Here is a 55,378-nt window from a genome sequence, read left to right as displayed (position 1 = left end):
GACGATCTGGAACTTCTGCACAACAGAATTCTATGGCCTGTGTGAGGCGGGGCACCTCATCCTGAGATGCATGTCCTCTAGCGTTACCACTCCCGCGTCCGGCAACGAGGCCGGCCAGACCCGTCCCGGCTCATCACCCCGGCGAGGCAATGCCGTCATCGCCGTCATCATCTGCTGGGCCATGGTCGTCTTCGACGGCTATGACCTCATCGTCTACGGCACCGTCCAGAACAACCTCATCGAGTCCACCGGTTGGGGCCTCAACGCCGCCTCGGCCGGCACGATCGGCTCGATGGCCTTCATCGGCATGATGGTCGGCGCGGTCTTCGCGGGCCGGCTGTCGGACACGTGGGGACGCCGGAAGGCCATCGTCCTGTGCACGGTCATCTTCTCCGTCGCGACCGTCCTGTGCGCGTTCGCCCCCAACGCCGCCGTCTTCGCCGCGCTGCGACTCGTCGCCGGCCTCGGGCTCGGCGGCCTCGTCCCCTCCGCGAACGCGATGGCGGCGGAGCTCATCCCCTCGAAGTGGCGCGGCTCGATGGCCACCCTCATGATGTCGGGCGTTCCGATCGGCGGCACCGCCGCGGCCCTGCTCGGCCTCTGGATGGTCCCGTCCTTCGGATGGCCGTCGATGTTCCTCGTGGCGATCATCCCGCTTGCCGTATTCGTTCCGCTGGGCCTGAAGTACTTCCCCGAGACCCTCGGCTCGTCCGCGCACGAGGCCGGCGCCTCCCCCGCAGCTTCGTCCGCACCGTCCACCGCAGAGAGCACGACGCCGCGCAGCGGCTTCCGCGGCCTCTTCGGCAGCGGCTTCGCGTTCCTCTCGGTCCTGTTCGCGGCGTCGACGCTCTTCACCCTGTTCGCCTGGTACGGCCTGGGGACGCAGCTGCCCAAGATCATGCGTGATTCCGGCTCCGATCTCGGCCCGGCGCTGACCTTCACCATCGCGCTCAACCTCGGCGCCGTCGCCGGGTCGATCATCACGGCGTGGGCCGGTGACAAGTTCGGCACGGTGAAGGTCTCGGTGGTTGCCGCGTTCCTCGCAGGCGCAGCCCTCGTCGCGCTCCTCGTGGCGCCGGCATCGAACACGGCCTTCGTCTACGCGGCCCTCGTCATCGCCGGCGTCGGGACCCACGGCACCCAGTCGCTCGTCATCGGCGCGATCGCTTCGCACTACCCGAGCGCGCTGCGCGGCACCGCACTCGGCTGGGCCCTCGGCGTGGGCCGCATCGGCGCCGTGCTCGCGCCGCAGCTCTCCGGGCTCATGCTGGCCAGCAAGACGGTTCCGCCGTCGATGAACTTCCTCCTCTTCGGCGGAGCCGCGCTCATCTCCGCCGTGCTCCTGGGCGTCGTCGCCGCCCGTGACTCCCGGCGTCGCGCCGCGGCCGTCGCTGCTCCGGCGACAGTGGCCTAGCAACCTGGGTACGAAAAGCGCGTGGCCGGCTTCCTTCGGGAAGCCGGCCACGCGCCGTCGTGCGTTGTCCTGCCCTAGCGCTGTCTGGCCCTAGCTGGCTGCGCCCTCGATGGCGGCTTTCGCCGTGGGGTCGGAGCCCTCGAGGAAGGCGGCAATCCGCTCGGGCTCGCCCTCCTCGCCGATCGCGGAGGCCGCCCGTCCGAGCGCGTAGAGCGCGCGGAGGAACCCGCGGTTCGGCTCGTGCTCCCACGGAACGGGCCCGGCGCCGCGCCAGCCGCTCCGGCGCAGCGCGTCGAGGCCGCGGTGGTAGCCGACTCGGGCGAAGGCGTAGGACTCGATCGTGCGGCCCTCATCCCAGGCCTCCTCAGCGAGGACGGCCCACAGGAGGGACGACTCGGGATGCCTGGCCACCAGGTCGAGGGCCGGCCGGCCGAGGGCGAGTCCTTGGTAGACCTCGTCCTCGGCGGGAAGCCTCGTGGGCTCGGGGCCGAGGAGGTTGGTGCGGAATGTCTCGCTCATCGCTGCCCCTGCGCCCGGCCTACTTGACGGACTTGCCGGCGGAGCCGAGCTGCTGGGCGGCCTCGACCACGCGCGCGGCCATGCCAGCCTCGGCGAGGGCGCCCCACACGCGGGGGTCGTAGGTCTTCTTGTTGCCCACCTCGCCGTCGACCTTGAGCACGCCGTCGTAGTTGGCGAACATGTGCCCTGCCACCGGGCGGGTGAAGGCGTACTGGGTGTCGGTGTCGATGTTCATCTTGATCACGCCGTAGGAGACGGCGTCCGCGATCTCCTGCTCGGAGGAGCCGGAGCCGCCGTGGAAGACGAGGTCGAACGGGTTGTCCTTGCCGATCTTCGCCCCGACCTGAGCCTGGATGTCCTTGAGGATCTCGGGGCGGAGCTTGACGTTGCCCGGCTTGTAGACGCCGTGGACGTTGCCGAACGTCAGGGCAGTGATGTAGCGGCCGTTCTCGCCGGCGCCCAGCGCGTCGACCGTGGCGAGACCGTCGGCGACGGTCGTGTAGAGCTTCTCATTGATGGCATTCTCGACGCCGTCCTCCTCGCCGCCGACCGCGCCGATCTCAACCTCGAGGATCATCTTCGCCGCGGCCGTGCGGGGCAGGAGCTCCTTGGCGATGCGCAGGTTCTCCTCGAGGGTCTCGGCGGAGCCGTCCCACATGTGCGAGTTGAAGAGCGGGTCGCGGCCGGCCTTGACCTCGGCCTCGGAGGCCTCCAGCAGCGGCAGGACGAAGCTGTCGAGCTTGTCCTTGGGGCAGTGGTCCGTGTGCAGGGCGATGTTCACGTCGTAGCTCTTGGCGATCTCGCGGGCGAACGCCGCGAAGCCCAGCGAGCCGACCACCATGTCCTTCACCGACGCGCCGGACCAGTAGGCCGCACCGCCGGTGGAGACCTGGACGATGCCGTCCGAGCCGGCCTCCGCGAAGCCGCGGATCGCGGCATTGAGCGTCTGCGACGAGGTGACATTGACCGCCGGGAACGCGTAGCCGCCAGCCTTGGCGGAGTCGATCATCTCGGCGTACTTCTCGGGGGTAGCGATAGGCATTGATGCTCCTCGGCAGTGGCTCGATGGGATTCACGCGGGGTGCGTGGTTGGGCCACTGCCCATCCTAGCGAGCGGGCCCGCACGGGCGAGTTTCAGGATTTCAAGATGACAGGCATGCACGACGGCGGTGGGCAGCTCCCGCTAACCGGGGGTGGGGCGAGTGGCGGGGACCGCAGACCGAGTGGCCGGTGAACTGACCTTCATCTCCCGGCACCCCGAGTCGCTTCACGGCTTCATCGAGCTCGATCCCCGCGCCCTCGACACCCCTGCAGGTGTGGCCAAGGGACTGCGCGCCCTCGCAGAGTTCGAGGCATTCAGCGCAAGCCTTCGCGCGCTTCTGGTCGACAGGCAGAACCAGCACGTCGCCGACCATCCGTTGGAAGGACGCAAGGGTCAGCCGGAACGGCTCGGCGGAGAGGTGGCCCATGCAGCCGCCGTCTCAGAGATCGCGGCACTCCAGAACACCTCGGAAGCGGCTGCCGCCCGCACCCTCACCTTCTCGGTGGCACTCGTCAACACGCATCCGGCCCTCCACGAGGCGCTGGCAGCTGGGGACATCACGGAGTCGCACGCGCGAGCGGTCGTCGACCAGGCCGCGACCCTGCCTGAACGGGTTGCCGAGGCGTTCGGCATCGAGGCGCTCGCCCGCCTCCGGACCCAGAAGGGGCGGATCCGGACGCCGGGCGAGTTCCGCTCGGTCGTTCGGGATCTGCGCGAGAGGCTGCATCCCGAGTCGATCACCCGGAGGAGGGAGGCTGCGCGCGAAGACCGCCGCGTGTGGCTCCAGCCCGACGAGGACGGGATGTGCGTCCTGTCTGCGCTCCTGCCGGCGGAGACAGCCCGGGCGGCCTACGAGCGCCTCGACGGCGCCGCGCGCGCCGCACGGGATCGCGACGGCGAGCATCGGACCCTCCAGCAACTGCGGGCCGACGCCCTCCTCCAGCTCTGCTTGGCGGGCCATGTCGGCGAGGCACCTCAGCCCAGCGAGGCCCCGCTGTCCGGCGAGCCCATTCCGTCGCTCGAGCAACTGCTCTCCCGAGTCGCCGCGGAAGTCGTGGTCCACATCCCGCTGGCGGTGGCACTCGGCGCGTCCGACGACGTGGCCTACCTCGACGGCTATGGCGTCATCGATGCGACCACCGCCCGGCTCTTGGCCGCCGCCGCACCGACCTGGCAGCGCCTGTTCACCGACGACGAGGGAGTCCCGGTCAAACTCGGACGGTCCACCTACCGGCCTCCGCCCGGACTCGTTCGCTTCATCCAGTACCGGGACGGCACATGCGTGGTCCCGGGGTGCACAGCCGCGGCGAGGCGTTCCGAGATAGACCACACGATCGAGTGGCAGGACGGCGGCGCAACCGATGCAGACAACCTCGCCCTCCTGTGCACCAAGCACCACGCCCTGAAGTCACTCGCGGTGTTCCGCCTGAGGCGGTCCATGCCGGATCACGGCGGGAGGCACATCGGCGAGCCGCCGAAGGTCAGCGGGGACCTTGTGTGGAAGAGCCTCCTCGGTGAGGAGTACCCCGCCGAGCCGGCGGACCGGACCCACATTCTCGGGCCCCGGCCCGCTGCACCCACGGCTGCTCCCGTGGCGTCGCCAGCACCCGCCACTGGAGCCTGCGCCCCGCCGCCCTTCTGATCCAGGATGCCTTCCGATCCCAGGCGGCTTTTGCCCTCGGCCGCAGCCTGCCTGTAGCCTAGGAAGTGCGCAGGGGAGTATCCCAAGCGCTGCATACGTCAACACGTCGGGCGCCGGAGCCCGGCCGGGTGCAGCGGCCATCCCATCGGGGTGGTGGAGAGACTTGTGGCGATAACGCCTACCTGCGAAAGGGACATCTTCCCATGTCTGTATCCCCACTTGTCTGGGGCGTCACGATCGTTCTGATCCTGGCCCTGCTGGCTTTCGACTACTTCTTCCACATCCGCAAGGCCCACGTGCCGACGCTCAAAGAGGCAGCGGTCTGGTCGTCGATCTACGTCGGAGCGGCCATCCTCTTCGGCATCGCGGTCCTGGTCTTCGGCGGCCCGTCCATGGGGTCCGAGTACTTCGCCGGCTTCATCACGGAGAAGGCCCTCTCGGTCGACAACCTCTTCGTGTTCCTCGTGATCATGGCGAGCTTCCGGGTTCCTCGTGAGGACCAGCAGAAGGTGCTGCTGTTCGGCATCGTCTTCGCGCTCATCGCGCGCACGGCCTTCATCTTCCTCGGCGTCGCACTGATCAACAGCTTCTCGTGGATCTTCTACGTCTTCGGCATCATCCTGCTCATCACCGCGGGCAACCTGCTCAAGCCCGAGGACTCCGGCGACGACGAGGCGGACAACTTCATCATCCGTCTTGCCCGCAAGTTCCTCCGCACGTCGCAGCACTACGACGGGGACAAGCTCTTCACGGTCGAGAACGGCAAGCGCGTCCTGACCCCGATGCTCCTCGTCATGGTGGCAATCGGCGGCACCGACCTCCTATTCGCCCTCGACTCGATCCCCGCCATCTTCGGCCTCACCCAGAACCCGTACATCGTCTTCACGGCCACGGCGTTCTCGCTCATGGGCCTGCGGCAGCTGTTCTTCCTCCTCGACGGGCTGCTGGACCGCCTGATCTACCTCTCGTACGGCCTCGCCGCGATCCTCGCGTTCATCGGCGTGAAGCTGGTCCTCCACGCGCTGCACGAGAACACGCTGTTCTTCATCAACGGCGGCAGCCATGTCCCGGTCTTCGAAATCACCACCGGCCTGTCGCTCACCGTCATCATCGGCGTCCTGGCCATCACGATCTTCGCGTCGCTGTTCAGCAAGGCCGGCAAGGCGCACGCCGCGGTCAACAACGCCCGCCGCCATGCCGAGAGCTACCTCGACCTCGAGTACACCGCGGACCTTGCCGAGCGCGAGCGCGTCTACCAGGAGCTCATGGACGAGGAGCAGTCGATCCTCGCCATGGACAAGAAGTACCGCGACAAGGTGAAGGACATCGAAGAGATCCGGGCAAAGGTGGCCGAGGCCCACGCCGCGCACGCGGAGTTCACCGCGAAGTAGCGCCACCACCTGCCCACGCACGACGGCGGGCGGTCGCCCCGGAGGCCTATGGCAGCCGCGGGCGGCCGCCCTTCGTCGTCTGCGGGAGCTGCTGGCTGACCACCTTCTCGCGGGTCGGATACGATCTCTGGGCGCCCCTCGCGGTCGTTGAGAGCGCCGAGGCGACAGCGGCGTAGCGGGCGGCGTCCCCAAGCGAGTCTCCGGCGGCGAGGCGTGCTGCGAGCGCACCGGCGAAGGCGTCCCCCGCGCCGGTGGTGTCGACCGGCTCGACCGGCAGGGCCGGAACCCTCTCGACCCCTGCCCGGCCCGCGCCGCCCCTCTCGCCCTCGAGCACGACGGCGCCTCCCGCGCCCAGCGTGACGACCGCCCTGGCCGCGCCCACCTCGGTGAGGCCGCGAGCGATCGGCGCCCACGCGGCGTCGTCCGCGGAAGCCGGCGGGAGAGGCGCCCCGGCGAGCAGCTGGGAAGCCTCGTGCGCGTTGACGAGCAGGACGTCGACGGCGGCGAGGAGCTCGGACGCGAGCGGGCCGAAGGGCGAGGCATTCAGGATGACCGTGGCACCTGCCTCGCGGCCAGCGAGCGCGGCAGCGAGAACCGCTTCGCGGGGCACCTCGAGGCACAGGCACACCGCTCTGGCACCGCGGAAAACCTCACCGGCTTCCGCGACGTCCTGTGCCGAGAGGCGCCCGTTGGCGCCGGCCGTGGTGACGATCGTGTTCTCGGCCGCATCGTCAACCGTGATGATCGCCATTCCGGAGGCCTGGTCCGCGAAGGTGCGCACATGGCGCGCGTCCACGCCCGCACCCGTGACCGCATGTCGGAGCATGGCGCCGTTGGAGTCATCCCCAACCGCGCCGACGAGGGCGACGCCGGCCCCCGACAGGCTCGCCGCCACCGCCTGGTTGGCGCCCTTTCCTCCGGGCCCGACCTCCGTGGCCGTGCCCGCGATCGTCTCCCCGGGCGCCGGAAGTCGGCGGCAGTAGACCGTCAGGTCCGCGTTGAGGGACCCGACGACCACCACGGCGGCCACAACTGCCCCGTCAGGCCTGCCCCGGCGCGGCGGCGGGGCCGTAGCAGAGGTGGACAATCCCGTTGGAGTACGCCTCCGAGGACTTGAGTGCCAGCCGCGCGGCCTCGCCGTCCTCGCCCCAGAGTCGCTGCCCCTTGCCAAGGGCGATCGGGTAGACGAAGAGGTGCAGCTCGTCGACGAGTCCGTCGGCCAGGAGCGCCCGGACCAGCTGCCCGCTGCCGCTGATGTAGATGCTTCCCTCGGCGCGGGCCTTGAGGCTGCGGATCGACTCCGGGTCGTAGGTGCCGAGTGCGGTGGAGTTGTTCCAGTCGACAGCGAGCTCGCGCGAGGTGACGACGTGCTTCGGCGTGTCGTTGAAGAACGGAGCCCCGGGATCATCCTCTGCCGTGCGGGTGGACCACGCGGGTGCGAACATCTCGACAGTACGGCGCCCCAGCAGGATGTCGCTTGCCGAGGCGGTCAGCGCGCCGACGGCCTCTTCCATCTTCGGATCCCACGGCCACCATTCGACAGTCCAGGACGGGTCCTCGAACACCCCGTCGACGGTGATGAACTCGTGCACCTTGATCTCACCCATGGAGGCAGACTATCCGGATGCACCGACAGCCGTGAGTGCCGAGGGCTACCGGAGCGCGCCCCGAAGCTCTCCGACGGATGCCACCGTGAGATCCGGCGCCGCGAAGTAGCTCGGGTATGTCCCGCCCCCGCGGTTGATCCACGCTGCGTGGAGGCCTGCGCGCCGCGCTCCGTGGATGTCCCACGGGTGGACAGCGACCAGGAGCAGCTCGTCAGGGCTGGCATCGCACGCCTCCGCGGCATATGCGTAGGCCCCGGGGTGGGGCTTCCACGCGGGGGCCTGCTCGACGGACAGCAGGCGCTCGAACTCGTCGCGGATCCCGGCCGAGGCGAAGAGCGCCTCGGCGACCGTGGCGGAGCCGTTGGTGAGGGTCACGAGGCGGTAGCCCGCAGCGCGAAGGGCGCGCACGCCGTCGACCACGTCGGGGTGAAGGGGCAGATCGCCCATCGACGAGGCGAGCCGCCTGGCAGCCTCCTCGGGCTGGGCCACGCCCGCGGCGTCGAGCATCGGCGCGAGGACCTCCGCGCCGACGGCCGCGAAGCCGGCCGAGTCGCCCGTCGTGGAGAGCGCGAACCCGTCACGCAGCAGGCTCGCGAACCACTGCTTCGCGAGCTGGGCGGGAGCGCCGGCGTCTGCGAAGCGCTGCCCCATCGGCGACATGTCGGACAGTGTCTCGTTGACATCGAAGACGATGACGCTCGGATGGACGGCCATGGCTGCAAGTCTGCCAGCGCGCCCTCGCCGCACGCCACCGTCCGCGGCCACACCGTCCGCGGCCAGGTGGTTCACTCACGGGTCGGTTGGAGCGCCCTCGCCCACGCCGTGACTTGGTCGAACAAGGGTCCCAGCTGCCCCTCGGCGGTCTGGCTGGGAGTGAACGCCGTGTAGTCACGGAAGTCGGTGGCGAAAGGCAGCGCAACCTGTGCCCTGACATCGGCCATCTGGAGCTCGCCCGCAATGAGCCGCAGGTTTTCCACGGCCCGGACACCGCCCGAACTGCCGTAGCTGACGAAGCCGCATGCCTTGTTGTTCCATTCCGCGTAGAGGAAGTCCAAGGCGTTCTTCAGCGCACCGGGGACGGCGTGGTTGTACTCGCCGGTGACGAAGATGAACCCGTCGAACGGTGCCACGGCCCTGGCCCACGCCTTGGTGTGCTCGTGCGTGTACTGTCCCATCGACGGCGGCAGGGGCTCGTCGAGCAGCGGCAGATCGAACTCGGCGATGTCCAGCATGCCGAACTCCGCACCGCCGCGCTCCTGCGCGCGCGCAAGTACCCAATCGGCGACCTGACGGCTGCGGCGGGTCGGGCGGGTGCTTCCCACGACGACGGCAATCCTGATCACGAGCGCTCCCTTCTGCTCTGACCGGGCACTTCTCGCAGCAGAAAGATAGCGCGCGTCTCGGGCGCCGGGAAGGCTCGCCGACGTGACGCTCCAGCGCCTCCGGTCAGCCCACCCGCTGCCCGAACACCCACCTCCGCACCCACGCGTGCATGGCGATCGCCGCGGCGGAGGCGGCGTTGATCGAGCGCGTCGACCCGAACTGCTCGATCGAGAGCGTCGCGTCCGCCGCCGCGTGCACCTCGGGCGTGAGCCCGGGCCCCTCCTGGCCGAACACGAGCACGCAGCGGCGCGGCAGCTCGTAGGTCTCCAGCGGGACCGAATCGGGGAAGATGTCCACCCCGAGGATCGGCAGGTCCTCCCCGCGCGCCCATTCGACGAAATCCTCGACCGTGGCGTGGTGCCGTACGTGCTGGTAGCGGTCGGTGACCATCGCCCCGCGACGGTTCCAGCGCCGTCGTCCGATGATGTGGACCTCCTTGGCGAGGAACGCGTTCGCGGTGCGCACTACCGTGCCGATGTTGAGGTCGTGCTGCCAATTCTCGATCGCCACGTGGAACTCGTGGCGCCGCGTGTCCAGCTCGGCGACGATCGCCTCGTGCGTCCAGTACCGGTACTTGTCCAGCACGTTGCGGCGGTCGCCGTGCGCGAGCAGCTCCGGGTCCCAGTGGTCGCCTTCCGGCCACATCCCCTTCCACGGGCCGACGCCGACCGTCTGGTCTGGGTGGCCGTGCTCTCGGCCCTCCGCCTCGCGCACGACGCCGGCGCCCTCCTCGCGCTGTTCAGTCACCGGTCCAGACTAGCCGCGCACGGTCTGGGATTCAGTCGCGCGGATCGCCTCGACCACGCTTCCAAGGTGGACGAGCACCGCCTCAGCCGCCGCGGCGCCGTCGTGCGCGCAGACCGCGTCGATGATCTCCAGGTGGTGCGGGAGCAGGGCGCGGGGACGGCCCGGCTGCAGGGCGAGTCGGAACTGGAACTGTGCCGCCTGGCCTCGGAGCCGGCGGATGGTCGCGGCTGCGGTCTTCTGGCCGCTGATCTCGAGGATGGCGGCGTGGAGGGCCCGGGCGCATTCGGAGTACAGTTCCCGATCGCCCTCCGCCACAGCCTCGCGCATCCGCCCGGCGAGGGCTCGGAGGTCGGCCGCCTGACCGTCGGTGATGCGCTCCGCCGCTCTGCGCGCGCACAGGGCCTCGAGGGCGCCGCGCACCTCGGTGATCTCGACGGCTTCCTCTGCCGAGACCGCCCGCACGCGGGCACCCCGGTTCGGGAGCCGCTCGACGAACCCCTCCACGGTGAGCTCGGAGAGGGCAGCACGGACGGTGCCCCGGCTCGCGCCGTACTCGGCGGCAATGTCCGCCTCGATGAGGCGCTGGTTCGGCACGAGGTCGCCCGCTACGATCGCCGACTGCAGCGACTCCACGAGCTCAGCGACGGAAGGGCCGCGGCCTCGGGCCGCCTCAACCTCCACCATCGCCGCTCTCCTCCCGCCTGCTGCGCGATCAGAGTACGCCCGGGACGCAATTTTCGCACCAGATTGTCGACAATTTTGTGGCCCAGCTGCCGGCCCGCGTGCATCTCCGCATCGGCGTGCATATCTGCATCACTCACGCCCGGTTCTTGAGATTTTCGAGCCCAGACGGCCGCGAGTTGTGTCGAAATGCCCGGCACTCGCCGCGTCACGCCCCGTAGACGGTGACCGCGACGGCCTTCGCGACCAGGACCACAGCGACGCCCGGGGCCAAGTCGAGCTCGGCAGCTGCCGCCGGGGTCAGGTCCGCCACGAGGGCAGGGCCGGCGGAGCCCGTGCCGCTCCCCGGGGTGCAGTGCACCCGCACCTGTGCGCCACGCGGTTCGAGCTCGCGGACAACCGCGCTCCACGCGTTCCGCGGGGAACCGTGGGGGACGCTCTCCGGGCGGAAGAGGGCGACGTCCGCCGGGCGGAACACCGCGATCGCCTCCTCGCCCGGAACCGGGGCGTAGGCCCCGTCGGGGACTGTGCCCGCCACCTCGCCGAGTCCCTGCACCCTGAGGCTCACAGGCCCCGTCCCGCGGGACACCGCCTGGCCGGAGACGAAGTTGAGGCCGGCAAGCCCCGCGGCGAAGGGGCTGCGCGGGCGTTCGAGCAGCTCCGCGGTGGGTCCCGACTCCGCGACGCGGCCGTCTTCGAGGACCACGACGCGGTCGGCGAGGAGGTGCGCGTCGAGAGGCTCGTGCGTGATGACGAGCGCAGTCCGTCCCGCGAGGACGCGGCGCAGGAGGCGCCTCAGGGCTGGCGCGGCGGAGACGTCCAGGGCGGCGAAGGGCTCGTCGAGCAGGAGGAGGTCAGGATCGGCGGCGAGGGCCCGGGCGATCGCGACCCGCTGCGCCTGCCCGCCGGAGAGCTGTGCGGGGCGTCGGAAGGCGAGCTGGGCGGCGTCGACCTCGGAGAGCCAGCGTTCGGCGGCCGCCCGCGCAGCGCGGCGGGGCGCCCCGGCCGCCCGCGGCGCGAACGCGACATTCTCGAGCACGCTCAGGTGCGGGAACAGCAGCGGCTCCTGCGCCAGCAGGGCGACCCCGCGCCGGTGCGGCGGGACCCATGTCCCGTCGGCACCGGCCAGGACGCGCCCTCGCACCGACACGCTGCCCCTGTCGGGGCGCAGCAGGCCTGCGCAGAGCCCGAACAGCGTCGACATCCCGGCGCCGTTCGGGCCCATGACCGCCACCGTCTCCCCCTCGCCGACCGCTAGGGCGACCCGCACTCCGCGGGAGGCGAGGCCGGCATCGACCGTCAGGAAGGACTGCTGGGACTGGCTCATCGGGCGCCCCCGGCCCGGCGGCCGTAGGCGAGGCCCACGACGGCGGCGGCCACGGCGACGAGGAGCAGCGCGAGGGCGACTGCGGCATCCGGGTCCGACTCGCGCTGCAGGTACACCTCGAGCGGCAGAGTCCGCGTGACGCCCTGCAGGCTCCCCGCGAAGGTGAGCGTGGCGCCGAACTCGCCGAGCGACCGCGCGAATGCGAGCACGAGCCCGGAGGCGAGCCCCGGCAGCACGAGCGGCAGGGTGACCCGCCGGAACGTGTGCGTCGGGGACGCCCCCAGCGTCGCAGCCACCGCCTCGTACCGGCCGCCCGCGGTCCGCAGCGCACCTTCGAGGGACACCACGAGGAACGGCAGCGACACGAACGCCTGAGCCATGACGACGGCTGCGGTCGAGAACGCGAGCTGTACGCCTAAGACGTCGAGCCAGCGTCCCACGAGCCCGAGCCGCCCGAACGTGTACAGGAGCGCGAGGCCGCCCACCACGGGCGGGAGCACGAGCGGCAGCAGGACGAGCGCACGCAGCCACCGCAGCCCCGGAAGGCTGCCCCGGGCGAGCGCCAGCGCCATCGGGATGCCCAGGACGAGCACGACGGCGGTGCTCGCCGCCGCGGTCTCGAGGCTCAGCCGCAGCGCGTCGAGGGACGATTCCGAGGTGACGAGCGGGACGAAGTGCGCCCAGTCGACCCGCGCCAGGATGCCGACCAGGGGCACCACGACGAACAGCGCCCCGAGCGCGGCCGGCACCCAGATCCAGCCCGGGAGGCCCGTGAACTCGCGAGGCCTCCCCCGGGGCCTGGTTCCCGCCCCTGCGTCAGGGGGCGCCGAAGCCGGCATCAGCAAGCGCCTTCCGGCCGTCCGGGCCGAGGACGTATGCGGTGAACGCGCGCGCCGCCTCCACGTTCTTCGACTCGGCCAGCGGGACGATCGGGTACGTGTTCACGGCGGAGGCAGCCTCGGGGAACGTGACGGCCTCAGCCTTCCCGCCGGAGCCCCGCACGTCCGTGGTGTAGACGAGCCCGGCGTCGGCCTCGCCGGCAATGACCTTGCCGAGGACATCCGTCACGTTGGACTCCTCGCTGACCGGCCTCAGAGTGATGCCGGCGCCGTTGTCCGCGGCCGCCTCCGCCGTCCGGGCGGCCGAGCCGCATGGCACCTGCGGCGCGCATGCGACAAGCTTCACGCCCGGCTTGGCAAGGTCCGCGAGCCCGGTGATTCCGGCCGGGTTGCCGGGGCGGACGGCGATCACGAGGGTGTTGGTCGCGAAGGCGCGCGGATCGCCGTCGGCGAGCCCGGCCCCGGTGATCTTGTCCATGTTCCGGGTGTCGGCAGAGGCGAAGACGTCTGCCTTCGCGCCCTGGGAGATCTGGGCGGCGAGGTCCGAGGACCCGGCAAAGTTGAAGGTGACCTCCACGCCTGGGTTCGCGGTCTCGAACTTCTTCCCGATGTCGGTGAAGCTCTGCTTGAGCGACGCCGCCGCGAAGACGGTGACGGACCCCTTGACCGAGGACGACGACGCACCGGAACCACCCGTCGTCCCCCCGCACGCCGTGAGCGCGACCAGGCCGACGGCCGCCGCGGCCGCGGCGATGAGGCGCCTCACAGCGCGCGCCCGGAGGGAGTCTCGACGATCACGGTGGTCGCCTTCACCACGGCGGTGGCCACCGAGCCCGGCTCGAGCCCGAGCTCGCGCACGGCCTCCGCGCTCATGAGGGACACGACCCGGTGCGGCCCGCACTGCATCTCGACCTGCGCCATGACGGTGTCGGTGAGGACCTCGGTCACGATCCCCACGAACTGGTTGCGCGCCGAGCGGCCGACGCCGGACGGGTCGGCGGGCGCCGTCGAGGTGCGCCGGGCGTGCGCGGCGAGCTCGGCGCCGTCGACGGCCGCGCGCCCCGACTGGTCCTTGTGCGCCGCGAGGGTGCCCGAGTCGACCCAGCGGCGAACGGTGTCGTCCGAAACGCCGGTGAGGCGCGCGGCGTCGGCGATGCGGATGAGGCCCATGCCGGAAGTGTATCCGCAGCTGCGGCCCGCGCGGCGCCTATGTTTCCGCGAATGCGCTTCGCCGCCGGATGTGAGCGTCACCATGCCGCAGCGGGGCCGGAGGTGGAAGACTGGCCCTTGTCCGTCCCTCACCCCCAGGAGCCGTCCATGAACGAATCCCCGGTCGTCGAGTCGAGTCCCGAGTCCTCCCCCGCCGGCCCGGTCATGTACCGCAGCGGCCAGGAGATCGAGTGCTGGCTCACCGACATGGACGGAGTGCTCGTCCACGAGAACCACCCCATCCCCGGCGCGCCTGAGCTGATCCAGCGCTGGGTGGACACGTCACGGCGGTTCCTCGTGCTGACGAACAACTCGATCTTCACCCCTCGCGACCTCGCGGCGCGGCTGAGGTCCTCCGGCCTGTCCATCCCGGAGGAGAACATCTGGACCTCAGCCCTCGCCACCGCCGGGTTCCTCAAGGACCAGATGCCCGGGGCGCGCGCCTACGTGATCGGCGAGGCAGGGCTCACGACGGCGCTCCACGAGTCCGGCATGATCCTCACCGACCAGGATCCGGACTACGTGGTGCTCGGCGAGACACGCACCTACTCGTTCAACGCCATCACAACCGCGATCCGCCTGATCCTGGACGGCGCGCGCTTCATCGCGACCAACCCGGACGCGACGGGCCCCTCGCGCGACGGCGTCCTGCCCGCCACGGGTGCCATCGCGGCGCTCATCACCAAGGCGACGGGCCGCGAGCCCTACACGATCGGCAAGCCGAACCCCATGATGTTCCGCTCGGCGATGAACCAGATCGACGCGCACTCCGAGACGACTGCGATGATCGGCGACCGCATGGACACCGACATCATCGCCGGCATGGAGGCGGGACTGCACACGGTGCTGGTGCTCTCCGGCATCACCCAGCAGGCCGACATCACCACGTATCCCTTCCGGCCCAACCAGGTGCTCAACTCGGTCGCGGACCTGCTCCAGCAGCTCTGAGATGGCGGCCTGATCACTGCCCGCAGTCTCCCGCATCACCCCTGGGGGTGAGCAATGAGACCGCCCGGGCCGGAACGCCAGGGCCCCCGAAGGGGTTGAACTGAGTACAGGCATCCGAGAAAGGAAAGCTCCATGGCACAGTTCACTGGCAAGGTCGCGCTCGTCACGGGCGGCGGTTCGGGTCTGGGTGAGGCGATCGGCAAGGAGCTCGCTGCGAAGGGCGCGAGCGTTGTCCTCACGGACATCAACCTCGAGGCCGCCGAGCGGGTGGCGAAGGAGATCACGGAGGCCGGGGGCACGGCGTCGGCCTTCCGGCAGGACACCGCGGTCAAGGAGGACTCCGAGAAGGCGGTCCGCTTCGCGGTCGAGACGTACGGCAAGCTCAACTACGCGGTCAACAACGCCGGCATCGGCGGGAAGAACGCGCCGACCGGGGAGATCGACCTCGATGACTGGGACAAGGTCATCGACATCAACCTCAACGGTGTCCTGTACGGCATGCGCTACCAGATCCCCGAGATGCTCAAGGCGGGCGCCAAGCAGAGCGCCATCGTCAACATGGCCTCGATCCACGGCGCGGTCGCGGCGCTCGGCAACAGCGCGTACACGGCGGCCAAGCACGGCGTGGTCGGCGTGACGAAGAACGCGGCCGCAGAGTACGGGCCACAGGGCCTGCGCATCAACGCCGTCGGCCCCGGCTACATCAACACGCCGCTCGTCGTGAACAGCCTCTCCCCCGAGGTCATGGAGCTCCTCAAGGGCAAGCATCCCCTCGGCCGCCTCGGCGAGCCGGAGGAGGTCGCCCACCTCGTGGCGTTCCTGCTCTCGGAGGATGCGTCCTTCATCACCGGCGGCTACTACCTCGTCGACGGCGGCTACACCACCGTCTGACCCACCACGCACGACGGCGGCGGGGCCGGCCTTCCTAGGCGGCCCCGCCGCCGGCGCCGCCGGTGGGCCTGGGCAGCGGGAGCAGCTGCGGCAGCAGGCGGCCGAGCACCTGGTTGTAGACGATCCCGCTCCACTGCGGGCTCGCATGCGGCGGGAACGCGCCGATGGTCTGCAGGTCGCTGCTGACGAGGTTGCGGCCGAAGTACCGCTCCCAGCGGGCGCGCGCGGAGGGGTAGGACACGGTCGTGTCGGACGGGTTGCCGATGAACGCCATCCGAGCCGTTCCCATCGCATCCCCGAACCGGGTCGCGTCCCACTGGTAGATGTACTCCGACTCGGACTGGATCAGCACGCTCGACGGCGCGAGCGGGGACAGCTGCTCGAGCGTCTGGTCCACGATCTCGCCCCACGTGCGCTCGTGCTTGTTGATGACCCGTTCCCCGAACTCGTAGCCGCCCCGCACAATGGATGGGATGCGCACCCCGATCTCGTACAGGTGCACCACCGAGTCGAACCAGGCCTGGTCCAGGACGTCGAACTTGGACGCCGGCGACGAGTCCAGGACGATCACCTTGACCTGCACGCCGTCCTGCGACAGGAGCCGTGCCGCGACCTCCGTCGCCACCATCCCTCCGAACGAGTGGCCGTAGAAGTAGAGCGTCCGCAGGCGCTTCTGGCGGACGTGGACGCGCAGGGCGTCGAGGATCTCGTCGATGTCGAGGCCCAGATTCGAGTATCCGACCGTCGCGAGCTGGCCGCGGTCCGCGAGCGAGCCGCGCAGCGAGGAGAGGATGATGCGGGCCTCCTCCCAGCTCGTCTTGTAGCCGGGGAACAGGATCCAGGAGGCATCGGGGAAGCGCCGCCGCGCGGCGTCGTCCGCCACCTCGAGGACCACCGTCTGCCGGCGCTGCCTCTGCACCTCGCGCGTGACGAACATGTCCGCGGCGAGCAGCGACGATGCCGTCACGCCGCCCAGGAAGGCGCGCCGGGAGAACGCCTTGAGCCGCTGGGCAGCCCTCAGGATGGCAGGGTCCACGTCCCGCCTCTCCCCAGCGCGCGCCTCAGGTCGCCTCCGGCCGGATCAGTCGAGCCCGAGCTCGTCCTTGCCGAAGGCGTACAGGTACGGCACGCCCGCCTCCGCCTCGATGCGCTCCTTCGCGCCGGTGGCGCGGTCCACGATGACGGCGACGGCGGTCACCTCGCCGCCCGCGTTCCGCACGCCTTCCACTGCGGCGAGCGCGGAGCCGCCCGTCGTCGAGGTGTCCTCGAGCACGACCACCTTGCGCCCCTCGACGCCGGGACCCTCGACCTGCCGGCCCATCCCGTATGACTTCTGTGCCTTGCGCACCACGAATGCGTCGACGGCGCGGCCGGCCTCGCGGGCAGCATGCATGACGGCGGTGCCCACCGGGTCCGCGCCCATCGTGAGGCCGCCGGCGGCGTCGGCCTGCACGCCAGCCCTGTCGATGAGGTCCAGCATCACCTGGCCCACGAGCTGGCTCGCCTCGTGGTGGAGCGTGATCCGGCGGAGGTCCACGTAGTAGTCCGCCTCCGCGCCGCTCGAAAGGGTCACCTTCCCGCGCACGACGGCGAGCTCCTTGATCAGCTCGAGCAGGCGGGCGCGGGCAGCGGCGATGTCCGGGGTGGCGGCGTCAGTCATGGCTCCGATTCTAATGGCGCGCCCTCCAAGCGCGGGCGCCCGGGGTGAGTGCGCGGCGTCGTGCGCCTATCATGTGCCTTAACCCCGCACCCTAGGAGGCCTGTGAACACGTCCCTGACCCCAGCCGAGGTCTACAACGCCACGACCGATGCCGAGGAGGCCGCGCCGCTCGCGCTCGAGGTCACCTCTGCTGCGGCGGGCCGACGCCTCCTGGACCGGGACGACGTGATCCGGGACAGGAAGCGCGGCTATGCCCTCGTCAACCGGACCCAGACGCCGCTCGAGGCGATGGTCGAGGACCTCCTGTTCGTCCGGGACGTGCTCGAGCGGGCCGAGATCCCGTACCTCCTCGTGCGCGGCAACGACGCGCGGCCCGTCATCGCGGTCGACTGGACGCACCGCAAGACCCTCCGCCGCGCCCTCGTGGAGGCCTGCCAGGACGAGCCCTTCTACTCCCTGACCGTGGACGCCCGGAAGGACCGCGCCCTGCTCGTCGCCGACGGCAAGCTCGCCGAATCGGGACACGCGCGCATGTTCCGCCTGTACCGGCCGCGCGTCGAGCCCAACGGCGGGCTGCGGTACGGCCACGAGACCGGTGTGCAGATCGAGCTCTGGAAGTGGGACGGCGACCTCCTGCGGCTGCCGATCGAGAACTCCCTCACGCGGCGCACCCTCCCGGCCGGGGAGGCTGTGCGCGGCACGGTGGAGCGGTTCGGCGTCACGTGGCCCACGATCGAGAACATGTTCGCCGACCACGCGACGGACATCGACTTCGAGATCGACATCGTCTTCTCGTGGGTGGACGGCTCGGACCCCGAGTTCCGCAAGTACCGCGCCTCGTTCCTGCCCGGCGTCGTGCTCGGCGAGGGCGACGACGCCGACGCGCGCTTCCGCCAGATCGACGAGCTCAAGTACGCGCTCCGCAGCCTGCACATGTTCGCGCCGTGGATCAGGCGCATCTTCATCTGCACGGATTCGAAGGTGCCCCAGTGGCTCGACGACGCGCACGAGAAGATCACAGTGGTGCGCGCCGAGGACCACTACCGCGACCCCTCGGTCCTGCCGGTGTTCAACTCCCAGGCCATCGAGTCGCAGCTGCAGCACATCGAGGGCCTGTCCGAGTACTTCCTCTATTCGAACGACGACATGTTCTTCGGCCGCCCCCTCGGGCCGGACATGTTCTTCTCGCCCGGCGGGATCACGAAGTTCATCGAGGCGTCCACCCGGATCGGGCTCGGCGACAACCACCTCGACCGGTCGGGCCACGAGAACGCGGCCCGCGTGAACCGGCGCCTCCTCTACGAGCGGTTCGGTCGGATCACCACGCGCCACCTCGAGCACACGGCGGCGCCGCTGCGGAAGAGCGTCCTGCACGAGATGGAGCAGGAGTTCCCCGCGGAGTTCGCGAAGACTGCGGCCGCGCGCTTCCGGACGTGGGACAGCATCTCGGTGACGAACTCGTTCTACCACTACTACGCGCTGCTCACCGGTCGCGCCGTGACCCAAACCGGCGCGAAGGTCCTGTACGTCGACACCACGGTGCGCTCGGGGCTCGACCTCCTGCCGAAGCTGCTGAAGAAGCGCAACCAGGACTTCTTCTGCCTCAACGACGGCTCGTTCCCCGAGGTGTCGGCGCAGGAGCGGCAGGAAGCGGTCACCGACTTCCTCGAGAAGTACTTCCCCATCCCCGCGCCCTGGGAGCGGCAGCCTTAGCCGCCTTAGCCCCCACCCCGCTCCCTCCGTTTCGGGTACAGGTACTTCGCCCCTGCACCGTCTCGGGTACGCGAAAGAGCGGCCGACGGCGCCCGGTCGCCGAGGGTGCGACCTCCCGTCACCTTGAGCTTCCGTCCGGGGCGTACCGGGAGCAGCCCCACGGGTGGCTCATCTGTACCCGAGATGGACGTGGGCGTGAACATGTGTACCCGAAACCCGGCGGGTGCCGGGGCGGGAGCAGGGCTAGAGGATTGGGGGCGGGGCTAGAGGATCGGGAGCATGCCCGTCGTGGGGTGAGTCCGGGCGCCGTCGTCCGCGGGGAACTCCACGCCTGCGGCCTCGAGGATGCGGGCGACGTCGTCTGCGTCCACCTCGCGGCCCACCGTGTCGCCGCCTGCCGCCGGCACCACCGAGTGCACCACGGAGTCCGGGTACACGTGCACGAGGTTGTACGCCTGCGCGCCGTCGCGCCCGCGGGTCGGCCGGATGCCGGTCTCCGCGTCCACGGCGCCGGCGAGGTCCTGGGTGTAGCAGGTGGCCGAGGCGACCGAGACAGGGATGCCGGCGAAGGTGCCGGACGTCGAGTAGTGCAGGTGCCCGGCGAGGATCGCACGCACGTCGGAGCCCCTCAGGACGTCCGCGATGGCGGCCTGTCCGCGCAGCTCGACCAGCACGGCGAGCTCCTGGACGCAGGGCACAGGAGGGTGGTGCATGGCGAGGATCGTGCCGTCGGGAGCCGGGAACTCGAGCTCCGCAGCGAGCCACTCGAGCTGCTCTGGACCGAGCTCGCCGTGGTGCTTCCCGGGCACCGTGGTGTCGAGGGTGATGACCCGGAGGCCATTCAGCCAGTAGGCGCGGTCGAGCGGCTCGGTGGAGGGCCTCTGGCCGAGGAGGTGTTCACGGAGCGCGCCGCGGTCGTCGTGGTTGCCCATCGCCCAGATGAGCCTCGCCCCGAGCGACTCGGCCACCGGCTCCGCAATGCGCTTCAGCCGGGCGTACGCCTCCGGTTCGCCCCGGTCCGCGAGGTCTCCGGTGACGACGATCGCCTCAGGTGAGCCCGCGGCGTCGCGCATCTGGCCGAACAGGGCCTCGAGGCGGTCTTCGGGGTCGAGGGTGCCGTGGAGGAGTCCCCCGCCGATCAAGTGCGTGTCGCTCACGTGCAGGAGGAAGTGGCGCGGCCTCGGGTGCTCCGCCTGGATGGACTGCATCTGACTCTCTTCCTGAGTCCGGTGTTTTCTCCAGTGCACACATCCAAAACATCCGGACGGTAAATGTCCAGTTAACACGCGGTACCCGCCGTAACATTCCCGAAACGAAGGGCGGGCGACGGCGGAAGGTGGGTTCCGTCGTCGCCCGCCCTTGCGCTGGGGCAGGGTCGCCGCGTCTAGTGGTCGGTCTGGGAGTGCCGGGCGACCGTGTCCGCATCGGCACCGATGCCCGCGCCGGCCTGCACGTGCCGCTCGCGGATCTCGGCGACGATCTTCGCGAAGCGGTCGTCCGTGAGCTGGTAGAAGAACATGATCGCTCCGGCAGCGACGGCGAGCGCGCCCGGGATGAGGCCCGCGGCGATCTGGATGCCCGTCACAGCCTGGGCGGTCTGCTCGGCGGCCTTGCCGTCGTAGCCCGCGATCCCGATGACGTAGGCGGCGAGCGCGCCGCCCACGGCCTGGCCGGTCTTGCGGGTGAAGGAGAACAGCGAGTAGATGATGCCCTCGGAGCGGACCCCGGTCTTCCACTCGCCGTACTCGACGGTGTCCGCCTCGAGGGCCCACACCACGATGTTGACGCCGGCGATGCCCGCCATGGCGACGGCGAAGCCGACGAAGCCGAGCCACACGACGGAGACGGGCGTGAACATGATGATGAGACCCCCCACCAGCGTGACGCCGGTCAGCGCAATGTACAGGGGTCGCTTGCCCACGCGCTGCACGAGCAGCGGGATGACCGCGGAGAGCACGAACGTCTCAATGAGCTGCACGATCGCGAGCACCGGGACGAGCTCGAGGTGCCGCAGCGCGTCGCGGAAGTAGTACAGCTGCACCGTGGTGAGGGAGAGCTGCCCCGAGAGGAACAGCAGCGACGACAGGCACAGCATGAGCAGCGGCTTGTTGCCCTTGAGGGTGGCCATGCTCTGCTTGAACGAGACCTTCGGGACCTCGCGGACCACGCGCTCCCGCGCGGTGAAGAACGTGAACAGGTACAGCGCGACGCCCACGACCATGAACACGATGGTGAGGGCCGTGAAGACGGCCTGGAGGTCGGTGCCGGCCTTGAGCAGCGGGGCCACGAAGATGCCCAGGGCCGAGGAGACCATCAGCGCGCCGATCGTGCGGGCCGAGGCGAGCTTGGCGCGCTCCTTGGGCAGCTGCGTCATCGAGGCGGCCATCGAGCCGAAGGGGATGTTCACGAGGGAGTAGGCCAGTCCCATGGCCGCGTACAGGATGTACGCGTAGGCGAGCTTGCCGCCCTCCCCGATCTGGGGGATGTGGAAGTTCAGGAACGTCAGCACCATGAGCGGCAGCGAGCCGAACAGGATGAACGGGCGGAACTTGCCCCACCGCTTCGTGTAGGTGCGGTCCACCAGCCGGCCCGCGAAGAGGTCTGCGAAGGCGTCGAACACGCGCACCACGAGGAAGAGGGTGCCCGCCGCGGCAGCCGAGATCCCGGCGACGTCCGTGTAGTAGACGAGCAGGAACATCACCGTCGTGGTGAAGGCGAGGTTGTTCGCGGCGTCGCCGGCCCCGTAGCCGATGATCGACGTGAGGGGCAGCTTGCCCGGGCCCTTGGCCGGTGCCGTGGTCGAAGACGTCATTGTCATGGTCCTTGTCGTGCTCTCCAGGCCCTACTTGGCCTGCGGCTTCCTGTTGGGGATCTCGCTCCAGCGCTTGCGGAGGGTGAAGGCGGCCGTCTTGGGGCGGCGGTCGCGCGTGAAGGCGCCCTTCTTGTTGCCATCCACGCGCATGGTGCCGTTGGAGGTGGCGAAGTCGGCGAAGTTCCAGACGTGCTCGCCCACCATGGCCCCGACGCGGTCGAACACTCGGTGGTACATGTCGAGGAAGTCCGCCTGGTACTCCTCGCTCCACGGTGCATCGTAGAGCGAGTGGAACCCGGCGAGGGTGTCCGCGCCGTACTCGGTCATGATCATGGGCTTGCCGTACTTCGACTCCCACGCGCGCAGCTCGGCCTCGAGGGCCTTCTCCGCCGAGGCGAGGTCGCCCGTGTTGACGTACCAGCCGTAGTACCTGTTGAGCATGATCACGTCGAACAGGTCCGTGATGATGTCCTTCTCGGCGTTGTCGAACATGACGTTGACGAAGCCGACCGCGCGCGTCGGGTCGAGGTCACGGGCGAGCTGGGCGAGCGGCGCGAAGTACTCGCGGGCGCCCTCCTCCGAGGACTGGGGCTCGTTGGCGATGGACCAGATGACCACGGAGGGGTGGTTCTTGTCCCGGGCGATGAGCTCCTCGATGACCTGGCGGTGGGAGGCCGCGGTCTCGTCGCTGACGAAGTCCGGATCGTAGGTCTTCTTCGCGCCGGTGCCGAAGAACCCGGCGAAGTCCGCGTTGAGGCCGACGGCGGGCGTCTCGTCGATGACGACGATGCCGTGGCGGTCAGCGAAGTCCATGATCTCTTCGGAGTACGGGTAGTGCGAGGTGCGGAAGGAGTTCGCCCCGATCCACTCCAGCAGCGAGAAGTCGTTGACCATGTGCGCGGCGCTGTAGCCCTTGCCGATCACGGCGTGGTCCTCGTGCATCCCGAAGCCCGTGAAGTAGAACGGCTCGCCGTTGATGAGGAACTCCGTCCCGCGAACCTCGACCGTGCGGACGCCGAAGGGCTGGGTGTAGGAGTCCACGAGCTCGCCCGAGGCATCCACGGCCTCGGCAACGAGGCTGTACAGGTACCCCTTCCCGGGCTGCCAGAGCACGACGTCGGGGATCGCCACAGTGCCCGACGCACCGTCCGCGGTGGCCACCTCGGCGCCAGAGGCGTCGAGCACCCGGACGCGGACGGCGGAGTCGGCGGCAGCGGCGCCGTCGAGCTCGATGCGGTAGTCCACGGTGCCCGTCGCGCCGGATCCGGGCGTTCCCTCGAAGCCGGTCACGATCGTGACGTCCTCCACGCGCACCTGCGGCGTGCTGTAGAGGTGGATGCTCCGGGCCAGGCCCGCGTAGTTGTAGAAGTCGTGCATGTAGGTCTGGGCGCGCTGGCCGGCCTCGGTGACCACGACCTTGCCCGGGGGGATCGTGGCCTGGGTGAGCTCATTGTCCACGGCGACGGTGAGCCGGAACGTCGCCCCGGCCGTGACATGCTCCGTGATCTCGGCTTCGAAGGGGGTGTAGCCGCCCTGGTGCTCGGCGACGAGCGAGCCGTCCACGAACGCCTTGGCCCCGTGGGTAGCCGATTCGAAGCGCAGCCAGATGCGGTCGCCGGCCCAGCCGCGCGGGACGCGCACCTCGCGCTCGTACCAGACCCAGCCGACGTGGTTGCGCACGGACTTGTCGGCGAAGACGTCGTTGTAGCTGGCCGGAACCGCCATCTCGAGCGCCGTCTCCAGCGGGCTGGACTGCCAGCCGTCGCGGAGGCCGACATTCTCGGAGTCCACCCTGAATGCGAACAGGCCGTCGAGGGTCACGACTTCGCCGGTGGGGCCGTTCTGGGGCTTGAGCATCGCTGCACGTCCTTGGGCGTCGGGATCGGGGTCACATCCAGCGTAGGATCGGCGGCAAGCGTGCGGCAATCGTTTGCCAAAATTTGCCAATGATGCCATGCGCCAACGTGCCGTAGGCACCGTCACGCCCACAGACGTCTGGAGGTCACCTTCTGTGGGTCACGTGATGTGACTCTCAGGAGGTGACCTCCAGAAGGTGACCCCTAGACGGAGGCGCGGAGCCACTCTGCCGCCTCGTGGGCGATCTCGGCGGGCTGCTCGGCGATGTCGTAGACGGCTCCCCGCTCGTCCGGGCCCAGGTCTTCGAGGGTCGCGAGCTGCGACTCCAGGAGCGAGACGGGCATGAAGTGCTCGCTCCGCCGTGCCATGCGCTCGGCGAGCAGTTCGCGGCTGCCGTGCAGGTGCACGAAGGCGACCTCGGGGACCCTCGCCCGGATGATGTCCCGGTAGGAGCGCTTGAGCGCGCTGCAGCCGACCACCGTGGTCCCCTCCCCGGCGGCCAGGCGCTCGGCGACGGCGCGAAGCCACGGTGCGCGGTCGGCGTCGTCCAGCGGGATCCCCGCGGCCATCTTGGCGACGTTGGCCGCCGGGTGGAGGTCGTCGCCGTCGAAGAACTCACCGCCGAGCTCCTTCGCGAGGAGCTCGCCGACGGTGCTCTTGCCCGAGCCGGAGACACCCATGGCGATCACCCGGAACACGGGCTCAGCAGTGCCGGACACGTCGCGGGTCACCAATCGTGGACGGTGCCGTCGATGAGGCGGTTGTACGGCAGGTAGGCCTGCTGGTACGGGAACGAGTTCGCCGCCTCCTCGTTGAACTCGACGCCGAGTCCCGGCTTGTCGCCCGGGTGCAGGTAGCCGTCGGTGAACGTCATGGACTGCTCGAAGACGGTGTTGGTCTTCTCGGAGTGCTGCATGTACTCCTGGATGCCGTAGTTGTGGATCGCGAGGCCCACGTGCAGCTGCGCGGCGAAGCCGACCGGGGAGATGTCGGTAGGCCCGTGGAAGCCGGACTTGATCTGGTACTGCGCCGCGAAGTCCATGACCTTCTTCAGCGGCGAGATGCCGCCGAAGTGGGTGGAGGCTGCACGGACGTAGTCGATCAGCTGCTCCTTGATGAGCGTCTGGAAGTCCCACACGGTGTTGAAGATCTCGCCGGTGGCGAGCGGCGTCGTCGTGTGCTGGCGGACCAGGCGGAGGGCCTCCTGGTTCTCCGCAGGGGTGCAGTCCTCGAGCCAGAACAGGTCGTAGGGCTCGAGTGCCTTGCCGAGCTTGGCCGCCTGGATGGGAGTCATGCGGTGGTGGCCGTCGTGCAGGAGGGGGATCTCGGGGCCGAACTCGTTGCGGACGGCCTCGAAGACAGTGGGAAGGTGGCGCAGGTAGGCGCGCGTGTCCCAGTCCTCCTCCTGCGGGTAGGCGCCGCGGCCGGCCGGCTCGTAGTCGTAGCGCTCACCCGAGGACTGCGCCTGGGCGGCGACGCCGTAGACGGCCTTGATGCCCGGAATGGCGGTCTGGACGCGGATCGACTTGTAGCCGAGCTCGAGGTGCTCGCGGATGGAGTCGAAGAGCGAGGGGATGTCGGTGCCCGAGGCGTGGCCGTACGCCCGCAGCCCATTGCGCGACGCTCCGCCGAGGAGCTGGTAGACGGGCAGGCCGGCGACCTTGCCCTTGATGTCCCACAGGGCCATGTCCACGGCCGCGATCGCGGCCATCGTCACCGGGCCGCGGCGCCAGTACGAGGAGCGGTAGAGGAACTGCCACGTGTCCTCGATGCGATGCGGGTCCCGGCCTACGAGCAGCTGGGCGACATGCTCCTTGAGGTACGCGGCCACGGCGAGCTCGCGCCCGTTGAGCGTCGCATCGCCGATGCCCGTGATGCCCTCGTCGGTGGTGATCTTCAGGGTCACGAAGTTGCGCGTCGGGCTCGTCACGAAGACTTCGGCGGAGACGATCTTCATCGTCGCTTCCTTTCACTGCGGGGGCTACAGGGCTGCGTCAGCGTCAGCTGCTTTTTCCAGCCTAGAACGGCTGCAACAGGTATGGCAATCGGTTGCAGCAAATTGCCAACTTGATGCCGCCCTGTCAGGAGCGGGTCAACGAGCCCCGCAGGGCGTCGATGCGGTCCACGACGGGCGAATCGTCGACGAGCTCCGGGGCGACCAGCCCAAGGAGCGCCGCCGTCCGGTCCCGTCCTTCGAGGCCGACGGCAGCGAGGATCTGCTCCCTCTGCGGATCCTGGAAGTCGCCTCCGCTGCCCGCCGAGGCGGCGACGAAGTCCATCCACGCAGCAATCATGCGCGCCGCCGCCACTCCGCTGCGCCCGTCCGCCTGCTCCGCGGCCAGGACCGGGACCGCGCGCATGCGCAGCTTGGTCGTCCCGTCGGCAGCGATCTGGGCGAGGTGATGCGCGATCCGCGGATTGGCGAAGCGGTCCAGGAGCGCCTGCCGGTACGCCGGGACGCCCAGCTCCGGGAGCGTCAGGTGCCGCTCGGCCTCGTCCCAGAACGCCTCCATCGCCTCGCGGCACTCTGAATCCGCGAGCGCCTCGGCCACGGTCGCGTGGCCGCGGAGCTGGCCTGCGTAGGCCAGGAGCGAGTGCGCGCCGTTCAGGAGCCACAGCTTCCGGTTCTCGAACGCCTCGATGTCGTCGACGAACTGGGCACCGGCATCCTCCCAGCGGGGGCGGCCGGCGGGGAACTCGCCCGAGAGGATCCAGTTCGCGAACGGCTCGGCGACCACCGGGGACTCGTCCCGGTAGCCGCATTGGGCGGCCACCTCGGCGACGTCCTCCGGAGTCGTCCGCGGCGTGATCCTGTCCACGGACGTCCCCACGAAGCTCACATGCTCGCGGACCCAGCCCGCCAGGCCGACGTCGATCCCCTCCGCGATCCGGCACACGGCCGCCTCGGCGACCTCACCGTTGCCGGCCACGTTGTCGCAGCTCACGACGGCGATCGGCCCGGCTCCCGCGTCCCGGCGCGCCGCGAGGCCTCGCACGAGCCGCCCGAGGGGCGAGTCGGCGTCGTCCTTCTCGTAGACGGCCTCGGTGACGGTCAGGGTAACGATCGCGGTGCTGGGCGAGGAGAGGAGTTCGTTGAGCCGGGCGACGTCGGCGCCGTCGACCGCCTCGGCGATCGAGCCGACCACCTCGAACCGGTCGCCGTCGCCCCCGCGCTCGACGAGCGTGTAGAGCCCGTCCTGGGCGGCGAGCGTCACGGCCGCGTCGGGGCGGCGGCCCGTGAACGAGGCGATGCCCCACTCCGCGGCGTCCGAGGCGTGGGCGGTGAACCAGGCCTGGTGCGAGCGGTGGAACGCACCCAGCCCCAGGTGCACGATCCGCACCGGGGGCGCAGGCACGCCCTTGCGGCCGAGCAGCGGAAGCGGCTCCCCGGTCTGGGCCGCACCCTGCGGCGCGGCGGCGGTCTTCTCGGACATGGTCGTACTCCTCTACAGCTTGAAGACGCGGCGCGGCGATCCGTCGACGAGGTCGCGGATAATCTCGTGGGCCCGCGACTCGGTGATGCGGTGCTCGGCCACCAGGCGGGCGAGGAAGCTCGCATCCACGCGGCGGCTCATGTTGTGTCGGGCGGGGATCGAGCAGAAGGCGCGGGTGTCGTCGATGAAGCCGGACGTGCGGGTGAAGCCGGTCGTCTCGGTCACGGCGGAGCGGAACCGCTGGATCGAGTCGGGAGCGTCGAGGAACCACCACGGCGCGCCGACGTACACGGACGGGTAGAACCCGGCGAGCGGGGCTAGCTCCCGGCTGAACACGGTCTCGTCCAGCGTGAACAGGACGAGGTGGAAGTCCTTGGCCGTCCCGAAATCCTGCAGGAGCGGCCGGATGCCCTCGGTGTAGCCGATCGCGAACGGGATGTCGTGGCCGGTGTCCGCCCCGAACCTCTCGAAGGTCGCGGTGTGATGGTTGCGGAAGGAGCCGGGATGGACCGTCATGACGAGTCCGTCGTCGACGCTCATGCGGGCCATCTCGTACATCATGTGGCCCTCGAACGCGTCGCGGTCGGCAGCGGTGGCCTCGCCGCGGCGGGCCTTGGCGAACAGCGCCTCGGCCTCGCGGCGCTCGAGCTTGAGGGTGAGCGGCGTGCGGACGCCGTGGTCCGCGGAGACAGCCCCGCGCTCCACGAAGTACCGCCGGCGGTTCTCGAGGGCGCGCAGGTAGCCTGCATAGCCCTCGACGCCGTCGCCCGCCTCCGCGGTGATCCGGTCCACGCGCTCGGCCCACTCAGGGTGGGCGATGTTGAGGTACGGATCGGGCCGGAAGGTCGGCAGGACGCGCCCGGGGAACGTCTCGTCCTTGGCCAGGAGCGTGTGGGCCTCGAGCGAGTCGAGCGGGTCGTCGGTCGTGGCGAGGACCTCGATGCCGAAGTCCTTGAACAGCTGGCGCGGGCGGAACGACGGTTCTGCGAGCTTGGCCGCGATCGCGTCGTAGACGGCGTCCGCGGTGTCCGCCCCGAAGGAGTCCACCGTCTCGGCGGGCAGGCCGAAGACGTGCTCGAACTCGCTGCGGAGCCAGTAGCCGGAGGCTGTGCCGTCGAAGAGGGGCCACGCTTCGGCGAACTTCCGCCACGCGGTCCGTGAGTCGACCTCGGCGGTCCCGCCGACGCGCAGCTGGTCCAGCGGGGTGCCGTTGGCGTGGATGAGGCGGGTGACGTAGTGGTCCGGGCTCACGAGGAGTGCCGTCGGGTCGGGGAACGGCGTGTCCTCCGCGAGCATCTCAGCGGGGACGTGCCCGTGCGGGGAGATGATCGGAAGGTTCTCGACGTCGGCCAGCAGCTCCCGCGCGATCGCGCGGGTGCCCGGGTCGGCGGGGAGCAGGCGGTCCGGGTTGGCCGCGATCGACTCAGTCATGGTGCCTCTTCTTCTCGTTTCGTCGGCTGTGGGTCAGTTGGCCTCGACGCCCGCGCTCGCAAGGACCTTCGCGAAGGCCCGTGCGGCGACGCCGAACGCGTAGGGCCCGCTGAAGCCCCCGAGGGCGAAGCCCTCCGCCAGGTGCGGCTCGAGCGAGGCGAAGCCGGTGTACCCGCTGTCGCGCAGGGCCTCGACAGTGGCGAGCACCTCGCCGTCGCCCTCGCCGGCCGGGACCACGCTGCCATCGGCGAACAGGGCGTCCTTCACCTGGAGGTAGGCCACATGGGGGCGCAGGAGCTCGTAGCCCTGCGTGAAGGGCTTGACGCCCACCTGGACGAAGTTCGCCGGGTCCCACGCGAGCTTGAGCGCGGGTGAGTCCACGGCCGTGACGAGGTCATGGACGCGCTCGGGGATGTCCCCGAAGATGTCCTTCTCGTTCTCGTGCACAAGCGTGACGCCCGTGCCCTCGGCACGACGGGCGAGCGCCGTCATGCGTTCGATGACCGCGTCACGGACCTCCTCGGGGGCTTTGCCCTCGTAGTAGAAGGAGAAGATGCGGATGTAGGGCGCGGCGAGGACCTCGGCGGCGCGGAGGGCCCGCCCGAGGCGCTCGACCTCGTGGTCGACCGGGAGCGCGACGTCGACCTTGCCGATCGGGGAGGCGATCGCGGAGACCTTCAGACCCGCCTCGTCGAGGACGGACTTCAGCTCGGCGAGCTGCTCCTCGGACAGGTCCACGATGTTGGTGCCCCACGCGCTGCGGACCTCGATGTGGCTCGCGCCGAGGGCCCGCATGACGGCCGCCTGGACGCGGGGGTCGGCGTCGATCTCGTCGCCGAAGCCGGAGAGGTCCCAGCGGACGGTGCCGGTCGGTGCGGTGGCGGATGGTTCGGTCACGTCACTTCACTCCCCCGGCGGTCAGCCCGCCGACTAGATAGCGCTGGAAGAACAGGTACAGGAGCACGACGGGCGCGGCGCACACGAGGGCGCTCGCCATCATCTGGCCGTAGTACGGGACGGCACCGCTCTCGGTGCTCGTGGCGAAGATCTGCAGCGCCACTGCCGCGGTCTGGGTCTCGGGCCGGGTCATGACCGAGGCGAAGAGCACGTCGTTCCACCCGAGCAGGAACGCGAAGATGGCGGAGACGATGATGCCGGGCCAGCTCAGTGGAAGGATGATCTTCGTCAGGATGCCCATGTTGCTCGCGCCGTCGATCCTCGCCGCCTCTTCGAGCTCGCGCGGGAGCCCGCGCAGGTAGGTGACCATGACCCACGTGGAGAACGGCAGCGCGAACGTGAGGTACGTGAGGAAGAGGCCCCAGTAGGTTCCGATGATCTGGATCCCGAGCGCCGTCGCCGCGGAGGCGTACAGGACGAACACCGGGAGCACGAGGAGCGTGCCCGGGATGCTCTGGAGGCCCAGGAGGCCGCGGAGCATCGTGAGCCGCCCCCGGAACTCGTACCGGACCAGGACGTACGCGGTGGCGACGGCGAGCATCGCCGAGACGACGGCCGTGAGGCCCGCGACGATCACCGAGTTCATCAGCCCGTTCGCGAGGCCGACGCTCGTCCAGATCTTCGCGTAGTTCTCCAGGCTGAACGTCTCGGGCCAGAAGTCCCCGCGCGCCACGCTGAGGTCGTTGTTGAGCGAGGCGAGGAACACGTAGAGCATCGGGACGAGGATGAACGCGCACAGGGCGGCGACCACGAACGCGAGCAGCCACGTGGGCAGCAGACGCGTGACCTCGCTCTGCTGGCGCGAACCGGGCCGGTCGACTGTGTGGGGCGCCCCGATGGCGGGGACGTCGAGGGTGGCGCTCACTTGCGGCCTCCGCTCTCGCCGTCGTCGAGCCGGACGGCGCGCAGGTAGATGAACAGGGGGATGGCGATGAGGACCAGCGAGACGACCGCCATCGCGGCTGAGAGCCCAAAGCGGAAGCTCTGGAAGCTTGTCACGTAGGTCAGGATCGGCAGGACCTCGATGTCGTGGGGGGCGGGGATGCCGAAGAGCACGAACGGGAGGGTGAAGTTGTTGATGTGGTGCAGCATCCCGATGAGGAACGCGAGCGAGAGGGGGCCCTTGAGGTAGGGGAAGACCACGTAGCGGAGCTTCTTCCACCACAGCGCGCCATCGAGGGCCGCCGCCTCGTGCACCTCGTGGTCCACGGACTGGAGTCCGGCGAGGGCCAGGAGGTAGATGAACGGCCAGGACGCCCAGATCTGGACGAAGACGAGGGCCCAGTAGGTGTTGGGCCCATTGAGCCACAGGCCCGCCTCGATGCCCACGCCGTGGAGCGCGTTGTCCACCACGCTGCCCGGCTGGAACATCGTCCGCCACACCGTGGCGACCACGAACGTCGGCAGGACGTAGGGGACCAGGAAGATCGAGCGGATGACGGCGCGTCCGCGGAAGGAATTCTGGGTGGCGACGGCGGCCGCGACGCCGAGCGGGACCGTTACGACCATCGCGATGAGCGAGTACGAGAGGCTGAGCCAGACCGAGCGCAGCAGGCCCGACTGCGTGATGGCCTCGATGTAGTTCTCGATGCCGATGAACGGCGCCGAGAGCCACTTGCGCAGCGAGTACTGGTCGAGGTCCAGGAGGGACATCCACACGCCCAGGACCATCGGGACGATGATGACGATGGCCATGAGCACGCCGCCCGGGATGAGCATCCAGAGGGGGCGGTTGCGGCGCGACAGGCCCTTGCGGGCTGCGGGATCTGGGGCGGGGCCCCTGCCCGTCGCGTGCGCGGCGGGCAGGGGTCGCTTGATGGATTCGGTGGACATGGCGGTCACCCAGTCACTGCTTCCCGGCGCGGTCGAGGGAGGACTGCGCCTTGTCCTGGGCGTCCTTGAGGCGCTGGTTCAGCGTGGCCTCCGGCACGTTGCCGGCCGCGAGGTCAGGAACGCTCTGGACTGTGACGTTCAGGAGGGCCAGCTGGATGTCGCCCCACGCGCCGGTGAACGGGGTGGCGAATGACTTCTCAGCGGCTTCGGTGATGGCGGCCATGTGCGGGGCGCTCGAGAGCGACTTGAGGCCCTCGGCGTTGGCGGGGAGATCGCCGAACGTCTTCTGGTAGTTCAGCTGCTCGTCCTTCGAGGTCACCATCTCCATGTAGGCGTAGGCGAGGTCCTTGTTCTTCGAGTAGTCCGCGACCACCATGTTGTCGCCCGAGAGGATCGACGCGGCGGGGGTGCCGCCGTCCTTCGGCGAGGAGTCCCCGGGGGCCGCGACCGGCATGATCGCGTACTCGTACTTGTCCTTGAGCGGGGACTTGTCGAGCGTCGGGATGGAGTTGGACGTGGTCATCGGGAAGAAGGCGGCCTTGCCGGCGGCGAACTCCGCGAGCGCCTGGCTGTTGCTCCAGCCCACGGCCGCGGGGTTGACGACCTTGTCCTTCGTCACCCAGCCGAAGTAGGTCTCATAGGCCTTCTTCATGGCCGGGTCATCGAGCTTGGCCTTGTCGCCGTCGACGATCTTGTTGCCCGCCTGGACCGACATCGCCCACACGAACTTCCACGGGTCGAAGTTGTCCTTGTAGGCGACGGCGAGACCGTACTGGCCCTTCGAGGCGTCAGTGGCCTTCTTGGCCTGCTCGAGGAGCCCGTCCCACGTGGTCGCAGGCTTGTCGATGCCGGCTGCCGCGATGATGTCCTTGTTGTAGGCCATGACGAACGGGCGTGAGACGAACGGGACGCCGAAGAGCTTCTTGTCGCTCGGCCCCGAGATCCCGAGGGTGGCCTTGTTGAAGCGGTCCTTGCCGCCGATCTTCTTCCATTCGTCGTCGCCGAGCTGCACGAAGGCGCCCGTGGCGACGGCGGTCGGGGTGAAGGTGGTCCCGAGGGAGTAGACGTCCGGGCCTTGGCCGGACACGACCGACGTCTGGATGCGCTGGAGTTCCTCGTTGGCGGAGGTGAAGGTCTCGTACTTCAGGTCCGCGCCAGTCTTGGCCTTGAACTTCGTGGCCATGTCCGAGAACCACTGCTTCTGCTGATCCGGGTAGAGCGTGTTGGTGTTGACGAGGACGCTGAGGGTCTTGCCCTTCCCGTCGACAGCGGCGGGACTCCCGCTGTCCCCCGACGACGACGACCCCGCCCCGCACGCAGCCAGTGCGAGGGCTGCGAGCGTGGCCAGCGAGGCCACCTTGGCTGTGGTTCGGATTCGCATGTGTCTCCTCCTTGAGTACGGTGCGAGCCGTTGGCGACTGTGATCCTGCTCACGGCCCATCGCCACATGCCCTTGAGTCTAGGAACGGAAAATCCGCAACGGCAAGCGATTGCCAAAATTTGCCAGCACCGGTCACAATGGATGCCATGACCGCCTCGTCCGCTCCGCCCGCGTCCTCCGACCCGGAGCGCCTGCCCACGATCCGCGACATCGCTGAGCGCGCCGGCGTCGCGACGTCGACCGTCTCGCGGGCGCTGTCGAACCCCCAGCGGGTCAACGCCCGCACGCGGGAGCGGATCGAGAAGATCGCGGCCGAGCTCCACTACGTCCCAAGCTCCCAGGCCCGCGGGCTCAGCTCGGGGAGGACCGGCGCCATCGCGGTGCTGGTCCCCGACGTGACCAACCCGTTCTACTTCGACATCATCCGGGGCACGCAGAACCAGCTCAAAGCGTCGGGGTACACCCAGCTGCTCGTCGACACCGAGGAGGCGACCGACGTCGAGCTCGAGGCGCTGCGCAGGCTCCGCCGAACGGCGGACGGGATCATCCTCGCGGCGTCGCGCCTCACGGATGCGCAGCTCGCCGAGGCCGCCCGCCAGCAGCCGCTCGTCACGATCAACCGGGCGACGGCGGACGCGCCCACCGTGCTCATCGACACACCGGGCGCCATGGTGCAGGCCCTAGAGCACCTCGCCTCGCTGGGCCACAGCAAGGTGACCTACGTGGGCGGCCCTACCAGTTCCTGGTCGACCCACCGGCGGTGGAAGGCCATCGAGGAGGCGGCCTCGCGGCGCGGCATGGAAGTGACGCGGATCGGCCCCTACTCTCCCAAGACGTCGTCCGGCGCGGCTGCTGCCGACGCCGCGCTGCGCACGGGTGCGACCGCGCTCATCGCCTTCAACGACCTCATCGCGATCGGCATGCTCCAGCGCTTCCGTGAGCGCGGCGTGCGCGTCCCCGAGGACGTGAGCATCGTGGGCTGCGACGACATCTTCGGCGCGGACTTCTGCAACCCTCCCCTGACCACGATCGCGTCGCCGATCGAACAGGCGGGCCGCACTGCGGTGTCGATGCTCCTCGCCCAGCTCGACCCGCTCCGCGGTGGCATGCCGCGCAAGCTCGCCGTCATGCCCACGCACCTGCAGATCCGGGCATCGACCGGCCCCGCGAAGGCCTGAGGGCTTCGCGGGGCCGGTCGGGCCGGGCCGTCCCGGCTGGCCGGCGGTCAGGCCGGCCTGGCGGTCAGTGCTGCTGGGGGAACTTGCCTTCTTCGGCGATCTTCTTGTTCAGCTCGGCCAGGAACTCGTCCTCGTCGAAGTCCATAGGGACCTCCCTGCCGGTCCACGCCGAGAGGTGGATCGCGTTGGCCAGCCGGACGCCGAGGATGCCGTCGCTTCCCGGCGCGATGAGGGGCGTGCCGTCGAGGATGTTCGCGGCGAAGTTCTCCAGGACGGCCGCGTGCTGGCCGCCCCACGCGGTGTCGAACTCGAGAGTCTCCTGCGTGTAGTACTCGTCCGGGTCGAACTGGTCGCTGGTCATCTTCCAGATCTCCTCGGGCGGGATGCCCGCGCTCACCTCCTGCTCGGAGTGGCGGAAACGGGTGACGACGGCGGTCGTGGAGCCGTCGACGACGATCTTGCCCTTGTCCCCGGAGATCTCGAACCGGTCGGTGCCGACGAGTTCGTGGGTCGCGGTGGTGAAGGTCCCGGTCGCACCCCCGCCGTAGTCGACGACGGCGACGACCTCGTCCTCGACGTCGATCGCCCGGCGGAAGCCGAAGGCTGCCTTCGCGAAGACCTTCTGCGGCACGCCGCAGATCCACTGCCACAGGTCGAGCTGGTGCGGGGCCTGGTTGACCAGCACCCCTCCGCCCTCGCCGCCCCACGTGGCCCGCCAGGCGCTCTGGTCGTAGTACGCCTGCGGCCGGTACCAGGTGGTGATGATCCAGTTCGTGCGGCGGATCGCGCCGATCTCACCGGAATCCACGATCTCCTTGAGCCGGCGGTACAGCGGATTGGTGCGCTGGTTGAACATGATCGCGAACGTCAGCTCGGGCTTCGAGGCGGCGAACTCGTTGAGCTCGCGGACCTGCTTCGTGTAGACGCCCGCGGGCTTCTCCACGAGCACGTGGAGGCCCCGCTCGAGCGCCTGGATCCCCATGACGGGGTGGAGGTAGTGGGGCACGGTCGTGACGACGGCCTCGACCTCGCCGGAGTCGAGCATCGACAGATGGTCCTCGAACAGCGTGACGCCCTGATGCTGCTGGGCGGCGAGGTCGCGCCGGGCGGGGTCGGTGTCAGCGATGGCCGTGACCTCGATGTTGCCCACGCGCCCGTCGGCGACAAGCCTCGCGTACTGGCTGCCCTGATTGCCGAACCCGATGATCCCGAGGCGGACTTTCCTGCTCATGCTGCGTGTCTCCTTGTCGGTGCGGATCAGAAGAGGTCGCCGAAGCCGAGGGCGACGAGGTTGTCGTGGGAGGTGGTCAGGGCCTCGAAGACCGTGCGCCCGTAGAGCAGGTCCTGCTCGACCAGGAGGTAGCGGGCGCCGGCGTCGATGGCGACGGGCACGATCGCGGCGAAGTCCAGGTTCCCCTCGCCCACCTCGGCGAACTGGACCACATCCTTGAAGTGGTTCTGGAAGGCGGCGGAGTCGCCGGATTCGTAGGCGGCGATGCCCTCCTCGGACAGGGCGCCGATCCGGTAGTCCTTCAGGTGCACCATCGCGGTGCGGCCAGCGTACTTCTGCAGCGTCCGCACGGGGTCGAGGCCGCCGCGCTGGACCCAGTGGACGTCCACCTCGAGCCCGAGGCTGGGGGCCTCCTCGGCGAGAATGTCCATCACGTAGCGGCCGCCCATCCTGGCGAAGTCGACATGGTGGTTGTGGTAGTACAGGGTGACGCCGTGGTCTGCGAGCGCCTGCGCGGCCTTCTCCACGCGCTTGGCGTAGTCGACAACCCGCCCCTCGCTGCGCAGCTCGGACATGGGGAGCATGCCGATCCGCAGCATGTCCGTCCCGAGCCGCGCGCAGTCCTCCGCCGCGCGCTCGACATCGGAGGCGAGTGGGTACGGCGTCGCACCCGTCTCGCCGTCGAGCTGGGCGGAGAGCGCCGCGAACTCGATGCCGAGCTCCCCGCGCGAGCGTTCGAGCTCGGCGACGTTCTCCCGGTCCATCGGGATCTGGGACACCTCCACAGCGCGGTATCCGATGTCCGCGATCTTGCGGAGGGTCTCGAAGGGGCCGATGTCCGCGAAGCTCTCCTTGAGCATCATTGCCTGCACGCCGATCGTGGCCATGGTTCTCCTCAATCGCTCTCATCTGCCGCCACAGTGGCGGCGGTCACACGTGCATCCACTCTAGGCACGGGCAGCAACGCACGGTAAACGTTTGCCAAGAGTTGCCGGATTCAGACCCACTCGCCGTGGGGGTACGAGCGCGCGTACACGTCCTTGATGAGCCGCAGGGAGGCAGTCGCCTCCTCGGCGCCGATCCAGAAGCGCTCGCCTGCCGCCAGCGCCCGGTAGAAGTCGGCGATGAGGAGCTGGTGCGAGGCTCCCCAGTAGCTGCGCTCTCCCGGGAGCACCCCGGTCTCCTCGACGACCTCCACTCGCCCGTCCGCATGCCGCACGGTGAGGGCGCCTCGGACGGACAGCTCCGCCCGCTCGGTCTGGATGTCGAGGGTCACGGGCGCGTTGACGGCGTTCGCGTTGGTGGCGAAGAAGACGCTGTGGACGGCGGCGCCGTCGTGCGCGGCATGCTCGAGGAGGATGTCCGCGGTGTCCTCGACCTCGATGATCCCCTTCAGGGCGCGCGTCGAGGCGCGCCCGTCCACCACCCGCGCCGGCCCCACGAGCCACTGCAGGAGGTCGAGGGTGTGGATGGCCTGGTTCATCAGGAGCCCGCCGCCGCTGCCGGACCACGTGCCCCGCCACGGGCGCGCCTCGTAGTAGGACGGCGGCCGGTGCCACATGACTGTGGCCTGGGCCCCGAGGATGCGGCCGAGGCCCCCGTCTCGCGCGAGCCTGCGCAGGGCCACCACCGGGGCGTTGTAGCGGTTCTGGAAGCACACCCCGAGCTGCGTGCCGGCGTCCGCCCATGCGCGGTCTGACGCCGAGATGAGCGCCTCTGCGTCGCTGAGGGTGTGCGCGACCGGCTTCTCTGTCAGGACGTGCACGCCGGCGGCGAGTGCCTGCTCGGCGAGAGCTGCGTGGTCGCCATGGGGGGTGCAGAGGTGCACGACGTCGACCGCCCCCTCCGCGAGCAGCTCGCTGAGACCCGCGAAGGCGGGGACGCCGTGCGCCTCGGCCGCTGCCCGGCGGCGCCCCGGGTCGCGGTCGACGACGGCGGCGAGCCTCGCGTGCCCGCTCTCGGCCAGTGCGGTGATCGCCGCGATGTGCTGGGCTGAGATGTCCCCGCACCCGACGACGGCGGAGCGGAGGGACTCGGACGGGGACGGGGGAGGCGCGTCAGTGGGCATGGCACCACGCTAGTGACGCGGAGCACGCAGAGGCAACCGTTTGCCGTCCGGTGCCGTGTCAGGCCCCGTCGAGTTCCGCGGCGGCGGCCACGAAGGCCCGGGCCCGCTCCGCGAGCGCCCCCGGGTCGCCGCCCTTGGCGCCGTCGCCCACGAGGGGTCCGCCCGCGCCGATGCCGAGCGCCCCGGCCGCGACGTACTTCGGGAGCTCGGCCAGCCCCATGCCGCCGACCGCCAGGAAGGGGATCTGCGGGAACGGGTCAGCGAGTGCCTTCAGGTACCCCGGGCCCACCGCGGAGGCCGGGAACAGCTTGACCGCAGCCGCTCCCTGGCGCCACGCCTCGTACGCCTCCGTGGCCGTGAAGGCACCGGCGAGCACCGGGATGCCCCGGTCCACCGCGTGGGCGACGGACGCCGAGACGCTCGGCGTGACGATGAACGACGCCCCTGCGGCAGCGACCACGTCCACGTCCTGCGGGGTCATGACGGTCCCGGCGCCGAGATAGGAGCCCTTGGGAACGCTGGGCGCGACGGCGGCGATCGCCGACGGCGTCTCCGGCGTCGTCATGGCGATCTCCACGAGCCGGATGCCCTCCCGGAAGAGGATGCGGGCGGCGTCGGCGGCGTGCTCGGCGGAGTCCCCCCGCACGACGGCGACGATCCGGCTGGTGCGGACAGCGTCCAGGAGCGTGGGGATGTCCAGGGTCGTCATGGGCGCCTTTCGCAGGAGGTCAGGGGGCAGCAGGTCACCATTCGGCGAACGCCCCGTCCGGGTGCCGCCACACCGGCCCGCGCCACGCATGGCCGCGGCGGTCTGCGTCGCGCACGGCGGCCTCATCGATCTCGAGGCCCAGGCCAGAGCCCGTCAGCCGCTCGATGGAACCGTCCACGAAGCGCAGCGGGGTCTTGTCGAGCACATAGTCCAGGACCTCGGCGCCCTGGTTGTAGTGGATGCCGATGCTCTGCTCCTGGATCAGGTAGTTCGGCGTCGAGAAGCCGACCTGGAGGCAGGCCGCGAGCGCGATGGGCCCGAGCGGGCAGTGCGGGGCGAGCTGGACGTCGAACGTCTCCGCGAGTGCCGCGATCTTGCGCACCTCGGTGATCCCGCCCGCGTGGCTCAGGTCCGGCTGCGCGACCGCGATCCCCGCCTGCAGTACGGGGAGGAACTCCTGCCGCGAGTACAGTCGCTCCCCCGTGGCCACGGGGATCGTGGTCGACTCGGTGAGCCGGCCGATGAGGTGCGAGTTCTCCGGGACCACGGGTTCTTCGAGGAAGAACGGGTGGAGTTCGTCCAGGAGCGAGGCGACCCGGCGGGCGGTCGCGAGGGTGAAGCGCCCGTGGAAGTCGACCGCGACATCGCGGTCCGGGCCGAGCACCTCGCGGGCCGCGGCAACCCGCCGAACCACCCCGTCGAGCTCGGAGACGCTCCCGTGCGGCGACATCTTCCCGGACGCGTTCATCTTGACAGCGGTGAGGCCCACCTCGAGCTGGGCTGCGATCTGGTCCGCGACCTCGTCCGGCTCGTCGCCGCCCACCCAGCCGTAGACGCGGATGCGGTCCCGGACGGGACCCCCGAGGAGCTGGTGGACCGGCGCGTCGAAGTGCTTGCCCGCGATGTCCCACAGGGCCTGGTCGAGTCCCGCGACGGCGCTGGCGAGGATGGGGCCTCCGCGGTAGAAGGAGCCCTTGGTGAGCACCTGCCAGTGGTCCTCGATGCGCAGGGGGTCCTCGCCGAGGAGGAGCTCGGAGAGCTGGTCGACAGCGGTGCGGACCGTCTCGGAGCGGCCCTCGCAGGTCGCCTCGCCCCACCCGACGATCCCGGTGTCCGTCTCGAGGCGGACGAAGAGCCAGCGGGGAGGGACGAGGAAAGTCTCGATGCGTGTGATCTTCATGTGCCTCCTCAGCCCTTCGTCGCGCCGGCGGTGAGGCCCGAGACGATGTAGCGCTGGGCGAAGAGCGCGATCACCATGATCGGAAGCGTCACGACGGTGGCGGCTGCCATGAGGCCGCCCCAGTCGATGCTCGCGTACGAGACGAAGTCGAAGATCGCCACGGGCAGGGTCTTGGTCTTCGCGCCCGAGAGCACGAGGGCGAACATGAAGTTGTTCCACGAGAAGATGAAGGCGAGGATCCCCGCGGTTGCCATGCCCGCCACGGAGAGCGGCAGGGTAATCCTCCGGAAGGCGCCGATGGGCGTGAGCCCGTCCACCTGCGCCGACTCCTCGAGCTCGAGGGGCATCGAGTCGAAGTAGCCCATCATGATGTACACGATGAGCGGCAGGGCCACGAACATGTGGCTGAGGATGAGGACCTCGAACCCGCCGACCATGCGCAGGTTGGAGAACACGTAGTACCAGGGCACGAGGAGCGAAACACCTGGGATGACGCGGGCCATGAGCACCACGAGCGCGGAGCGGTGCATCGTGAAGCGGCTCATCGAATAGGCCGCGGGCACGCCGAGGACGAGCGAGAGCACCGTGGAGACGAACGCGACCCAGAAGCTGTTCGCGACGAAGATGAAGTAGTTGTTGCGGGTGAGGACGTTGACGTAGTTCTCGAGCGTGGGCTCGAACAGGATCGACTTGGACGGGTCGTAGATGTCCACGTTGGTCTTCAGTGACGCCAGGACCATCCACACGAGGGGAAGGATGAGCGCGACCACTGTCGCGATGAGGGCCACGACCCTGAACGTCGGGTACACGCGGGTCGAGGCCGGCTTGCGGCGGCGGGCGGGCGTCGCGCCCGAGGCGGGGAGCGCCGTCGTGCGTTCCATCTCAGGACTCCTTCTTCTTGCGGCCGGTGAGGGCCCACATGACGCCGATGATGAGGAGGAAGAACAGGATCAGCACGGTGGAGGAGACACCGTACTGGTTGTAGTCGAACGAGAGGCCGTAGGCGTAGACGTTGAGCGTCTCGACCTCGTTGAACGACCCGCCGCCCTTGCCCTTGGTCGCGTAGAGGATGTCGAAGGTCTTGAGCGCGTCGATGCCGCGCAGGAGGATCGCCACGACCACCGTGGGCATCATGAGCGGCAGGGTGACAAACCAGAACCGCTGCCACGTGCTCGCGCCGTCGATCTTCGCGGCCTCCTGCGGCTCGTCGGAGAGGGACGTGAGGCCCGCGAGGAGGATGAGCGCGACCATCGGCGTCCACTGCCACACATCGATGAACATCGTGGTCCAGAGCGCCGACTCCTGGCCCGCGAGCCACGGCTGGGGCGGGATGCCGAACCAGCCGAGCGCCTGGTTGGCGAAGCCGATGTTCGGGTCGAAGATGAGCCGCCACATCATGCCGACGGCCACCGGAGTCGCCACAAGCGGGAGCAGGACGGCGACGCGGACCCAGCGCTCGCCCCGGAAAGGACGCCACAGCAGGAGTGCGATGCACATGCCGAGGACCACCTCGAACACGAGCACGACCCCGGTGAACAGCACCGTGCGGCCCACGGCCGGCCAGAAGCGGGCGGTGTCGGTCAGGACCGTGAGGTAGTTCTTCAGGCCGACGAAATCGGCCGCCGCCCGCACAGACCCGCGGGCGTCCGTCAGAGACAGGTACGCGGTCCAGACGAGCGGGACGACGATGAGGATGGCCACGAAGGCCATGGCGGGTGCCGCGAAGAGCCACTTGCGGTGGCGGTTGGCCCACGTGGAGAAGGCCGAGGTGGGCCGGGGCCGCAGTGGCGGGGCGTTGGTGAGGTCCGGGTCGATGGTCGTGGAAGCCATGAGTTACCTTGCCAGGGGATCGGGCCGGTCAGGCCGGGGCGCACGACGGCGGTCGCGCGCCCCGGCCTGCTGCCGGCGGATCGGTGCGGCTACTTGTCCGACTCGAGGAACTTCGAGAAGTCGGACTGGGCCTGGTCTGCGGCCTTCGCGGAGTCCGCGCCGGTGATCGCCGCGACGATGGGCGCGCCGACGATCTCGCGGGCCTTGCTCACCGTCACGACCTCGGGCCGGTCGTGGCCCACGCCGTTCTTGGCGCTGACCGTGATCGCGTCCGCGAGGTCCTTCGGGTAGGTCGAGATCCCGTCCGGGCTCGACCAGACGGACGTGCGTGCGCCGGGCACGCCGGCCTTCTGGGTCGCGAGCGTGCGCTCCTTCGAGGTGGCCCACTGCACGAACTTCCACGCGTTGTTCTTGTGCTTGGAGGCATCGTTGATGCCGAGCGCCCAGGACGGGATGTTGTACGGCTTGGAGCCGGCGGGGCCCGCGGGCAGGGGCGCGAAGCCGACCTTGTCGGCGACCTTGGACTTGGCGGGGTCGGTGGCGTTCTTGTAGAGCGAGTCGGCCTCGGTGTAGAACGCGGCCTTGCCCTGGGTGAAGATGGCCATCGCCTCAGGCCAGCTCATGTCGGTGGAGACGTTGGCCGGGCCGGAGTCCTTGATGAGGCCACCGTAGAAGGCGTAGGCCTTCTTGGCCTCGTCCGTGTTGATCGAGGCCTTGCCGTCCTTCATGAAGTCGCCCCCGAAGCTGTACAGGAAGCTCGAGAACTGGGTCACTGCGGTCGACTTGCCCGTGCGTGCCACGAAGCCGGCCGTGTCCGGGTTGGAGGCCTTGATCTTGGCCGCGGCGTCCTTGAGCTCGTCCATGGTCTTGGGCACGCTGATGCCGGCGGCCTGGAGGAGGTCCTTGCGGTAGTAGAGCACCTCGCGCTCGGTGATGATCGGCACGCCGACCACCTTGCCGTCAGAGGTCGTTGCCGCGACGGTGTTCTGCTGGAAGTCGTTCCAGTCCCAGGACGAGTCCTTCTTGACGTTGTCCGAGAGGTCGGCGAGGTACTTGTTCTTCGCGAAGAGCTTGCCCTCCTGCAGGGGGCGGTACATCATCACGTCGATGTCCTCGCTGCCAGCGTTGAGCTTGACGTTGTACTGGTCCGAGAGCTGGTCCTCGCCGAGCTGGGTGAGCTCGACCTTGACCCCGGTCTCCTTCTCGAACTCCGGGATGGCCGCCTTGATCTGCTCGGTCCACACGTGGTTGGCCAGCGTGACGCGCAGGGGTCCGGCAGCGTCGCTGCTCTCGTTGCCCCCGCTGCTCCCTGAACCGCAGGCCGCGAGCCCCAGGCTCGCGATGGCGGCAACGGCCGCCGCCCTGATGAATGACTGAACCTTCACCGTTGAACTCCAATCTCTCGGACCGCCGTGGCGACCCGCGTCCGACGCCCCTTTACGTCGGATCTCAGCAGCGACACTAAGTTATAAGTAGTACGTATTCAAGAGTTGCCCACGTCACAGTATGATTTCACCATGGTGCACGCGACGGAGCTGCAGACAGCCTCCACGGACGACGGCGACAGCTCGCCGCCGCCGTCGGGGCCCCTCGCCGCTGTGGCCGCCTCGGCGTCACGGCGCCACACCCAGATCCTCGACGCGCTCGGCGCGGGAATCTGCTCCGGCGAGCTCCCGCCGTCGTCCGTCCTGAACTCCGACGAGCTCGAGGCGCAGTTCGGCATTTCGCGGACCCTTGTGCGGGAGGTGCTCCGCGTGCTCGCGTCGCTGGGGCTCGTGGAGGCAAGGCGCCGCGTCGGCACGGTCGTGCTGCCCGAGGAGTCGTGGGACGCCTTCAACCCGCAGGTGATCCGCTGGAAGCTCGCCTCCCCGGCCCGGCTGACCCAGCTGCGCGAGCTCACGGAGCTGCGCAACGCGGTCGAGCCGCTCGCCGCGCTGCTGGCCGCCGAGCGCGCCAGCGAGGCCGAGCGGGAGGAGATCGTCCGGCTGGCGGCCTCGATGTGGGCCGCGGGGAAGACCGGGCGGCAGCAGGCGTTCCTGGACCTCGACGTCACGTTCCACCACATGGTGCTCGCCGCGAGCGGGAACCGGATGATCGGCAAGCTGCACCTCCTCACCCAGGAGGTCCTCGAAGGACGCGTCCAGTACGGGCTCATGCCGCAGCTGCCGGACCACGCCGCGCTCGAGTGGCACATGGACGTCGCCGCGGCGATCCAGCGCGGGGACGGCCCTGCGGCGCGCGCCGGCATGGAGAAGATCGTGGAGCAGTCCCTCGTGGAGATGGCCCACATGTGGGAAGCCACCTGACCCCACGCGCCCCGCGTGTCCCAGCACCGAGGCTGGTCTACGCTAGGCCCATGCGCGAACTCCAGGCGAAGATCATCGAGGAGATGGGCGTCAAGCCCGAGATCGACCCGGCCGCGGAAGTGGCGGCCCGCGTCGGGTTCCTCAAGGACTACCTCAAGGCGACGGGCACCAAGGGCTTCGTCCTCGGCATCAGCGGAGGCCTCGACTCCTCCCTCGCCGGGCGGCTCGCCCAGCTCGCGGTCGACTCGCTCGCGGACGAGGGCATCGACGCGGACTTCGTCGCGGTGCGGCTGCCCCACGGCGTCCAGCACGACGAAGAGGACGCCAAGGCGGCCCTCGACTTCATCAAGGCCAAGACCGAGTGGACGTTCAACGTCAAGCCTGCGGTCGAGGGGTTCGAGCAGGAGTTCGAGCGGACCTCGGACGACGAGCTGACCGACTTCGTGCGCGGCAACACCAAGGCGCGGGCCCGCATGATCGCCCAGTACATGATCGCCGGCGAGCGGAGTCTCCTCGTGATCGGCACCGACCACGGCGCGGAGTCCGTCACCGGCTTCTTCACCAAGTACGGCGACGGCGGCGCGGACATCCTGCCGCTGTTCGGCCTCAACAAGCGCCAGAACCGCGCCCTCCTCCGCCACCTCGGAGCCCCCGAGCGCGTGTCGGAGAAGATACCGACGGCGGACCTGCTCGACCTGCAGCCTGGCCGGCATGACGAGCACGAGCTCGGCATCACCTATGAGGAGATCGACGACTACCTCGAGGGGCGCGAGGTCTCCGACTCCGCGGCCGAGTCGATCGAGAAGCGCTACCTCCTGACCCGGCACAAGCGCGCCACCCCAGTAACGATCTTCGACACCTGGTGGCACGAGGGCGCGACAGCCTGGACGAAGTAGCGATCCTCCACCCTCACATCGCAGCGCGTCGGCACCGCACGGTGCCGACTCGCTGCCGTGATTGATAGCGTGGGCGGCGTGAAGATCGCTACCTGGAACGTCAACTCCCTCCGCGCCCGAGCCGACCGTGTCGAGAACTGGCTCCTGCGCAGCGACGTGGACGTGCTCGCGATCCAGGAGACGAAGTGCAAGGACGAGAACTTCCCCTGGGAGCTCTTCGAGCGCAACGGCTACGAGGTGGCGCACTTCGGCGTCAACCAGTGGAACGGCGTGGCGATCGCGTCCCGCGTGGGCCTGACCGACGTCGAGCGGACGTTCCCCGACCAGCCCGCCTTCGGCAAGGGCGGCAAGGACGGCGTGCAGGAGGCGCGCGCCATGGCAGCCACCTGCGCCGGCGTCCGGGTCTGGAGCCTCTACGTCCCCAACGGCCGTGCCCTCAATGACGAGCACATGCCCTACAAGCTCGAGTGGCTCAAGGTCCTCAACGGCCACGCCGCCGAATGGGTCGCGCAGGACCCGGACGCCCAGATCGCCCTCGTGGGCGACTGGAACATCGCCCCCCGCGACGAGGACGTGTGGGACATCGAGCTCTTCCGCACCGAGGGCTACACGCACGTGAGCGAGCCCGAGCGGGACGCATTCCGCGCCTTCGAGGCCAGCGGCTACGAAGACGTGGTGCGGCGCCACACCCCGGGTCCCGGCGTCTACACCTACTGGGACTACACCCAGCTCCGCTTCCCGCGGAAGGAAGGCATGCGCATCGACTTCGTGCTGGCCTCCCCCGCGCTCGCCGCCCGGGTGGTCAACGCGCACATCGACCGCGAGGAGCGGAAGGGCAAGGGCGCCTCCGACCACGCGCCCGTCGTCGTGGAGCTGGCGGAGGGTTCGTGATCCGGCGGCGTCCCGGGACCCGGCCCCCGGCGGGCGGCGTCACATGAGCCCGTACCACGGTCCCCTGTCCTCGCACCTGCGGGTCTACGAGCCGCTCGAGGCCTTCAGCCCTGAGGAGCGGGCGCGCATGGAGCACAGCCTCGCAGGGCGCGAACCAGGCCGCCGGGGCCTGGAGGCCGCCGAGTCAGAGGCGGCGCTGGGACGGATCATCTCCTCCTCCGGGGACCCCTTCCCCGACGACGACGCCGAGTTCACGCGGACGGTCACCATCGACGGGCGGACCCTCTACTGCCCCTCTCAGCTTGTCCTGCGGGCGGGCCTCGCGGCTGAATCAGTGCTCACCACGGCCCCGACCCCGCTCGCCACGGTGCTGCTGCCGGCCCCGGCCCGCGCCAAGCACCAGGAGCGCGTCGACCGGATCGCCTCCGAGCCCGGCACGCCCCGGATCAACACCCGCGAATCCCTGTGGGGGATACCGTTCAGCTGGTTCGTGCTGTTCCACGAACAGGACGCCACCGAGGTCGTCGAGGAGGACGACCACGTCCAGACCGTCCGGATCACGACGACGTGGGCCAAGGCGCTGCACCGGGCACGCTTCGCGGTGGCGAACCTCGCCCTCGCCGCCCCCGAGATGAACCTCCTCGACGAACTCACGTCCCTCACCGAATGGCTCGAGGAGTTCCACCCCGATTCCGCGGTCGAACTCGACTACGGCGCCGTGGCCGACCGCGTCTACCCCGACGAGTCCCCGACCGACGTGCTCCTCGGCATCGAATGCCTCGCCGAGGGCGACATGACCGGCGCCGCTGCGGCCTACCGCCGGCTCGCCTCCCGCTGGATCCCCATCCGCCAGCTCGCCCGCGCCTCCTGACCCGCCTTCCGCGGCGGGACGCACGACGGCGGCGCGGCCGCGGGGTCTGTTCCCCCGCGGCCGCGCCGCCACTGGCTCGGGTACCGCTACTGGTCGCGCAGGTTCTGCTGGGCGTCCTGCGCCCGCTCCTGCACGACCTGCTTCTGGTCCTGGGCCTCTTCCTTCACGGCCTGCGCACTCTCGGACGCGGTGCCCTTGACGCTCTCAACGGCCTCCTGCGCGGGCTGCTTCAGGTTTGAAGCCACCTCGGAGGCGACGCCCTTGAGCTCGTCGGTAACCGGCTCGGCCTTCTCCTTCAGGGTCTGCGCGACCTCCCGCTCCTTCTCGCTCGGCGGGATGAGGGAGGACACGAGCAGGCCCGCGCCGAAGGCGATGAGGCCAGCGGCAAGCGGGTTGCCCTGCGTCTTCCGGACAACGCGCTGCTGCGTGCGGTCGACAGCCGCTCCGGCGTCGGACATCGCCCCGTGCGTGCCCTCCGAGACGTCGTCGGCGGCACCCATGACCCGGTCCTTCATGCTGTTCACCGCTCCCTTGATCTTCTGGCCTTGGCGGTGGGCGATGTGCGACGGGGTCACCTTGTCCGCCACCGCATCGACGTCGTAGCCAAGCCGTTCGCGGGTCTGCTCGATGTCGGCTCGAATGGCATCAGGATTCTGGCTCATCGTGGCTCCTCACTCGGCTTGAGTGCTTCGGGAATCTTCTTCACTGTGTCGGTGGTGCGCGGGAGGCCCTTGATCGCTGCCATCTCCTTCTTCGCCCGGGCGGCGAGGACGGCTGCGATGATGCCCCAGATGACTGCCACGATGACGGCAGACCACCCGAGTCCGGTGAGGTAGTAGCCAAGCGCCCACCAGAGCGCCAGCGACAGGAACAGCAGGACGAAGTGGCCGGCCACTCCAGCCCCCGCGTACATGCCCGCACCCTTGCCCGCCCTGGTGGCAGACTGCCTCACCTCGGCCTTGGCGAGCTCGAGCTCCTGGCGCATGAGCGTCGACAGGTCCGCCGCGACGTCGCCGACGAGGTCACCCAGCGACGATGATGCGGCCTTCTGCTCCGCTGGCGGCACGGCCCCAGCTGCGGTGGGCGCGCCCGGCGACGGAGTTCCGTAGTCGGGGACGTGGCTCATCGCAGATCATCCCTTTCCCGGCGCAGGCGCTCCGTGTCCAGCGGCGGCACCTCGCCCTCCACGCTGCCGGCGCCCGAAGCGTCCTCGTTCTCGTACTCGCGGTACGCCGCGTCCTGACCGGGGGTCTGGCCGTACGCCCCGCCCTCGTCGACGGCGTTCGTCAGGGCGCCGTCCTCGCCGCGGGCCGGCGTGTACGCGCTCGGCGCCGCACCCTGGCCGTAGGCGCCGGTCTCGGGTGCAGGGTATGCGGCACCCTGGCCCAGATCAGCAGACGGCGTGCCCGTTCCGGCAGTGCCCATTCCGGCAGTGCCGCCGGAGTACTGGCCTCCTGCATACTGGCCCTCGCCATACTGGCCGGCCGCGTACTGGCCATCACCGTACTGGCTCCCCGCAGCGTACTCGGTGCCGGCTCCGTACTCGGTACCGCTCGGGTACTGGGTACCGGTCGGGTACTGGGTACCGGTCGGGTACTGGCCCCCCGCGGGGTACTGGCGCTGGGCGGCACCGCTCGATTCGTCGGTGGCCCCGGCCGCGAGCGACCGGCTGAGCCGTCCGGCGAGCAGCCCGGCGCCGGCCGCAATGGCCAGGAATGCGCCCGGGCGGCGGCGTGCGTAGGACTTGACCTCTTGAATGAGCGAACCCGGGTCGCGCTGGTCGAGCCAGTCAGCGAAGCTGGCCGACTTCTCGGCTGCCTGGCGGACCAGATCGGTGCCGACCCCTTCATGCTCGCTGTTGGAGGCCATGGAGCTGAGCTCACGGTGGATGGACCTGAGGCCCTCGGCCGCGCGCGTCTGCTGCTGGGCCGCCTGGTCCATCAGCTCCTGGCGGCTCTGGTGGATGAGGTCCTTGGCCTGGTACTTGGCTTCCTTGGCGACCGTGGTCGCCTCCTGCTTCGCGACGTCCTTGACGGCGCCTGCAGAGGAGGCTGCCTCTGCTGCGACACCCTCGGCCTCCTGCTTGGCGGCGGCCGGCTTCGAGTCAGGGCGCGGCGGTGTACCTGGGGTGGTCGAATATGGATCAGTCATCATCGGTTCCTCTCGCGATCCTTGAGGGTCGAGCGGGTGTGACAATCTGGCCACTACCCAAGCGACGTCCGTTCAGACGTTCGAGGAACGAAAAATGAGTCTCTGCTATGCCAGACGGGGCGGTGCGGTGGTCTCGCGGACGATGAGCCGCTGCTCGGCCAGTTCGCTGCGCACGGCCCCGGAATCGCCCCCGAGCTCCCCCATGAGCATCTGGGTCCCCCGGCGCGCCTGGGCCGTCGGGTCCTGCCACACGGTGGTGAGCCCGGCGCACTCGCCCATCTCGTGGCCGTCGATGCCGACCACGGAGAGGTCCTGCGGCACCCGCACCCCCTGCCGGGCCGCCTCGAAGAGCACGCCAAGGGCCATTTCGTCCGAGGCGCACACGATCGCCGTGGGCCGCGGCTCCGGGAGGTCCATGAAGCGCCGCATCGCCTCGACACCGCTCTGCACCGTGAAGTTCCCGAACAGGGAAGCATCGGGGTGGAGCTCGAGGCCCGCGGCCTGGACGGCGTCGTGGAAGCCCTCGACCCGGATCTTCGGCACCGAGAAATTCAGGTCGGAGTCGTCCTGTCCGTGGAGGAGCGCGATGTGCCGGTGCCCGAGGTCGATGAGGTGCTCGGTGATGGAGCGCGCGGCCAAGTAGTCGTCGATCCCCACATTGGGACACCCCGGGACCGGTCCCCCCACGACTACGAGCGGGATGTCGATCGCATGCAGGTCGTCGATCTCCTCCGGGTGGAGGAACATGCACAGGAGCAGGAGCGCGTCGATCTGCTTGTGGACCATCGAGCGGCTGAAGAGCCGCTCACGCGGCGCGGTACGACCGCCGAGATTGAAGAGGGACAGGTTGTAGCCTCGCCCATGCAGCTCCTGGTCGACCCCCGCAATCGCCTTCCCGAAGAACCACCGGTCGACGTACGGGGCAAGCACACCGATCGTGCGCGTCTTGCCCGTCGCCAGCCGCGACGCAGCCGACGACGGGACATAGCCGAGTTCCTTGGCCGTGGCGAGGATCTTCGCCCGCGTCTTGGGAGACACCCGCGGCAGTCCGCGGATGGCCCGCGAGACCGTGGCCGTCGAGACCCCCGCCGCTGCCGCGACTTCTTCGATGCCTACCATTGCCCTCTCCCGGGAGGCATCCGCTGAACCGGCGGAACCTCATTCCTCGTTGTCGTTGGTGGCCCCGCGGAGCACCTTCCGCCGCAATGCCCAGAGACCGGCCATCGCGAGGACGACAGCGAGCAGCCCGAGGGCCCAGCCCAACGCGAACTGGCCCGTGATCTCAAGCCACGCGGTCACCCCGAGCAGCACGACCCCCCAGAAGCCCAGGAAGCCCATGAAGATCTCGAACTGCTCGACGACAGCCTTCCGATGGCGGGAGGAGCGGCGGTAGGCCGCCCCTCCCACCGAATACGGATCGGGCGCCTGCGCCGGCGTCACTTCACCGCGCCGGCGGTGAGGCCGGCAACGATCTTGCGCTGGAACACCAGCACGAGGATCACGAGCGGCACGGTCACGATCGTGCCGGCAGCCATGACCGCCGTGTACGGCTCCTGATGCGGCTGGGCGCCGGCGAAGTATGCGATCGCGACCGTGACCGTGCGGGTGGAATCCGAGGAGAGCTGGCTCGCGATGAGGAACTCGTTCCACGCCGAGATGAAGGCGAGGATCGCGGTCGTGAACGTCGCCGGCGCGGCCAGCGGCAGGATGACCTTCCGGAACGCCTGCCCCTGGGTGCATCCGTCGATCCGGGCCGACTCCTCGAGCTCCCACGGCATCTCGCGGAAGAACGAGGTGAGCGTGTAGACCGTAAGCGGCAGGACGAACGAGATGTTGGGGATGATCAGGGCCTGGTAGGTGCCCATCCACCCGATGTTCGTGAACAGCTGGAACAGCGGCGTCACGAGCGCGACGCCGGGGAACATCGACGCGCCGAGGACGAAGCCCATGACCGCGAACTTGAACCGGAAGTTCAGCCGCGCCAAGGCGTAGGCGGCGAAGACGCCGACCACGAGGGCGACGATGGTCGTGACGCCTGCGACGATGAGGCTGTTCAGCAGGTTGCGGCCGAAGTGGTTGCCGAGGTTCTCGTCGAACACCGTCCCGAAGTTGTCCCACGTGACGTGCGTGAAGAAGAACGTCGGGTCGAACGTGAACGCCGTGTCGCGGAATGCGGTGACGATCATCCAGTAGGCCGGGGCGAGGCACCAGATGAGGATGACCGCGGCAGAGATGTACGTACGGAGCGCGGCCCAGTCGAAGCGCTTGCGGCGCTCCGGGACTGCTGCGGTGCGAGGCAGGGTTGCTGTCGCTGCCATGTCACTTCCTCCCCGAGGATGTCGCCGCGCCGACGGCGTTGGCGCCGAGGAAGCGGACGAAGATGAAGGCCACGATGAAGATCACGAGGAACGTGATCGTGGAGAGCGCAGCAGCCGCGTTGAAGCCTTGGCGGATCTGGTCGACCACAAGGATCGAGAGCGTCGAGGTGTTGTTGCCGCCCTGGGTCATGATGTAGGGAAGGTCGAACATACGCAGTGCGTCGAGGACGCGGAACAGGACGGCGACCATGAGAGCGGGCTTCACGAGCGGAAGCGTGATCTGAGTGAAGCGCTGCCACGAGGAGGCGCCGTCGACCTTCGCAGCCTCGTAGACCTCGTCTGGGATCAGCTGCAGGCCCGCGAGGATCAGGAGCGCCATGAAGGGGGTGGTCTTCCAGACGTCGGCGATGATGATGGCCCACTTGGCCGGCCATTCCGAGCCCGTCCAGAGGATCTGGGTGCCGAACAGTTTGTTGGCGATCCCGTCGAACGCGAAGATGAAGAACCACAGCTTCGCCGTCACGGCGGTGGGGATGGCCCACGGCACCAGGACCGCAGCACGCACGGCGCTGCGTCCGCGGAACGACCGCGCCATGATGACCGCCATCCAGAACCCCAGCACCGTCTCGAAGGCCACGGTGACGACCGTGAAGAAGAAGGTGGTGCCGAAGGAGTTCCAGAACTGGGCGCCGAGGGTCCCCGGGGGGCACGCGGAGCCATTGCACTGCTGGAAGAGCCAGTGCGCGTAGTTGTCGAATCCGGCGGGGCCGCCCTCCTCGAAGAACCCGGTGGCCGGGTTGAGGCCTGCGTCCTTCTGGAAGGACATGATGATGGCGTTCACCACCGGGTAGATGATGACGACTGCGAGCAGGATGAGGGTCGGCGTCAGCAGGGTGTAAGCCCAGCGGCCCTGCGTCACCTGCTTCCTGTCGGCGCTCTCGCGACCGGGCATGTGGCGGGCCTCGGCGGCCTTCGTCTCGGTGCGCTCCGGGAGTTTCGTGGACATGGGATGTCTCCTGTTCAGGGGGCCGGCGGCCCGGGCGTCGGTTCCGACTAACGGGCCGCCTGCTCAGAACCTGGCTACTTGGCCGCCGCGTCGATGGCCGACTGCATGTCGGACAGCGCTTGGTCGACCGACTTCTCCCCCTTGAGGGCGGAGTAGGCGTTGTCCTGCACCGCCTTGGTCACTGCCGGATAGTACGGCGAGACCGGACGCGGCACAGCGTTCTCGATCGACGTCTTGAGCACCGGCAGGTACGCGAGCTTGGCCGTTAGGTCCTTGTCCGTGTACAGGCTCCCGAGCACCGGCGCCAGCGAGCCCTGCGTCGCGTAGAACTTCTCCGTCTCCTCGCTCGTCATGAACTTCATGAAGTCGAGGGCGGTCGCCTTGTTCTTCGAGTAGACGCTCATCGCGATGTTGTGGCCGCCGAGCGACGACGCACCCGGCCCGTCCTTGCCCGGAAGCGGGGCGATGCCGAACTTGTCGGCGACCTTGGAGGAGCCATCGGTCTTGTTCACGATGTTGTAGACGTACGGCCAGTTGCGCAGGAACATGAGCTTGCCGTCCTGGAACGCCGTCCGGCCCTGCTCCTCCTGGTAGGTGATGGCCTCCTGCGGGATGTTCCCGCTCTTGAAGGCGTCGACGAGCTTGCCCAGACCGGTCTTTGCCTCCGGGGAGTTGACCGCGGCCTTGCCCTGGTCGTCGACGATCTTGCCGCCGAACGAGTTGATCGCCTCAGACGCGTTGACTGTCAGGCCCTCGTACTTCTGGAACTGGCCCGCGTAGCAGCCGATGTTGTTCTGCTTCGCGATCGAGCACATGCCCATCATCTCGTCCCACGTCTTGGGCGGGTTGGGCACGAGGTCCTTGCGGTAGTACAGGAGGCCGCCGTCGGAAGTCTGCGGCGCGGCGTACAGGGTGCCGCCGTAGGTGGCCGTCTTGACGGTCGCCGGGAGCATGGCCGAGGTGTCGATCGTCGTCTTGTCCTTGAGCGGCTGGAGCCAGCCCTTCGCGGCGAACTCGGCGGTCCAGACGACGTCGACATCGACGACGTCGTAGTTCGCGTCCTTGGCCTGGAAGTGCTGCACGAGATCGTCGTGCTGCTGGTCGGCTTGGTCCGACTGCTCCTTGAAGGTGACCTTCTCGTTCGGGTGGGCTGCGTTCCACTTGTCGACGAGCGGACGGACGACATTCGAGTTGTCCTTGCCCTGGACGTAGGTGATGGGTCCGCGCCCGTCGAGGTTGTTCGCGGCGTCGCCACTCAGGCCGCCACTGCTCTGCCCTCCGCCGGAGGTTCCACCGCCGCCTCCGCCGCCACAGGCGGAGAGGGCCAGCGCCAAAACGCCTGCGACGGCCAACGGAGGGGCATACCTCGAGAACTTGCGGTTTCTCATGCTCGACTCCCGTGTCTGTGAGGCAGCCCTTGCGGCGCCCCAAAAGGGTGTTGTGGTGGACCTCACACTAGGCAACGGCAACACAGCAGTGCAAGCGCTTACGCATTTCGTGTCCTCTCTGTGACCATCCCCTCACGAGAGCCTATTCGGCCTTGCGCCCCTTCACGTTCCGAGCGATGTCGGCAGCGAGTTCCCGGACGCTCTGGGCGGCGTCGGACGCCAGGTCCCGGACGTTCTCGACCGCATCCTCGGCGAACTCCTTGGCCTTCTCGGCCGCCTCTCCAGCGAGGTCCTTCGCCTTCTCGGCGTTCGGGCCGCTCACCGGACGCGTTCGGCGCGGCTGAAGCGGGCGCGCGCGCCGGAGGTGATGTGGAGGAGCACCGGGACGGCGGTTCCGATCACGAGGTCCAGGCGCTGTACGATCTGCTCGACCTCCGCGGCAATGGCGCCGGGGTCCGCGCCCTGCCGGGCCACTGTGCGGATGCGCAGCGCCGTCCGCCCCTCGAACTCGACTGCCGCGACGGCCGTGCTGAGCACGTCCTTGCGCTCGGCGAGGACGCCGCGCAGGGCCTGGTCGACGGCAGCGGCGGCGATGCCCACCATGCCGGGCACCTCACCCTCGGCGAGCTGCCCGCCCGGGCCTGTGCCGCCGTCGGGCGCCGTGGCGGCAATCAGGTCACGGCGCCCGGTCCCCTGCTGCGAAATCCACCAGACCATGAGCAGCACGACGAGGACTGCCAGCGCCGCGGCGATGAGCCAGAGCCACGACACCCGCGTGCCCGGGAAGTGCGTGGCCTCGAACGCCGCGCCCGCCCGCACGGCGGCGTCCGGGGCCCAGGACTGCCACCACTGCGCGAAGGCCGGCACCGCGGCGAGCAGCAGCATCAGGGCCCCCGCCGCGAAGACCAGAAGCCCGAAGACCGCGATGAGCACACGGTTGAGTGTCCGCGGCGTGCCGTTCATGCGCCGACCACCCCCGTCCCCTCGACGCGGACCCGGAGCTGCAGGTACGGCCGTGGCCCCAGCCGGCCGAGCTCGTCCTCGGTGGCGGCGAGGACGTCCTCGGCCCGTACGGGGATCCCGGAGGTGGGCCGGACGTTGACCACGGCCTCCCCCGCGGAAACCACCACGGTCACCTGCTCCGGCCGCACGACCGCGGCGGCGCGGGCCCGGCGCGCAAGCGCGGAGGCGAGGACCTCGTCGTCCACCACAACGGCGATGCGGCCGCCCGACAGCTCGCGCCGTCCCCGCCGTCCGGGGCGGACGGCAAGGATGACGAGGGCCAGACCGGCCATGGCCACGACCGCGCCGAAGAGACCGAGGAGGGCGTGGTTCGTGCCGCCGGGAAGGGCCGCGACTGCACGGGCGGCCGCCTCGGGGTTGATGAGCCACTCGTGCTGGCCGAGGGCCTGGAGCGTCGTCTCGAGGAGGAGGTACGCGCACAGCGCCGTGACCGCGAGCGCGACGAGCCCCACCAGGTACGCCCTCGACGAGGTCACCTCGCGCTGGACCGCGCGGTCGAGCCCGTGGGGCGCCTCGCGCTTCTCGAGCGTGCGATGGTCAGCCATGGCCGGCCGCCTCGAGCAGGACTGGGCTGCCCACACGGACGCCGGAGATGCGGATGTCGACGCGGCTCAGCATCGCCCCGCTCAGCGACGTCACCGACTCGAGGATCCGTCCCTTCGCCCGGGCCGCACGCTCCCACACGCTGCCGCCCCACGGGAGAAGGTCCTCGGGCCCGTCGACCAGCGCAAGGTGCGGGATGGCGATGGGGGCGACGATGCGGAGGGCGAGGAGGCCGGCGTCGTCCGACCAGTCGGCCCGCACATCGGCGGGCTCCACGCCGAGCGCGGCCCCGGCGGCTGCCTGGGCGAGCCGGGTCAGGGCCTGGGTGCTCACGCGGTTGTGGCCGGCGAGCGGAGGCGAAGCCGGCGGATGGGCGGGCGGGGCCGGCACTCCTGGCTGAGGGGCGCCGGGCGAGGCTTCCATGCTCACGAGGAGGATCGCCGCCCGGTCAGCGCCTCCCACACCCGGCGGAGGTCGACCCTTCCCTCGGCGGCGCGCCCGAGGACCGCGCCGACGACGAGGAACACGAGCGACCCGAGGAAGCCCCCCACGCCGAACTGGAAGGACATGTAGGCGAGGAACGCCCCGAAGCCCATGCCGACCACGACCAGGTTCACTGCACCTCGATTCCGGAAGGCTTGGTGCCCACCCTCGGCTCTCCGATGAAGACGTCCGCGATCTCGACGTTGACTTCGATGACCGCGAGGCCCGTGAGCTCCTCGACGGCCCGGTACACCGCAGCCCTCACCCTGTCGGCGAGCGACTGCAGCGGCACGCCGTAGGCCGCGACAAGCGTGACGTCGACGGCCGCCTGGGTCTGGCCCACCTCGGCGCGGACGCCGGAGACATGGTCGGTCTGGCCGACGGCATCCCGAATGGCCCCGAGGGCCCGCGAGGGAGCGGTGCCGAGTGAGTGGACGCCGGGAACGTCCCGGGCGGCGGCGGCCGCGACCTTGGCGACGGCCGCCTCGTGGATCACGGTGCGTCCTGAGGCCCCCACCGGAAGCGGGACCTCCGCGCTTGCGCCGTGCACCATGCCGTACCGGACTTCTGGCTCCTGGCTCACCGCGC

At 69.6% G+C, this 55,378-nt stretch carries 59 protein-coding genes (1 of these 59 only partly in view); 11 read left to right on the top strand and 48 right to left on the bottom strand.

Annotated elements, in window-relative coordinates; translation table 11 throughout:
- A protein-coding gene (locus tag CGQ25_RS01020) for an IclR family transcriptional regulator (protein WP_208711406.1) crosses the window boundary here: on the bottom strand, positions 1-21 show its start. Its footprint begins 792 nt before the window's first position; 21 of the gene's 813 nt are visible here — the first part of the coding sequence; it begins with the start codon at positions 19-21; its stop codon lies beyond the left edge, outside the window.
- Positions 22-70: 49 nt separating this feature from the next.
- Here CGQ25_RS01020 and CGQ25_RS01015 point away from each other — a divergent pair, with 49 nt between their 5' ends.
- Entirely contained in the window at positions 71-1,414 is a 1,344-nt protein-coding gene (locus tag CGQ25_RS01015; RefSeq protein ID WP_208711405.1) for an aromatic acid/H+ symport family MFS transporter, read from the top strand.
- Between the two features lie 90 nt (positions 1,415-1,504).
- Here CGQ25_RS01015 and CGQ25_RS01010 read toward each other — a convergent pair whose 3' ends face one another.
- Together CGQ25_RS01010 and fbaA are read right to left on the bottom strand one after the other, a co-directional pair.
- Positions 1,505-1,933, bottom strand: coding sequence for a DUF3151 domain-containing protein (locus tag CGQ25_RS01010; protein ID WP_208711404.1), 429 nt, complete (start codon positions 1,931-1,933; stop codon positions 1,505-1,507).
- A gap of 19 nt (positions 1,934-1,952) precedes the next feature.
- The gene (gene fbaA, locus CGQ25_RS01005) at positions 1,953-2,975 is read right to left on the bottom strand and encodes a class II fructose-bisphosphate aldolase (RefSeq protein WP_208711403.1); all 1,023 of its coding nucleotides are present in this window, start codon (positions 2,973-2,975) and stop codon (positions 1,953-1,955) included.
- A gap of 181 nt (positions 2,976-3,156) precedes the next feature.
- On the opposite strand from fbaA, the gene CGQ25_RS01000 reads away from it, so the two are divergent.
- On the top strand, positions 3,157-4,617 hold the full coding sequence (locus CGQ25_RS01000; RefSeq protein ID WP_208711402.1) for an HNH endonuclease signature motif containing protein: 1,461 nt from the start codon (positions 3,157-3,159) through the stop codon (positions 4,615-4,617).
- A gap of 203 nt (positions 4,618-4,820) precedes the next feature.
- Positions 4,821-6,008 (top strand): TerC family protein, encoded by a 1,188-nt coding sequence (locus CGQ25_RS00995; RefSeq protein WP_208711401.1) that lies wholly within the window; start codon positions 4,821-4,823, stop codon positions 6,006-6,008.
- A 46-nt stretch (positions 6,009-6,054) separates the two neighbouring features.
- On the opposite strand, the gene CGQ25_RS00990 is transcribed toward CGQ25_RS00995, so the two are convergent.
- The 10 genes from CGQ25_RS00990 to CGQ25_RS00945 all read right to left on the bottom strand — a co-directional run bounded on the left by CGQ25_RS00990 (position 6,055) and on the right by CGQ25_RS00945 (position 13,762).
- On the bottom strand, positions 6,055-7,038 hold the full coding sequence (locus tag CGQ25_RS00990) for a ribokinase (protein ID WP_208711400.1): 984 nt from the start codon (positions 7,036-7,038) through the stop codon (positions 6,055-6,057).
- Between the two features lie 10 nt (positions 7,039-7,048).
- A complete protein-coding gene (locus CGQ25_RS00985) occupies positions 7,049-7,615 on the bottom strand; it encodes a dihydrofolate reductase family protein (RefSeq protein ID WP_208711399.1) in 567 nt (188 codons plus the stop codon).
- A 45-nt stretch (positions 7,616-7,660) separates the two neighbouring features.
- A complete protein-coding gene (locus CGQ25_RS00980; RefSeq protein WP_208711398.1) occupies positions 7,661-8,329 on the bottom strand; it encodes a haloacid dehalogenase type II in 669 nt (222 codons plus the stop codon).
- 71 nt (positions 8,330-8,400) lie between these two features.
- Positions 8,401-8,958 carry an NADPH-dependent FMN reductase gene (locus CGQ25_RS00975; RefSeq protein ID WP_208711397.1) on the bottom strand — a complete coding sequence of 186 codons (558 nt, stop codon included), beginning with the start codon at positions 8,956-8,958 and terminating at the stop codon, positions 8,401-8,403.
- 103 nt (positions 8,959-9,061) lie between these two features.
- Positions 9,062-9,643: a TrmH family RNA methyltransferase gene (locus CGQ25_RS00970; RefSeq protein WP_255405704.1), complete on the bottom strand. Its 582-nt coding sequence runs from the start codon at positions 9,641-9,643 to the stop codon at positions 9,062-9,064.
- 111 nt (positions 9,644-9,754) lie between these two features.
- Positions 9,755-10,429 carry a GntR family transcriptional regulator gene (locus CGQ25_RS00965; protein ID WP_208711396.1) on the bottom strand — a complete coding sequence of 225 codons (675 nt, stop codon included), beginning with the start codon at positions 10,427-10,429 and terminating at the stop codon, positions 9,755-9,757.
- A 205-nt stretch (positions 10,430-10,634) separates the two neighbouring features.
- Positions 10,635-11,753 (bottom strand): sulfate/molybdate ABC transporter ATP-binding protein, encoded by a 1,119-nt coding sequence (locus CGQ25_RS00960; RefSeq protein ID WP_208711395.1) that lies wholly within the window; start codon positions 11,751-11,753, stop codon positions 10,635-10,637.
- Entirely contained in the window at positions 11,750-12,592 is an 843-nt protein-coding gene (locus tag CGQ25_RS00955) for an ABC transporter permease (protein WP_208711394.1), read from the bottom strand. Before CGQ25_RS00955 ends, CGQ25_RS00960 begins: the two co-directional genes overlap by 4 nt.
- A complete protein-coding gene (modA, locus tag CGQ25_RS00950; protein WP_208711393.1) occupies positions 12,570-13,358 on the bottom strand; it encodes a molybdate ABC transporter substrate-binding protein in 789 nt (262 codons plus the stop codon). Before modA ends, CGQ25_RS00955 begins: the two co-directional genes overlap by 23 nt.
- Positions 13,355-13,762, bottom strand: a complete 408-nt coding sequence (locus CGQ25_RS00945) for a molybdopterin-binding protein (protein ID WP_208711392.1) — start codon at positions 13,760-13,762, stop codon at positions 13,355-13,357. Before CGQ25_RS00945 ends, modA begins: the two co-directional genes overlap by 4 nt.
- A gap of 147 nt (positions 13,763-13,909) precedes the next feature.
- On the opposite strand from CGQ25_RS00945, the gene CGQ25_RS00940 reads away from it, so the two are divergent.
- Together CGQ25_RS00940 and CGQ25_RS00935 are read left to right on the top strand one after the other, a co-directional pair.
- Positions 13,910-14,749, top strand: a complete 840-nt coding sequence (locus CGQ25_RS00940) for an HAD-IIA family hydrolase (RefSeq protein ID WP_208711391.1) — start codon at positions 13,910-13,912, stop codon at positions 14,747-14,749.
- A gap of 132 nt (positions 14,750-14,881) precedes the next feature.
- Positions 14,882-15,640 (top strand): SDR family NAD(P)-dependent oxidoreductase, encoded by a 759-nt coding sequence (locus CGQ25_RS00935; protein WP_208711390.1) that lies wholly within the window; start codon positions 14,882-14,884, stop codon positions 15,638-15,640.
- A gap of 34 nt (positions 15,641-15,674) precedes the next feature.
- Here the strand turns inward: CGQ25_RS00935 and CGQ25_RS00930 are convergent, their stop codons facing one another.
- Both CGQ25_RS00930 and pyrE read right to left on the bottom strand, forming a co-directional pair.
- The gene (locus tag CGQ25_RS00930; protein WP_255405484.1) at positions 15,675-16,676 is read right to left on the bottom strand and encodes a thioesterase domain-containing protein; all 1,002 of its coding nucleotides are present in this window, start codon (positions 16,674-16,676) and stop codon (positions 15,675-15,677) included.
- Positions 16,677-16,721: 45 nt separating this feature from the next.
- Complete coding sequence (pyrE, locus tag CGQ25_RS00925; RefSeq protein WP_208711389.1) at positions 16,722-17,300, bottom strand: orotate phosphoribosyltransferase; 579 nt, start codon at positions 17,298-17,300, stop codon at positions 16,722-16,724.
- Between the two features lie 102 nt (positions 17,301-17,402).
- On the opposite strand from pyrE, the gene CGQ25_RS00920 reads away from it, so the two are divergent.
- On the top strand, positions 17,403-19,013 hold the full coding sequence (locus CGQ25_RS00920) for a stealth family protein (RefSeq protein WP_369802263.1): 1,611 nt from the start codon (positions 17,403-17,405) through the stop codon (positions 19,011-19,013).
- 263 nt (positions 19,014-19,276) lie between these two features.
- On the opposite strand, the gene CGQ25_RS00915 is transcribed toward CGQ25_RS00920, so the two are convergent.
- The 11 genes from CGQ25_RS00915 to CGQ25_RS00865 all read right to left on the bottom strand — a co-directional run bounded on the left by CGQ25_RS00915 (position 19,277) and on the right by CGQ25_RS00865 (position 32,718).
- Entirely contained in the window at positions 19,277-20,221 is a 945-nt protein-coding gene (locus CGQ25_RS00915; protein WP_208711388.1) for a phosphodiesterase, read from the bottom strand.
- A 176-nt stretch (positions 20,222-20,397) separates the two neighbouring features.
- Entirely contained in the window at positions 20,398-21,825 is a 1,428-nt protein-coding gene (uidB, locus tag CGQ25_RS00910) for a glucuronide transporter (RefSeq protein WP_208711387.1), read from the bottom strand.
- 30 nt (positions 21,826-21,855) lie between these two features.
- A complete protein-coding gene (uidA, locus tag CGQ25_RS00905) occupies positions 21,856-23,682 on the bottom strand; it encodes a beta-glucuronidase (protein ID WP_208711386.1) in 1,827 nt (608 codons plus the stop codon).
- A gap of 203 nt (positions 23,683-23,885) precedes the next feature.
- Positions 23,886-24,413, bottom strand: coding sequence for a gluconokinase (locus CGQ25_RS00900; protein WP_255405483.1), 528 nt, complete (start codon positions 24,411-24,413; stop codon positions 23,886-23,888).
- A complete protein-coding gene (gene manD / locus CGQ25_RS00895) occupies positions 24,410-25,639 on the bottom strand; it encodes a D-mannonate dehydratase ManD (RefSeq protein WP_208711385.1) in 1,230 nt (409 codons plus the stop codon). The genes CGQ25_RS00900 and manD overlap by 4 nt, the downstream gene beginning before the upstream one ends.
- Before the next feature lie 124 nt (positions 25,640-25,763).
- Positions 25,764-27,116 (bottom strand): mannitol dehydrogenase family protein, encoded by a 1,353-nt coding sequence (locus CGQ25_RS00890; RefSeq protein ID WP_208711384.1) that lies wholly within the window; start codon positions 27,114-27,116, stop codon positions 25,764-25,766.
- A gap of 12 nt (positions 27,117-27,128) precedes the next feature.
- Positions 27,129-28,547, bottom strand: coding sequence for a glucuronate isomerase (uxaC, locus tag CGQ25_RS00885; protein ID WP_208711383.1), 1,419 nt, complete (start codon positions 28,545-28,547; stop codon positions 27,129-27,131).
- A gap of 33 nt (positions 28,548-28,580) precedes the next feature.
- Complete coding sequence (locus CGQ25_RS00880) at positions 28,581-29,444, bottom strand: sugar phosphate isomerase/epimerase (RefSeq protein WP_255405482.1); 864 nt, start codon at positions 29,442-29,444, stop codon at positions 28,581-28,583.
- A 1-nt stretch (position 29,445) separates the two neighbouring features.
- Entirely contained in the window at positions 29,446-30,369 is a 924-nt protein-coding gene (locus CGQ25_RS00875) for a carbohydrate ABC transporter permease (RefSeq protein ID WP_208711382.1), read from the bottom strand.
- The gene (locus CGQ25_RS00870) at positions 30,366-31,346 is read right to left on the bottom strand and encodes a carbohydrate ABC transporter permease (protein ID WP_369802262.1); all 981 of its coding nucleotides are present in this window, start codon (positions 31,344-31,346) and stop codon (positions 30,366-30,368) included. The genes CGQ25_RS00875 and CGQ25_RS00870 overlap by 4 nt, the downstream gene beginning before the upstream one ends.
- A 4-nt stretch (positions 31,347-31,350) precedes the next feature.
- Positions 31,351-32,718 (bottom strand): ABC transporter substrate-binding protein, encoded by a 1,368-nt coding sequence (locus tag CGQ25_RS00865; RefSeq protein ID WP_208711380.1) that lies wholly within the window; start codon positions 32,716-32,718, stop codon positions 31,351-31,353.
- 146 nt (positions 32,719-32,864) lie between these two features.
- Between CGQ25_RS00865 and CGQ25_RS00860 the strand changes: the two genes are divergently transcribed.
- Positions 32,865-33,896 carry a LacI family DNA-binding transcriptional regulator gene (locus tag CGQ25_RS00860; RefSeq protein ID WP_208711379.1) on the top strand — a complete coding sequence of 344 codons (1,032 nt, stop codon included), beginning with the start codon at positions 32,865-32,867 and terminating at the stop codon, positions 33,894-33,896.
- A gap of 64 nt (positions 33,897-33,960) precedes the next feature.
- Here the strand turns inward: CGQ25_RS00860 and CGQ25_RS00855 are convergent, their stop codons facing one another.
- The 8 genes from CGQ25_RS00855 to CGQ25_RS00820 form a co-directional block, all read right to left on the bottom strand.
- A complete protein-coding gene (locus CGQ25_RS00855) occupies positions 33,961-35,127 on the bottom strand; it encodes a Gfo/Idh/MocA family protein (RefSeq protein ID WP_208711378.1) in 1,167 nt (388 codons plus the stop codon).
- A gap of 26 nt (positions 35,128-35,153) precedes the next feature.
- Positions 35,154-36,014 carry a sugar phosphate isomerase/epimerase gene (locus CGQ25_RS00850; RefSeq protein ID WP_255405481.1) on the bottom strand — a complete coding sequence of 287 codons (861 nt, stop codon included), beginning with the start codon at positions 36,012-36,014 and terminating at the stop codon, positions 35,154-35,156.
- 110 nt (positions 36,015-36,124) lie between these two features.
- Complete coding sequence (locus CGQ25_RS00845) at positions 36,125-37,195, bottom strand: Gfo/Idh/MocA family protein (RefSeq protein ID WP_208711377.1); 1,071 nt, start codon at positions 37,193-37,195, stop codon at positions 36,125-36,127.
- A gap of 58 nt (positions 37,196-37,253) precedes the next feature.
- The gene (locus tag CGQ25_RS00840) at positions 37,254-37,904 is read right to left on the bottom strand and encodes a bifunctional 4-hydroxy-2-oxoglutarate aldolase/2-dehydro-3-deoxy-phosphogluconate aldolase (RefSeq protein ID WP_208711376.1); all 651 of its coding nucleotides are present in this window, start codon (positions 37,902-37,904) and stop codon (positions 37,254-37,256) included.
- 34 nt (positions 37,905-37,938) lie between these two features.
- On the bottom strand, positions 37,939-39,084 hold the full coding sequence (gene dgoD, locus CGQ25_RS00835; protein WP_208711375.1) for a galactonate dehydratase: 1,146 nt from the start codon (positions 39,082-39,084) through the stop codon (positions 37,939-37,941).
- 8 nt (positions 39,085-39,092) lie between these two features.
- A complete protein-coding gene (locus tag CGQ25_RS00830; protein ID WP_208711374.1) occupies positions 39,093-39,965 on the bottom strand; it encodes a carbohydrate ABC transporter permease in 873 nt (290 codons plus the stop codon).
- A 1-nt stretch (position 39,966) separates the two neighbouring features.
- The gene (locus tag CGQ25_RS00825; RefSeq protein ID WP_255405480.1) at positions 39,967-40,914 is read right to left on the bottom strand and encodes a carbohydrate ABC transporter permease; all 948 of its coding nucleotides are present in this window, start codon (positions 40,912-40,914) and stop codon (positions 39,967-39,969) included.
- An 89-nt stretch (positions 40,915-41,003) separates the two neighbouring features.
- On the bottom strand, positions 41,004-42,299 hold the full coding sequence (locus CGQ25_RS00820; RefSeq protein ID WP_208711373.1) for a sugar ABC transporter substrate-binding protein: 1,296 nt from the start codon (positions 42,297-42,299) through the stop codon (positions 41,004-41,006).
- Between the two features lie 132 nt (positions 42,300-42,431).
- On the opposite strand from CGQ25_RS00820, the gene CGQ25_RS00815 reads away from it, so the two are divergent.
- From CGQ25_RS00815 to CGQ25_RS00800, 4 genes are all read left to right on the top strand, one after another.
- Positions 42,432-43,220, top strand: coding sequence for a FadR/GntR family transcriptional regulator (locus CGQ25_RS00815; RefSeq protein WP_208711372.1), 789 nt, complete (start codon positions 42,432-42,434; stop codon positions 43,218-43,220).
- Between the two features lie 50 nt (positions 43,221-43,270).
- Positions 43,271-44,116, top strand: coding sequence for an ammonia-dependent NAD(+) synthetase (gene nadE / locus CGQ25_RS00810; protein ID WP_208711371.1), 846 nt, complete (start codon positions 43,271-43,273; stop codon positions 44,114-44,116).
- A 78-nt stretch (positions 44,117-44,194) separates the two neighbouring features.
- Complete coding sequence (locus CGQ25_RS00805) at positions 44,195-45,007, top strand: exodeoxyribonuclease III (protein WP_208711370.1); 813 nt, start codon at positions 44,195-44,197, stop codon at positions 45,005-45,007.
- A 43-nt stretch (positions 45,008-45,050) separates the two neighbouring features.
- Positions 45,051-45,878: a hypothetical protein gene (locus CGQ25_RS00800; protein WP_208711369.1), complete on the top strand. Its 828-nt coding sequence runs from the start codon at positions 45,051-45,053 to the stop codon at positions 45,876-45,878.
- Positions 45,879-45,964: 86 nt separating this feature from the next.
- Here CGQ25_RS00800 and CGQ25_RS00795 read toward each other — a convergent pair whose 3' ends face one another.
- From CGQ25_RS00795 to CGQ25_RS00730, 14 genes are all read right to left on the bottom strand, one after another.
- Positions 45,965-46,540 (bottom strand): DUF3618 domain-containing protein, encoded by a 576-nt coding sequence (locus tag CGQ25_RS00795; RefSeq protein WP_208711368.1) that lies wholly within the window; start codon positions 46,538-46,540, stop codon positions 45,965-45,967.
- Positions 46,537-47,004: a phage holin family protein gene (locus CGQ25_RS00790; RefSeq protein ID WP_208711367.1), complete on the bottom strand. Its 468-nt coding sequence runs from the start codon at positions 47,002-47,004 to the stop codon at positions 46,537-46,539. Before CGQ25_RS00790 ends, CGQ25_RS00795 begins: the two co-directional genes overlap by 4 nt.
- Positions 47,001-48,029, bottom strand: a complete 1,029-nt coding sequence (locus CGQ25_RS00785) for a hypothetical protein (RefSeq protein WP_208711366.1) — start codon at positions 48,027-48,029, stop codon at positions 47,001-47,003. Before CGQ25_RS00785 ends, CGQ25_RS00790 begins: the two co-directional genes overlap by 4 nt.
- A 105-nt stretch (positions 48,030-48,134) precedes the next feature.
- Positions 48,135-49,148, bottom strand: a complete 1,014-nt coding sequence (locus CGQ25_RS00780; protein WP_208711365.1) for a LacI family DNA-binding transcriptional regulator — start codon at positions 49,146-49,148, stop codon at positions 48,135-48,137.
- Between the two features lie 39 nt (positions 49,149-49,187).
- Complete coding sequence (locus tag CGQ25_RS00775) at positions 49,188-49,469, bottom strand: hypothetical protein (protein WP_369802261.1); 282 nt, start codon at positions 49,467-49,469, stop codon at positions 49,188-49,190.
- Positions 49,466-50,347: a carbohydrate ABC transporter permease gene (locus CGQ25_RS00770; protein WP_208711364.1), complete on the bottom strand. Its 882-nt coding sequence runs from the start codon at positions 50,345-50,347 to the stop codon at positions 49,466-49,468. The genes CGQ25_RS00775 and CGQ25_RS00770 overlap by 4 nt, the downstream gene beginning before the upstream one ends.
- A gap of 1 nt (position 50,348) precedes the next feature.
- Complete coding sequence (locus CGQ25_RS00765; protein ID WP_208711363.1) at positions 50,349-51,353, bottom strand: carbohydrate ABC transporter permease; 1,005 nt, start codon at positions 51,351-51,353, stop codon at positions 50,349-50,351.
- Positions 51,354-51,427: 74 nt separating this feature from the next.
- A complete protein-coding gene (locus tag CGQ25_RS00760; RefSeq protein WP_208711362.1) occupies positions 51,428-52,741 on the bottom strand; it encodes an ABC transporter substrate-binding protein in 1,314 nt (437 codons plus the stop codon).
- Between the two features lie 142 nt (positions 52,742-52,883).
- Positions 52,884-53,063 (bottom strand): hypothetical protein, encoded by a 180-nt coding sequence (locus tag CGQ25_RS00755; protein WP_208711361.1) that lies wholly within the window; start codon positions 53,061-53,063, stop codon positions 52,884-52,886.
- Entirely contained in the window at positions 53,060-53,704 is a 645-nt protein-coding gene (locus tag CGQ25_RS00750) for a hypothetical protein (protein ID WP_208711360.1), read from the bottom strand. The genes CGQ25_RS00755 and CGQ25_RS00750 overlap by 4 nt, the downstream gene beginning before the upstream one ends.
- The gene (locus CGQ25_RS00745; protein ID WP_208711359.1) at positions 53,701-54,309 is read right to left on the bottom strand and encodes a DUF6286 domain-containing protein; all 609 of its coding nucleotides are present in this window, start codon (positions 54,307-54,309) and stop codon (positions 53,701-53,703) included. The genes CGQ25_RS00750 and CGQ25_RS00745 overlap by 4 nt, the downstream gene beginning before the upstream one ends.
- The gene (locus CGQ25_RS00740) at positions 54,302-54,640 is read right to left on the bottom strand and encodes a hypothetical protein (RefSeq protein ID WP_255405479.1); all 339 of its coding nucleotides are present in this window, start codon (positions 54,638-54,640) and stop codon (positions 54,302-54,304) included. The genes CGQ25_RS00745 and CGQ25_RS00740 overlap by 8 nt, the downstream gene beginning before the upstream one ends.
- A gap of 92 nt (positions 54,641-54,732) precedes the next feature.
- Entirely contained in the window at positions 54,733-54,924 is a 192-nt protein-coding gene (locus tag CGQ25_RS00735) for a hypothetical protein (RefSeq protein WP_208711358.1), read from the bottom strand.
- Complete coding sequence (locus CGQ25_RS00730; RefSeq protein WP_208712787.1) at positions 54,921-55,343, bottom strand: Asp23/Gls24 family envelope stress response protein; 423 nt, start codon at positions 55,341-55,343, stop codon at positions 54,921-54,923. Before CGQ25_RS00730 ends, CGQ25_RS00735 begins: the two co-directional genes overlap by 4 nt.
- Positions 55,344-55,378: the final 35 nt, after the last annotated feature.

The organism is Sinomonas sp. R1AF57, assembly GCF_002224485.1.
In the GTDB taxonomy this organism is placed as follows: domain Bacteria; phylum Actinomycetota; class Actinomycetes; order Actinomycetales; family Micrococcaceae; genus Sinomonas; species Sinomonas flava.
Note: the sequence above shows the minus strand (reverse complement) of the source record. Positions and strands in the feature narration are given on the sequence as shown.

Coding starts and splice junctions, on each gene's coding strand:
- CGQ25_RS01015 (WP_208711405.1), top strand. CDS start 71: ATGTCCTCTAGCGTTACCACTCCCGCGTCCGGCAACGAGGCCGGCCAG.
- CGQ25_RS01010 (WP_208711404.1), bottom strand. CDS start 1,933: ATGAGCGAGACATTCCGCACCAACCTCCTCGGCCCCGAGCCCACGAGG.
- fbaA (WP_208711403.1), bottom strand. CDS start 2,975: ATGCCTATCGCTACCCCCGAGAAGTACGCCGAGATGATCGACTCCGCC.
- CGQ25_RS00995 (WP_208711401.1), top strand. CDS start 4,821: ATGTCTGTATCCCCACTTGTCTGGGGCGTCACGATCGTTCTGATCCTG.
- CGQ25_RS00985 (WP_208711399.1), bottom strand. CDS start 7,615: ATGGGTGAGATCAAGGTGCACGAGTTCATCACCGTCGACGGGGTGTTC.
- CGQ25_RS00980 (WP_208711398.1), bottom strand. CDS start 8,329: ATGGCCGTCCATCCGAGCGTCATCGTCTTCGATGTCAACGAGACACTG.
- CGQ25_RS00970 (WP_255405704.1), bottom strand. CDS start 9,643: ATGTGGCCGGAAGGCGACCACTGGGACCCGGAGCTGCTCGCGCACGGC.
- CGQ25_RS00965 (WP_208711396.1), bottom strand. CDS start 10,429: ATGGTGGAGGTTGAGGCGGCCCGAGGCCGCGGCCCTTCCGTCGCTGAG.
- CGQ25_RS00960 (WP_208711395.1), bottom strand. CDS start 11,753: ATGAGCCAGTCCCAGCAGTCCTTCCTGACGGTCGATGCCGGCCTCGCC.
- CGQ25_RS00955 (WP_208711394.1), bottom strand. CDS start 12,592: ATGCCGGCTTCGGCGCCCCCTGACGCAGGGGCGGGAACCAGGCCCCGG.
- CGQ25_RS00945 (WP_208711392.1), bottom strand. CDS start 13,762: ATGGGCCTCATCCGCATCGCCGACGCCGCGCGCCTCACCGGCGTTTCG.
- CGQ25_RS00940 (WP_208711391.1), top strand. CDS start 13,910: ATGAACGAATCCCCGGTCGTCGAGTCGAGTCCCGAGTCCTCCCCCGCC.
- CGQ25_RS00935 (WP_208711390.1), top strand. CDS start 14,882: ATGGCACAGTTCACTGGCAAGGTCGCGCTCGTCACGGGCGGCGGTTCG.
- pyrE (WP_208711389.1), bottom strand. CDS start 17,300: ATGACTGACGCCGCCACCCCGGACATCGCCGCTGCCCGCGCCCGCCTG.
- CGQ25_RS00915 (WP_208711388.1), bottom strand. CDS start 20,221: ATGCAGTCCATCCAGGCGGAGCACCCGAGGCCGCGCCACTTCCTCCTG.
- uidB (WP_208711387.1), bottom strand. CDS start 21,825: ATGACGTCTTCGACCACGGCACCGGCCAAGGGCCCGGGCAAGCTGCCC.
- uidA (WP_208711386.1), bottom strand. CDS start 23,682: ATGCTCAAGCCCCAGAACGGCCCCACCGGCGAAGTCGTGACCCTCGAC.
- manD (WP_208711385.1), bottom strand. CDS start 25,639: ATGAAGATCGTCTCCGCCGAAGTCTTCGTGACGAGCCCGACGCGCAAC.
- CGQ25_RS00890 (WP_208711384.1), bottom strand. CDS start 27,116: ATGTCCGAGAAGACCGCCGCCGCGCCGCAGGGTGCGGCCCAGACCGGG.
- uxaC (WP_208711383.1), bottom strand. CDS start 28,547: ATGACTGAGTCGATCGCGGCCAACCCGGACCGCCTGCTCCCCGCCGAC.
- CGQ25_RS00865 (WP_208711380.1), bottom strand. CDS start 32,718: ATGCGAATCCGAACCACAGCCAAGGTGGCCTCGCTGGCCACGCTCGCA.
- CGQ25_RS00860 (WP_208711379.1), top strand. CDS start 32,865: ATGACCGCCTCGTCCGCTCCGCCCGCGTCCTCCGACCCGGAGCGCCTG.
- CGQ25_RS00855 (WP_208711378.1), bottom strand. CDS start 35,127: ATGAGCAGGAAAGTCCGCCTCGGGATCATCGGGTTCGGCAATCAGGGC.
- CGQ25_RS00850 (WP_255405481.1), bottom strand. CDS start 36,014: ATGGCCACGATCGGCGTGCAGGCAATGATGCTCAAGGAGAGCTTCGCG.
- CGQ25_RS00845 (WP_208711377.1), bottom strand. CDS start 37,195: ATGCCCACTGACGCGCCTCCCCCGTCCCCGTCCGAGTCCCTCCGCTCC.
- CGQ25_RS00840 (WP_208711376.1), bottom strand. CDS start 37,904: ATGACGACCCTGGACATCCCCACGCTCCTGGACGCTGTCCGCACCAGC.
- dgoD (WP_208711375.1), bottom strand. CDS start 39,084: ATGAAGATCACACGCATCGAGACTTTCCTCGTCCCTCCCCGCTGGCTC.
- CGQ25_RS00830 (WP_208711374.1), bottom strand. CDS start 39,965: ATGGAACGCACGACGGCGCTCCCCGCCTCGGGCGCGACGCCCGCCCGC.
- CGQ25_RS00825 (WP_255405480.1), bottom strand. CDS start 40,914: ATGGCTTCCACGACCATCGACCCGGACCTCACCAACGCCCCGCCACTG.
- CGQ25_RS00815 (WP_208711372.1), top strand. CDS start 42,432: ATGGTGCACGCGACGGAGCTGCAGACAGCCTCCACGGACGACGGCGAC.
- nadE (WP_208711371.1), top strand. CDS start 43,271: ATGCGCGAACTCCAGGCGAAGATCATCGAGGAGATGGGCGTCAAGCCC.
- CGQ25_RS00800 (WP_208711369.1), top strand. CDS start 45,051: ATGAGCCCGTACCACGGTCCCCTGTCCTCGCACCTGCGGGTCTACGAG.
- CGQ25_RS00795 (WP_208711368.1), bottom strand. CDS start 46,540: ATGAGCCAGAATCCTGATGCCATTCGAGCCGACATCGAGCAGACCCGC.
- CGQ25_RS00790 (WP_208711367.1), bottom strand. CDS start 47,004: ATGAGCCACGTCCCCGACTACGGAACTCCGTCGCCGGGCGCGCCCACC.
- CGQ25_RS00785 (WP_208711366.1), bottom strand. CDS start 48,029: ATGACTGATCCATATTCGACCACCCCAGGTACACCGCCGCGCCCTGAC.
- CGQ25_RS00780 (WP_208711365.1), bottom strand. CDS start 49,148: ATGGTAGGCATCGAAGAAGTCGCGGCAGCGGCGGGGGTCTCGACGGCC.
- CGQ25_RS00770 (WP_208711364.1), bottom strand. CDS start 50,347: ATGGCAGCGACAGCAACCCTGCCTCGCACCGCAGCAGTCCCGGAGCGC.
- CGQ25_RS00765 (WP_208711363.1), bottom strand. CDS start 51,353: ATGTCCACGAAACTCCCGGAGCGCACCGAGACGAAGGCCGCCGAGGCC.
- CGQ25_RS00760 (WP_208711362.1), bottom strand. CDS start 52,741: ATGAGAAACCGCAAGTTCTCGAGGTATGCCCCTCCGTTGGCCGTCGCA.
- CGQ25_RS00750 (WP_208711360.1), bottom strand. CDS start 53,704: ATGAACGGCACGCCGCGGACACTCAACCGTGTGCTCATCGCGGTCTTC.
- CGQ25_RS00745 (WP_208711359.1), bottom strand. CDS start 54,309: ATGGCTGACCATCGCACGCTCGAGAAGCGCGAGGCGCCCCACGGGCTC.
- CGQ25_RS00730 (WP_208712787.1), bottom strand. CDS start 55,343: ATGGTGCACGGCGCAAGCGCGGAGGTCCCGCTTCCGGTGGGGGCCTCA.